Origin of the sequence: Limnohabitans sp. Rim8 (genome assembly GCF_943326455.1) — a bacterium.
GTDB lineage: Bacteria > Pseudomonadota > Gammaproteobacteria > Burkholderiales > Burkholderiaceae_C > Limnohabitans_A.
Window position 1 is genome coordinate 1 of the sequence record NZ_CALPTI020000002.1, and the last position, 54,097, is coordinate 54,097.

Sequence of the window (54,097 nt, forward strand, 5' to 3'; positions counted from 1 at the left end):
CCAAAGAACATGTTCAAAAAGAAGGTCTGCAACATGTCGTCGCGGTGGTGGCCGAGCGCCAGCTTGTTGCACTTCAACTCGCGCGCCACGCGGTACAAAATGCCCCGGCGCAGGCGCGAGCACAGGCTGCACATGGTCTTGCCTTCGGGGATCTTGTCTTTCACGATCGAATACGTGTCTTGCGTCTCGATGTGGTACTCCACGCCCAGCTCTTTCAGGTAGGCAGGCAGGATGTGCTCAGGGAAACCCGGCTGCTTTTGGTCGAGGTTGACCGCCACCAGTTCGAAGTCCACCGGGGCGCGGGCCTTCATCTTGAGCAGGATGTCGAGCATGCCGTAGCTGTCTTTGCCGCCTGACATGCAGACCATGATGCGGTCGCCCTCTTCGATCAGGTTGAAGTCACTGATCGCTTGGCCCATTTGGCGGCACAGGCGTTTTTCGAGCTTGTGGGTTTCGCGCTCGATCTTGACGGCTTTGGCGGCCTCTGATTCGGCTTGCGCTTGAATCCAGGCGTTGTCGGCTTCTGTGTCTGTGTTCATGAGGTTCACCACTGTCCGGTTTCCATGCGAATGGCCACTTCGCAGTCTTCAAAAATTTCAAGTTTGGCAATCTTGACGCGCACACCCAACACGCCGGGCAACTGCATCAGGCGGTTCGAGAGTTTGCCGATCAGTGTTTCCAGCAGGTTGATGTGCTCAGCCGTGCATTCGTCGATGATGATTTTGCGCACTTTGCGATAGTCCAGCACAGAGTGGATGTCGTCGTCGCTGGGCAGCAGGGGCTGCGTGCCCAGGTTCAGCTCGGCATCGACCTGAATCGGTTGCGGGTCGGTTTTTTCATGTTCGAGGATGCCCAGGTTCGCGTCAAAGCGCAAACCGGTCAGCGCCAGGGTTTGGTGTCCGGCTGGGGTTTTCATGTCGGGCTTTTGGTCTGGAAAATTTCCACCCCAACCGCATCGCAGTCCGGGTACACATCGGGTTTGCAGCTGGACAGGCGCACCGCCTGCACCTGCGGGTGGGCGATCAGCTCGCGCATCAGGTCGTCGCACAAAGTCTCTTGCAGCACGATGTGGCCCTGGGCCACCCGGCGCGCAATCACCTCGCGGATGAAGTCGTAGTCCACCACCTCGGCCAAGTCATCTTGCGTGGGGGTGGACGCGCTGTAGGGCACAAACAGCTCCACATTGAAGACGATGCGCTGAGGGCCGAGCTTTTCAAACTCGTGGGCACCGATGCGCACGTCCACCGTGTGGTTGCGCAAAAACAAGCGGCGGCAGTTCAGCGCCAAATCGGTCATCAGGTCGCTCATGCTGCACCTTTCGGGTCGGCCAGGAACATCACATCCCGCGCCAAAGGCACCAGGTGCTGGCCATTGTCCACACACACCGTGGTGCCGGTGATGCAGGGGTTTTGCGCCAGGAAAAGGCAAGTCGCCGCCACCTGCGCCGGGTCGATCGGCTCGCGCAGCAGGTTCACACGGCTGGCGCGGTCAAAGTTCTCTTGCGTTTGCGGGCCGCTCAAAAACATCAGGCCTGGTGCCACGCCGCACACGCGCAAGGGGGCCAGGGCCTGGGCCTGCAAGGCCACGGCACGCTCCAGCGCCAGTTTGGACACGGTGTATGAAAAGTAATCCCGGTTCAGGTTGAACACCTTCTGGTCCAAAATGTGAACCACGCTGCGCTGGCCGGGCGTGGCCTTGGGCGCGGCTTGCTGGGCCATGAGTGAGGCCAGCAGCATGGGCGCGATCAAATTCACTTCGAGTTGCAGGCGCGCGCCGGGCAAGTCCATGTCCGTGCCTTCATCGGGCTCGAACAGCGAGGCGTTGTTCACCAAGCAGTCGAGCGGGCCGTGGCTTTGTGCGATCTGCATCATCATCTGTTCGACTTGTGCGCTCTGTGCCAGATCGGCCTGCACGCATTCAACCAAGCCCCCTGCGGCCTGCAGTTCCGCCTGCAGCGCCTTGGCCGCATCGGCCGAGCGTTGGTAATGGCACCACACGCGCCAGCCCGCCGCCACAAATTGGCGAACGATCTCTGCGCCCAGGCGGTGAGCGCCTCCGGTGACCAGAACTTGTTTCATGAAAGGGTGGACTGGGCAGACGGCACTGCGCAGGAACATCCGAGGTACAAAGGGCTGAATTATCGGGCAAGCCATGGATTTGTCGCCCGGTACCATGGCAAACCCCCGTACACCTTCGGCGACAATCAGCGCGTGAGCTTGCCGAATCCCCATCCCCCTGCTGAATTGACCCCGCTTATCCACCAGGCCATTGCCCAAGCCGGTGGCTGGGTCGGTTTTGACCGTTTCATGGCCATGGCCTTGTACGAGCCGGGCTTGGGCTACTACACCAATGCGCTGCAAAAGTTCGGGGCCATGCCCGCTTCGGGCAGCGACTTTGTGACCGCGCCGGGCATGTCACCCTTGTTTGGCCAAACCTTGGCCGTGCAGGTGCGCCAGGCGCTGCAGGCCACGGGCACCGATGAAGTTTGGGAGTTTGGCGCGGGCACCGGGGCACTGGCCCTGCAACTGCTGGACAGTCTGGGTGATGCGGTGCGCCGTTACACCATCATCGATTTGTCAGGCACTTTGCGCGCCCGTCAGGCCGACAGCTTGTTGAAACACGCCGACAAAGTGTGCTGGCTCGACGCCTGGCCCGACGCCATCGAGGGCGTGGTGGTGGGCAACGAGGTGCTCGACGCCATGCCGGTTCAACTGCTGCAACGCACGCAGGGTGTCTGGCATGAGCGCGGGGTTGTCAGTTCGGGGAGTGACTTCGCCTGGCAAGACCGTTTGACCGACCTGCGTCCGCCTGTGGTCGTCGAAGGCGAGCACGACTATTTGACCGAAATCCACCCCCAAGCCGAGGCCTTCATCGCCAGCCTGGCCGAGCGCTTGCTGGCTGGGCGGGGCGGGGCGGCGTTTTTTCTAGATTACGGTTTCCCCGAGGCAGAGTACTTCCACCCTCAGCGCCACATGGGCACCGTGATGTGCCACCAACGCCATCAGGCCGATGACAACCCCTTGGTGGCAGTGGGCCAAAAAGACATCACGGCGCATGTCAACTTCACCGGGGTCGCCTTGGCGGCGCAAAACACGGGGCTGAATGTGCTGGGCTACGCCAGCCAAGCTTGGTTTTTGCTGAACTTGGGGCTGGCCGAGCGCATGGCCGAGGCCTCTTTGGCCGAACGCAGCCAGGCGCAGCGCCTCATCAACGAGCACGAAATGGGCGAGTTGTTCAAAGTGGTTGGGTTCGCCACGTCGTCCGATTGGGCGGCCCAGGGCTTTGCCCGGGGCGACCGCTCGCACCGCCTTTAACCGGCATTCAGGCAAGCTATGTTGCGCTGGCTCATCGTGGTGTTTCTGGCCCTGATCATTTTCAGTGGCTTGCAAAAGTGGCTGGAAAAGCTGGGTTTTGGCCGCTTGCCGGGGGACTTCCGGTTTAGGCTGTTTGGGCGCGAATGGTTCATCCCCTTGACCAGCACGTTGTTGCTCAGCATGTTGGCGGCAGCCATCGCGCGGTGGGTCTGAGCTGGGGTCAGTCAGGGCCTGCAACACGAACGTGTTACAGTGCGACACGCCATTGGCGACTTATGCCCATCTAGCTCCTTGCGAGCCGATAGCGCATCCCGGCAGAGGGATGCCAGTCTTGTCCTCCACTGTGCACATCGCCCGCCATGCTTTCAAAGCTGGGCCCAGACGATTTTTTGCTTCCCTTTTCATGCACCTCTGCACGGTGCGGTTGTTCGCCAAGCTTTGCAGCTGGCATTCAAGGGAGCTTTTTGGCAGCAGGACATGCCAAGAACCGTTGCGCCAAACAGCCCCCTAGAGGGCCTTGTGTGCGGTTCGACCCCCTTCGTTAAAATACATGACTCTCTTTTACTGTTCACACCAACCCATCTCCATGGGAAAATTCCGAATTCAACCGTGCTCCAGGGCTTTGCCCAATGGCGCATTTGCCGCGCAAGTGTCTGTGGCCAGTGGCCGCGGCAGCGCCAGCACCGACCGCGTGATGCGTTTTGTGCCTGAATTTGCGACGCCTGCCGCCGCCAGCCAATACGCCCTCGATGAAGGCGTGTTGTGGGTGGAGCGCCAGACGATGAAACCGATCCTGCTTTGAGAAAGACGTTTTAAATGGCTAAAGAAGAACTGATTGAATTGATGGGCGTGGTCAACGAGGTGTTGCCCGACACCCGTTTTCGCGTGACGCTGGACAATGGTCATCAATTGATTGCTTATTCCGCTGGCAAGATGCGCAAGAACCACATCCGCATTTTGGCGGGTGACCGCGTGACGCTCGAGCTCTCGCCCTACGACTTGAGCAAAGGCCGCATCAGTTTCCGTCACTTGGCTGGACGTGCACCGATGGCGCCTCGCCGCCCACCCGCACGCTGATCCTGGTCGCTTCTTTGCGTTGACCTGCGTCAACGCGCAAGGCTCTTGAATCGCGGAGCATGATCCCCAAGTGTTTTTGAAATACAGGGGAACCCATGACCGTTTCAGCCGACGCCTTGCACATTGTTTGTCCGCAGTGCCACACCACCAACCGCGTGCGTGTGGCCGATCTGCACAACACCCCCGATTGCGGGCAATGCCACCAAACCTTGTTTGCAGGACACCCGCTGGCGCTGGATGCGGCCAGCTTTGACAAGCACATCGGCCGCAACCAAATACCAGTGCTGGTGGACTTCTGGGCCCCGTGGTGCGGCCCTTGCCGCATGATGGCCCCGGCGTATGAGCAAGCCGCTGGTCTTTTGGAGCCCCAAGTGCGGGTGGCCAAGCTCAACACCGAAGAGGCGCAAGCCGTCGCCGCACGCTTCAATATCCGCAGCATCCCCACACTGGCCTTGTTTGTCGGCGGCAAAGAAGTCGCCCGTCAGGCCGGTGCTTTTCGCACGGCGCAAGACATCGCCGATTGGGCGCGTTCTCACCTTTGATCTGAAGTACTTACAGCACTTGCGCAATGGCCTTGACGCGGGCCTTGGCGATTTGCGCGCCAATTTGCGAGCCTTTGAGACCTTGAGCCGCCGCCGCTTGCGCAATCGGAGCGGTCTCTACAGACAGCGCAGCTTTCTGCGCCTGCTGCAATCGTGCTGCTTGCGGGTAGGTTGCCTCTTCAAAACCTTGCCGCCCTCGTGCATCGCATTCGCAGGCTTCTAAAACCATGGCAAAACGCTGCGGCTGGCGTATGGCGTCGCAGCGCTCCAGCAAGCGCATCACGGCTTCGGCGTTCAGCTCGCCGCTGCGGTGGATGTTGCCGTGCTCCCGCGCCACCACCTCGGCCAATTCCTTGCAGTCGGTCGGTACGCGCAGGCGTTCGCACACCTTTTGCAAGAGCTTCACGCTGCGGCCTTCGTGGCCGATGTGACGCGGCAGCACGTCGGCGGGCGTGGTGCCTTTGCCCAGGTCGTGCATCAGGCAGGCCACGCGCACAGGCAGCGGCATGTTCAGATGAGCGGCCATGTCCATCACCAGCATCATGTGCACGCCAGTGTCGATTTCGGGGTGGTATTCAGGCCGTTGGGGCACGCCCCACAGACTGTCCAGCTCGGGCAGCAAGACTTGGAGTGCGCCGCATTCGCGCAGCACCTCGAACATGCGAGAAGGCCTCTCGCTCATCAGCCCCTTACTCAACTCCTGCCAAACGCGCTCGGGCACCAGGTGGTCGGCCTCGCCGTCCTCCACCATCTGGCGCATCAGCGCCATGGTTTCAGCGGCCACAAAAAAGTTGGCAAAGCGCGCCGCAAAGCGTGCTAAACGCAGGATGCGCACCGGGTCTTCGGCAAAGGCATCGGTCACATGGCGCAGCACCTTGTGGTTCAGGTCAGCCTGCCCGCCATAGGGGTCCACGATCTGGCCTGCCCACGCCTCGGGCGCGGCATGGGCCAGCGCCTCGGGCACGGCCATGGCGTTGACGGTGAGATCACGCCGAGCCAAGTCTTCTTCCAGCGTGACGCCAGGGTCGGCCTGCACCGCAAAACCCTTGTAGCCGCGTGCTGTCTTGCGCTCGGTGCGGGCCAAGGCATATTCTTCGCGACTTTGGGGGTGTAAAAACACCGGAAAGTCCTTGCCCACGGGCACATATCCCTGCGCGCTCATGGCTTCTGGCGTGCTGCCCACCACCACCCAGTCGCGGTCATTCACGATCTGGCCCATCAAGGCATCACGAACCGCACCGCCGACGACAAAAACGTCCATGATGGTCTTCAGCGATGGAGCCGGAAAGGCTCTTCAAAGTCGATGAAGTCCTGCTCCGCCAGTGCTTCGTCGATCCAGGCTTTCACGCCGGGCAAGGCGCACACGCGGTCCATGTAAGCGGCCACATCGGTAGGCACGGGCAAGGCGTAGGTTTTGATGCGCATGACCACTGGCGCAAAGTAGGCGTCGGCCACGCTGAAGTTGCCAAACAGCATGGGGCCGCCGTGCTCTGCCAGCAGACCGCTCCACAAGCTGCAAATGCGTTCCAAGTCGGCACGAAGTGCGGGTTTGTCGCGCAGCGCCAAAGCCCCGATCTCGGGCAGGTGCGCCTCGATGTTCATGGGGCAGGCACTGCGCAAGGCCATGAAGCCGCTGTGCATCTCGGCGCAGATGCTGCGGGCGCGTGCTCGGGCAGCGCGGTCCTGCGGCCAAAGCTGCTTGTCTGGGAATTGCTCGGCCACATATTCCGCAATCGCCAAGGTGTCCCAAATGGCCAGGCCATCGTGCACCAGCACAGGCACTTTGCCCACCGGGTTGACGTCTTTGAGCGCGGCCTTGAACTGCGAGTCGGAGGCGAAGCTGTCAAACCGGACGTAGACCTCTTCAAAGTCAATGCCCGCCTGGCGCAGCATCACCCAAGGGCGCATTGACCAGGACGAGTAGTTTTTGTTGGCGATGTAGAGCTGGATCATTGTTTTCTCCCGTGAATCAGAGCCCACATGTTAGCGGTCACGGCTGTAGACGAGGTGCATATTGCACCGCTAAGGTGTGTGATGGCATGCGGCGGGTGACGATTTTCGGTACCCCGTCATGAGGAACCCGCCGCATACCCTCACGCATCCACCCAAGTCCTTTGCAGTTGGGGTCAGCGCCCCGCCCCCGCACGCCAGCGGTTCAACTTGCTGCGTGGGCCTCGGTGACCGAGATACCTGGGCGCCACACCCGCTGCAGATGCTGCCGTGATGCCCAGCGCGGACAACCCTGGGTGTTGGCCCGTGGCCACGTTGTCCACTTTCATGGACGCCAAATTGTCTCGGCTCATCAAAGGCTCACCCGGGGCCAACTCCATGGCCGCCGCTTGCAGCCAGCCCACCCACATCGGCAAACCAATCACCGGGCGACCCCGGCCGTGGTTCACCCCCGCCCACTGGCCAGCGCGTTGGACCAACTCGCCCAAGGTCAGCACATCCGGGCCGCACAGCTCGTAGGTCTGACCGATGGTGGCGGGGTTTTGCAAACAGGTCACCACCGCGCGCGCCACATCCCCCACCCAAACAGGCTGAAAGCGTGTGCCACTGCCTGCCAAGGGCATGAAAGGCGCTAAGCCCTGCAAGTCGGCAAACAGGTTGAGGAATTTGTCTTCGGCACCAAAAATCACGCTTGGGCGCAGCACCGTGAGCTGCAAGCCAGCACTTTGCACCACGGCCTCGCCGCGCGCTTTGCTGCGTTGGTACATCGAGGGGCCTTGTGAGTCGGCCCCCAAAGCGCTGACATGCACCAAACGCTGAACGCCAGCGCGCTGCATAGCACGTGAAATTTTGCCCACCAAATCGACGTGCACCTGCTCAAAGCGTGCTTCGCTGCCGTGCAACACAGCCACCAAGTTCACCACCGCGTCATGTCCGGGCATCAGGCGGGCCAAATCGGCCTCGCTGTGCACAGAGGCCTCCAAAACTGTCAGGCCGGGCAAACTTTGCACTTTGGCCGCATTCACGGCGCGGCGCGTGGGTACCGTGATCTGCCAACCCAAGCGGGCGAGTTGCTCGCAAATCTGGCGACCCACAAAGCCGCTGCCCCCCAAAACCAAGATGCGCGGCGTGCTCATGATGCGTTCAAGCCTGTCGCGGCCTGGTGCATGGCATCCATGGCTTGGTCAATGATTTGGCGGCGCCATGAGTCGGTGTCGGTGTAAAAAGCGTTCATCAGTTCTTGTTTGATTTGTTGTTGCAGCGAATCCGATGCTTCGGGGTGCATGTGCAGCCAGTGGTCGCCACGCAGCGCATGCAAGACCAGCTCAGGCGCTTGTGTGCCGTATTCCATGGCGATGCCTGTGTACTCCGCTTGCGGGCACTCTTGACAGGCGGCCATCCACATCAAGCCCGTCAGCATGGGGGAGCTGGAGGAGCCGTCATAAATGGAGGTGATGCCTTGGCCCCACCACTTCTTGGCACGTTGGTAGGCCGCTGCATCGTCGGGGCAGGCAAAGATGCGTTCTCCCACACCGCTTGGGCCTAAGCCCGTGTGCAGATCGATCCAGGCCAGCTTTTGACAAGACTGACCGTATTTTTGCAACATTTTCCGCACAGTCAGGTTGCTCCAGGTGGGGGCTTGCCCTCCAAAAAACAGACCTTCGGGGAACTCATGTTGCCCTTTGGAAATGGCAGCCTGAAAGGCTTTCATGCCGCGCTCGGTGATGTATTGGTTGGTAGCGGCCTCATTGGCTGCATCGGGTGGCCAAACTTCCGGCAAAAGCAGGGGCTGTATTTCGCGGTAGGCCGCGTTGTCGGGCAGGGGCTTGGAGAAGTCTTGGAAATTGCGATTGATGTCCACGTTTTCATGGGTCACCCGGCGCACATGTGAAAAACCATGCGGGTTGAGGGCGTGTATGTAGAGCACGGCCACGCCTTGGGCCTTGGCCGCGTCACGCCAAGCGGTGTTTTGCAAGGCGTGGATTTGAACCCCTGACCCGCAATAGCCTTCAACGCCGTGGCAAGCACTGCTGATGAGCAAAAGGCTTTGAGCATTGGCGTCACCGTCGAGCACCACGTCCATGGCCAGTTCTTCACCGTCCCGGCCTTTGAGTGGATGGATGTTCGAATCGACGGGCAAACCAGCTGCCAGAGCAGCATTCAGAAATTTTTCACGAGCTTGCGCATAACTTTTGGAAAAGCCGCTTTGGATATGGTCCATGCGCGGCCTGTTCAAGCGGTTTGGGTGGGCTGGGCCAGCCACTGCGTGGCCAACTCCACCCAATACGTGCCGCCCAATGGGATCAAATCGTCGTTGAAGTCGTAACTCGGGTTGTGCAGTGTGCAAGGGCCGCCGCCGTGGCCCATCTCTCGGTGGGCGCCGTCGCCATTGCTGATGAAGACATACGCGCCCGGCTTGGCTTGCAGCATGTACGAGAAGTCTTCGGCGCCCATGGTGGGTTCTTGTTGCATCACATGGTCAGCGCCCACGATCCCATTCATGACGTTGCGTGCAAAGTCGGCCTCCAAGGCGCTGTTGATGGTGGGCGGGTAGTTGCGGTGGAATTCAAACTCACATTGCGCGCCAAAAGCTGCGCAAAGCGACTCGGCCACTTGCTTCATGCGGTTTTCGATCAGGTCCAGCACTTCAATGCTGAAGGTGCGCACCGTGCCTTGCAACTCGCAAGAGTCGGGCACCACATTGGTGGCTTCACCTGCGTGGATCATGGTGACGGAGATCACTCCCGCATCCACCGGTTTTTTGTTGCGGGTGATGATGGTCTGAAAGCCCTGCACCATCTGGCAAGCAATTGGCACCGGGTCAATGCCGTTGTGCGGCAGTGCGGCGTGACTGCCCTTGCCGCGGATGGTGATCTTGAACTCGTTGCTCGACGCCATGACCGGGCCGGGGCTGACCGCAAAAGTGCCCACGGGCGCGCCAGGCCAGTTGTGCATGCCAAACACGGCCTGCATGGGGAATTTTTCAAACAAACCGTCTTTGATCATCTCGCGGGCACCGCCGCCGCCTTCTTCGGCGGGTTGGAAGATCAAATAGACCGTGCCGTCAAAGTCGCGGTACTTGGAAAAATGCTTGGCTGCCGCCAACAGCATGGCCGTGTGGCCGTCATGGCCGCAGGCGTGCATCTTGCCCTGGTGTTTGCTGGCGTGGGCGAAGGTGTTGAACTCCTGCATGGGCAAGGCGTCGATGTCGGCGCGCAAGCCAATGCCGCGCCCGCAAGCGCCGCCATCACGACCATGCACGATGCCCACCACGCCCGTGGTGCCCATGCCACGGTGGATGGGGATGCCCCAGTCGGTCAGCTGCTGGGCGACCACGTCGGCCGTACGCACTTCTTGGAAGCACAGCTCGGGGTGGGCGTGGATGTCTTTGCGGATGGCCGCTATGCTGGCCGCGTCGGTGAGGATGGTGTCGATGAGTTTCATGGTGTTCAGTCTAGCGATAGTGGGTCTATTTTGCCAACTCCTGATTCGCCACCCACAGCGCATCGGGGACATGCCCGTGTTTTACCCCGCGCAGGGCATCGGCCACAATGGGGGTCGCGCTTTTTGGAAGACCCCACATGCCGTCCTTGTCAGCCAATACTTTGGACCACGATACCCCCCCAATCGTGCGCGGCGCCTGCCCGCATGACTGCCCCGATACCTGCGCCTTGCTGACCACGGTGGAAAACGGCCGTGCCACCAAGGTGCAGGGCAATCCGGCGCACGCGCCGACCGACGGCGTGTTGTGCACCAAAGTTTCGCGCTACGCCGAGCGCACTTACCACCCCGATCGCCTGCTTCAGCCTCTGCGCCGTGTGGGCCCCAAGGGTTCGGGTCAGTTTGAGCCTGTGGGCTGGGATGAGGCTTTGGATGCGATTGCTGCCCGGCTGAAAACCATCGCTGCGTGCGACCCTCAGGCTATCTTGCCTTACAGCTACGCGGGCACCATGGGCTTGGTGCAAAGTGAGTCGATCGCGGCGCGGTTTTTCCACCAGCTGGGCGCATCGCTCTTGGACCGCACGATTTGCGCCTCTGCCGGTGCCGAAGCCCTGACCCAAACGCTGGGCAACAAGGTGGGCATGAAGGTCGAGTTTTATGCCGAATCCAAGCTCATCGTCATTTGGGGCAGCAACTCGATTGGCAGCAACCTGCACTTTTGGCGCATCGCCCAAGATGCCAAGCGAAACGGGGCCAAGCTGGTCTGCATCGACCCCCGGCGCAGCGAGACGGCCGAAAAATGCCACGAACACATCGCCCTGCGGCCCGGCACCGACGCCGCGCTGGCGCTGGCCCTCATGCACGAGCTGATCGTGCATGGCTGGCTCGACCAAGATTACATCGACCGCTATACCCTGGGCTGGGACGCCCTGAAAGCGCGTGCCTTGCAGTGGTCGCCCGAGCGGGCGGCCAAGGTGTGCGGCGTGCCGGTCGATCAAATCCGTCAGCTGGCCCGCGACTGGGGCACCACCCAGCCTGCGGCCATTCGCTTGAACTATGGCATGCAGCGCGTGCGCGGTGGGGGTAACGCGGTGCGAGCGATTGCTTGCCTGCCTGCACTCACCGGGGCCTGGCGGCACCGGGCGGGCGGGGTCTTGCTCAGCAGCTCGGGGCATTTTCCGGTGCGGCGGGCGGCTTTGCAGCGGCCAGACTTGTTGGGCGAGCGGCGTCCGCGCACCATCAACATGAGCACGATTGGCGACGATTTGCTTCGCCCGGCTTCGCCCACGTTTGGCCCCCAAATTGAAGCCCTGATTGTTTACAACAGCAACCCGGTGGCCGTCGCCCCCGAGTCGGGCAAGGTGGTGCAGGGCTTTGGCCGCGAGGACCTGTTCACCGTGGTGTTGGAGCATTTCCAGACCGACACGGCAGATTACGCCGATTTCATCTTGCCCGCCACCACGCAGCTGGAGCATTGGGACATCCACACCAGCTACGGCCATACCGATGTGCTGCTCAACCGCCCGGCGATTGCGCCTGTGGGCGGTGCGCGCACCAACACCGACATCTTCCGGGCGTTGGCTGAGCGCATGGGTTTTATCGATGCGTGTTTTGCCGAAAGCGACGAAAGCCTGTGCCGCAGCGCCATTGGTGATGAAAAAGACTTTGAGCAGTTGTTGGCGCACGGGTTTGCTTCTTTGCCTGTGCCCGATGCGCCGTTTGCACAAGGTGGCTTTCCCACACCTTCGGGCCGCTGCGAGTTTTTCAGCCAGCGCCTGGCCGATCAGGGCCTGGATGGCTTGCCCGACCATCTGCCCAATTACGAAGCGTCTGGCAGCGATGTGCGCTACCCGTTGGCCATGATCTCGCCGCCTGCGCGCAACTTCCTCAATTCGACCTTTGTCAACGTGCAAAGCCTGCGCGATATCGAAGCGGAGCCGGTGCTGGAAATGCACCCCGAAGATGCGGCCCAGCGGGGCATCGCCGACGGCGCGGTGGTGCGGGTTTTCAACGACCGGGGCACTTACCACTGCAAGGCGCGGGTGAACCAGCGTGCACGGCCTGGTGTGGTCAATGGTCTGGGAATTTGGTGGCGCAAGCTGGGCTTGAACGGCACCAATGTGAACGAGTTGACCAGCCAGCACCTGACCGATTTGGGCCGTGCGCCCGTGTTTTACGACTGCTTGGTGGAGGTGGCGGCATGCCTGAATTGAAAATTGAACGTGAACACACCCTGGGGCTGGACGGCGCACGCTTGGTGGCCGAACGCTGGCGCGAGCAGGCCGAACAAGAGTGGGGCATGACCTGCGCTTCAGAGCCTGGCGAGGCCTTGGACCGCCTGCGTTTTGAGCGCAGCGGTGTGAGTGGCGAACTCTGCGTCAGCGCCACCCGCTTTAACCTGCAGATCAAGCTGGGTTTTTTGCTGGGCGCCTACAGCGGCAAGATCGAAGAAAAGATCAAAGCCAACTTGGACGCCTTGTTGGGCCCCGTCGCCTGATTCGCCTCATGGCAGGTCGTTGTTCACCGATGCCATGTTGTTGCGTGGCCCAATCTGCCCCAACCGTGCTTTGAGCGATTGCGGCTGGCGCGTCAGGATGGCGGCGTAGTTGGTGGTGTTGGCCAACACTTTTTTCACGTAATCGCGCGTTTCAGAAAATGGGATGTTTTCAGCCCATATGGCCGCTTCGAGCAACGGGCCCTTTCGCCAGTTTCGGGGCCTGCTGGGGCCAGCGTTGTAGGCGGCGGTGGCCATGGGCATTGAGCCTTCAAAGTCGTCCAGCACCAGTTTCAAATAAGCCGTGCCAATCGTCACATTGGTTTCGCGCTCGTTGATTTGTTGGGGCGTGAATCCCGCGAGGCCGATTTTTTGAGCAGTCCATTTGGCCGTGGCGGGCATGACCTGCATCAGGCCCGAGGCGCCCACATGCGAGCGTGCATCCATGATGAAGCGGCTCTCTTGACGGATCAGGCCATACACATAAGCGGGGTCCAAGCGGATGTCGCCAGAGCGGCGTATCACCAGCTCGCGCAGGGGCATCGGAAAGCGTTGTTCGTGGTCAAACACCTCCTTGGTGCGCTCACTGGTGTTGATGCAACGGTCCCACACTTGGCGCTGGCAGGCCAAGTCGGCTGCCGCCAGCAGTTCGCGATCGTTCATGCCGCCGGGGGTGTGCAGGTTGGTGCTGTAGTTCCATTCGCGGTTGCCCTCGGCCCTCAAGCCCAAAGCGATGGCATACAAGGCGCGTTGCAAACCGGGGTGCGTCAGTGCAGCGGATTTCTCAGACGGCGTCAGTGGCGATGGGCGCTCGGGCGTGGTGATGGCCTGGCCCAACTCTTCCAACGCCAATTGCTCGTAAAAACCGCGAACGCTGGCGATTTGGGTCAACAAGGTTTGGGCTTCGTGGCGTTGGACTTCGGTGGGGGCCAGGGCCAGCAGGGCGCGGGCGCGCCAATAGGTCCAAGCCGGGTCGCTGCGCGTACCCGCGCTCATGGCTTGGGTGGCCGAGAGCACATGAGGCCATTGGCCTTGGCGCAGGGCCGCACGCACTTTCCAAGTCAGCAAGTCGTCGTTCAGGTCACTGTCTTTTTGAACCTTGGCAAAGTAGGCGCTGGCGTTGTCTTGCAGTTTTTGTGCGGCTTGCTTGCCGATCACGGCCCAAGTCCAGTTGCGCTCTTCGGCACTCAGTTGCCGTCCCCATTGCTGCTCGAGCAATTGGGCCGCTTGATCGGGCTGACTGGCGGCCAAGCGGATCAGCGCCAACACGGCCAATTCTTTTTGGTTGCGCGTGATGGCCAAAATGCGTTTGTTCAGGTAGCCCGATGGATCGGCGTGGATTTTGTTCACTTGTTCGCTGGCGCGCGGTGCTTCAATGTCCACAGCCGCTTGGGCGGCGCGAGGCCGGTTGGCGTCCATGGCGATGCGGGCTTTGCGCCAAATGTCCAGCGCGTTGATTTGCCGCCCGGAATGCAAGTGTTCGGCCACATAGGTGCAACCGTCGTCTGCTTCGCGCAGTGAATACCAAATGCGCTTGGCCTCTTCGACCACATCGGCTTTGGTGTTCATGGCTTCGGTGGCCAAGGCATAGCAACGCACTTCGCGGTCATCGCGCATGCGAAAGCGTGGGTATTCGGCGGTGAACGTGGCCCAGTTGCGGCGTTTGCCCAGTTGTTGTAACCAATCGTTGCGCAGGCGGTCTTCGTAGTAGCTGCCTGCGAAGTTGTTCAAAAATTGGCGTATTTCCGATTCTGAAGCGGTGTCCAGCCGGACCCGCATCTCCCAATAGGCGGCCAAAGGCTCCAACACGTGTCCGCGCACTTGGGGCAGCAGGGCCGACAAGCGTTTGGCGTCGTTTTTGTTGTAAGCCTTGTGCATTTCAAGCAAGGCTTCATCGCCCTTGCTTTGGGCCTGTGCCGGCATGCTGAACAAGCCGGTGGTGACCAAGCTGGCCAGCAGTGTCAGAATCAGAGTCAATTTCATGGGTGGATTATGGACAAAGCTGAAGCCAAAAAGGCCCTGCGCAAGGCCTTGATTGAAGAAAGACTGCACCTGCCAGACCGTCTGTCACGGGCCGAAGCTCTGCAGCGCGTCATGCGCATTTGGTTGTTTGACCGCCCAGACACCGTGATTGGGGCCTATTGGCCCATCAAGGGCGAGTTTGATCCTTTGCCTGCGCTGCACCGTTGGAAAGAGGATGGCGAACTGCATGGTGAGCCGCAGCGCCGCCAAATTGGTTTGCCCGTCGTCAACAAACAGCACAAAACCCTGACTTTTCACACCTGGTACCCGGGCTGCCCGATGGAAGAAGACGCCTACGGCATCCCCAAACCCAAAGACACCGAAATCATCGTACCTACTTTGCTGTTTGTGCCCTGCGTGGGCTATGGCATTGGCGGTTACCGCTTGGGTTATGGCGGTGGCTTTTATGACCGCACTTTGGCCACCCTGCAACCGAAACCCTTCACAGTGGGACTGGGTTACACCCACGGTTTCTTGGATGACTTGGAGCCCGAAGACCACGACGAGCCACTGGACGCGATCTTGAACGACAACGGGGTGGTGTGGCCGGTTTGAGCCAGACCCCAGAAAACCATGGCCCGACCCAAATCCGCTACTCACGACATCAAGCGCGATGCCATTTTGGACATCGCCGCGCAATGCTTTGCCCAGCGCAGTTATCCGGCCGCCAGCATGAACGAGATTGCCACCGCGTGCGGCACATCCAAAGCCCGGCTCTACCATTACTACGAGAGCAAAGAGGCCATTCTGTTTGACTTGTTGGACCGTCACACCCAACGCCTGTTGGCGGTGATCGCGCAAACCGAAGCCACGGCCCAGCGCAAAGACCTGAACGAACGCGCTACTTTGCACGAGTTGGTGCGGGCGTTCTTGCAGGAGTACGAGAACTCGGCCACGCGGCATGCGGCGCTCTTGAACGACACCCAGTTTTTGAGTGATCTGCCCGACCCGGCCTTGAACACTGCGCACGTGTCGCCGCGTGAGCTGATCCTGAACCGTCAGCGTGACATCGTTGCCGCCATGACCCGCTTCATGAAAAGGGCCTACCCAGAGCGCCTGACTCCCACCAACCAAACCGCCTTGACCATGATGCTGTTGGGCATGATCAACTGGACCTTCACTTGGCTTCGCCCGGGTGGGCCGATCAGTTATGCGGCCTTTGCCGACGAGGTGATTGGCATGTTGGAAAAAGGTTTGGGCTGAGGTTCAGGATCACGGTTGGTTGGAGGGTTGGAATTTAACAATCCGTAATGCATTTCGTTTAGGTAAAATCAAAACTTCACCGTCTGGAGCATTTTCATGTCCAAAACACCCGCCAAAGCCCCTGCAAAAGCCCCCATCAAAGCATTCGCCAGCCAGGCGGACTTGACCGAAAAAAAGATCACATTTGAGCAACTCAGCGAGCACTGCTGGGCTTACACCGCAGAGGGTGACCCCAATTCGGGCGTGATCATCGGGGACCGTTTCATCATGGTCAGCGACGCCACGGCGACGCCTGACATGGCGAAAGACCTGATCAAGAAGATCCGTACCGTCAGCGACCTGCCCATCAAATACGTGCTGCTGACGCACTACCATGCGGTGCGTGTTTTGGGCGCCTACGCCTACGCCGCCGAAGGCGCGACCGAGATCATCGCCAGTGAAGGCACGCTGGACCTGATCAAGGAACGCGGCGCACAAGACATGAAAAGCGAGATGGAGCGCTTCCCGCGCCTGTTCCGAGGTGCCGACAGCATCCCCGGTTTGACCTGGCCGACCATGGTGGTGGGCGGCGGTAACCCCACAAAAAGCGAGGTGCCCGGCAAGCTCAGCATCAACTTGGGCGGTGTGGTGGTGCAAATCTGGCACCCAGGCCCGGGTCATACCCGTGGCGACACGATTGCTTGGGTAGAAGAGGAAAAGGTACTGTTTTCAGGTGACTTGGTCGAGTACGAAGCCGGTGTGTACACGGGCGATGCGCAGCTCGAAGAATGGCCTGCCACGCTGGAAGCCTTGCGCGCTTTGAAAGCTGAATTCATCGTACCCGGCCGCGGCGAAGCCATGAAGGGCAACGCCAACGTCAACAAGGCGCTCGATTACACGCAGCGCTGGGTGACCACTTTGTTCCAGGCCGGCAAAGAAGCGGTTGCAGGCAAGATGGACCTCAAAGCCGCCATGGCCCACACGCGCAAAAGCATGGATCCAGTTTTTGGCCATGTGTTCATTTACGAGCACTGCCTGCCGTTTGATGTGACGCGCGCCTACGACGAAGCCAGCGGCATCAAGAACCCGCGCATTTGGACCGCAGAGCGCGACATGGAGATGTGGAAAGCGCTGCAAAGCTGAAGCCTGTCACGCACCTCACAAAAAAACCCCGCGCAGTCAGACTGGCGGGGTTTTTTGTTGGGTGGGCAGAGCGTGGTGCGTGGAGCCCGGCTGTTCAGGGCCGGGTCAGGTCTTGGATGTCCCGCTCATAGGCCCGCAAGCGCCGAGCCACCCGCACCCGCTGTTCGGGCGTGGTGGTGTTGTGCAGTTGAGCCAGGTTCTCGCAAGCCCTTTGCGACAAACTTTGGAAAACGGCACGCTGCGCCGCATCCGTGGGGGTCAGCCAGCGCTGCCAAACGCCCCACAACTGGGCTTCGGCTTGGGCCGGTGTCATGCCACTTTGGGCCACGCGTTGCAGGGTGGACAGCAAATCTTGTTGGCGACGTTGGCGGTCGCGCCGTCCCCACTCTGCTGTCCAAGGCGACTGGGCCAGTTGTGCCCTGACCATGCTGATTTGCGCCGGATTCAGATCCCCGTAAAACGAGTTGAAGCGGTTCACCGCCTTGTCCAAGCGGCGGTCCAGCCGGGCTTGTGCATCGCCCTGCAGCCACTCTTTTTCCCAATCTTCATTTTTGCTTTCCCATTGGCGAGCGATGTGGCTCAGTTGCCTTGGTCCCAGCGCCAAAACAACCGGAGCCGCTTGCACCACCGCTTGCCGCATCAAGACATCCAGCCGGGCTTGGACATCGGTGGCCACGCTGCAAACCTGCTCGGCTTGCAAAGGACCTGTGGACAGCTGCCCGATGCGTTGCAGCACCTCGCCATAACCGGCCAACTCTTCGCGGCGGTGCCACTGGTACAGCTTGTCAATGGCCTCTTTGGCTGCAGGCGTTTGCGCGTTGCTGAACGACACCGTGCTGTCGAGCCACCAATAGGACAAGGTTGGCAATTGCTGGTAACCGAGTTTGATGGCGCTGCACGCGGGCAAGAGCACCAGCGCCAAAACGGCGAGGCCGAAACGGATCATTGCAGGCCCTGCAGGATCAGGCGCCATTGAATCAAGGTGCCCGTGTTGCCCAGTGAGCGGTCCTTGACCTGAAGGGCCCAGCGTCCTTGTGATACGGGCCCTGTGCCAATCGCGGACAGCAGTTGGATGCTTTGCAGTTGACCTTGCTCGGAGTCACATGATGAACCCAAAGGGGTCGGTGAAGGCAGCGTCAGGGCAAGGGCTGAATTGGGCGGGAGGATGGACCAGCTCAAGTCAGCAGGGCTGGTGTGTGCCAGACACATCTCAATCCTGGCAGACGAAACGGATTTCAGGCTGCAATTTTGGTTGTCCCAGGTCACGGTGATGCCACTGGTGTTGTTGTCCGGGATCTGCAAGCCCGACAGGGCTGGTCGGCCCGCCCACAAGCTGGTTGAGTCGCAAGTGACGTCTCGCAAGGTGCTTGATTCCTGCACTTGTGATCCGCCGCAGCCAGCCAAGATCAGGGAGCCGACCAAGCCGACACAAGCCAGTCTGAAGGAAAATTGACGCATGTTAAGAGTGCCTTTAGAGCGAATCATAGGCCCGATGCGGGACAGCGATAATTTAACCATGGGTGATCATCTTTAAAAATCGCCGGGTACATCTGAAAGTTTGAAGTCTATGAAAGCCTCTTTCCCCCCCATCGACGTCGTCATCATGGCTGCTGGCAAAGGCACCCGCATGAAAAGCCGCTTGCCCAAAGTGCTGCAGCGCTTGGCGGGTGTACCGCTGGTGCAGCATGTGCTCAATACTGCGGCGCAACTGAACGCCCGCTCTGCCGTGGTCATCACCGGCCACGGCGCTGACCAAGTGGAACCTTTGGTTCTGGCCTCGGGTCAGGCGCTGGCCGTGCAATGCGTGCGCCAAGAGCCGCAACTGGGCACCGGCCACGCTGTGCAGCAGGCGGTGCCCGTGCTGCCCGACGATGGGGTGGTGGTGATCTTGTCGGGGGACGTGCCGCTGACCCAGGCCGACACCCTGCAAGCCCTGATCGCGCAATGTGGTGGCGCCAAGCTGGCGCTCTTGACCATTTGCCTGCCCGACCCTACGGGCTATGGTCGCATCGTGCGGCAAGGTGATGCTGTGCAAGCCATCGTGGAACAAAAAGACGCGACCGATGCGCAGCGCCAGATCAACGAGGTCTACAGCGGCATCATGGCCGTGCCCTCTCGCCTGCTCAAAGTCTGGCTGGGGCGCATCGACAACCGCAACGCCCAAAACGAGTACTACCTGACCGATGTGGTCAAGCTGGCCGTCGCCGACGGCGTGCCCGTGGTAACCCACACCATCAGCGACCCGGTGCAGGTGGCTGGCGTGAACAGCCCGGTGCAACTGGCCGAGCTGGAACGCGCCCACCAACTGCGCCAGGCGCATCGCCTGATGGAGCAAGGCGTGCGCCTGAAAGACCCCGCCCGCTTGGATCTGCGCGGCCAGCTCGATTGCGCGCAAGATGTCGAGATCGATGTGAACTGCATTTTTGAAGGCAGCGTGTCCTTGGGCGAAGGCGTGAAGATCGGTGCGAACTGCGTGATCGCCAACTGCACCATCGGGGCAGGCGCGGTGATTCACCCCTTCACCCACATCGACGGCGAAAAACTCGGTGTGTCGGTGGGCGAAGGCGCCCTGATAGGCCCCTTTGCCCGTCTGCGCCCCGGCGCGCAGCTGGGGGCCGAGGTCCACATCGGCAACTTTGTGGAAGTCAAAAATTCCACCATGGCCAAGGGCGCCAAAGCCAACCACTTGGCTTATCTGGGCGACGCCACCGTGGGCGAGCGGGTGAACTACGGTGCGGGCAGCATCACCGCCAATTACGACGGGGCCAACAAACACCGCACCGTGATCGAGGCCGACGTGCACATCGGCAGCAACTGCGTGCTGGTCGCCCCCATCACCATCGGTGCAGGTGGCACCGTGGGCGGCGGCTCCACCATCACCAAGAGCACCGAGCCAGGCTCGCTCAGCGTGGCGCGCGGCAAGCAGGTCAGCATCGCGAACTGGGCGCGGCCCAAGAAGCAGCCCAAAGCCTGAGGGTGCCCGTTCAGCGTGCTGTTCAGCGCTGTGTGCCGGACTTTTTCAAAGCCGCCCAGGCCATGCGGTCCACCCAACTTGGGGCGAGTAACTTAAGCCAGCGGCCCACATGTCCGATGGGGTTCATCAGCAAGTCGCGTTGGCGTCGCTCAGTGCCTTGCAAGATTTTTTGTACGCACAACTTGACCGGCATGGCCTTGTCTTCGCTCAGGCCGCTGGAGCCTGCAGGCTGGCCCAGGGCATTGAAGCCGCGGCGGCGGATGTCGGTGGCCACCACGCCGGGGTAGGCAATCGTCACCGACACCCCATCGCTCAGCAATTCGGTACGCAGCGCCTCCATGAAGCCATTCATCGCAAATTTGCTGGTGCAGTAAGCCGTGCGACCCGGCACACCCACCAAGCCCGCCAAAGACGAGACCGCCACGATGCGACCGCGTGAGGCTTTGAGGTGCGGTAGCGCGGCATGTGTGCACCAGATGGTGCCCCACAGGTTGACCCGCATCAGCTCTTCGTACCATCCCAAATGGGCTGCATCCACTTCTTGCAGCAGGGCGTGAGCAGATACACCGGCGTTGTTGATCAGCGTGTCGATCCGGCCAAAATGCTGCACGGTTTGTGCGATCAGGGCTTCGCAGTCTGCGCGCACGCTGACATCGGTGGGCACACACAACACCTGCGCCCCGTGCTGGCGACAGGCATCAGCCACCGCTTCCAATTTGGCCGCCTGGCGGGCGGCCAGCACCAGCGCCACGGCGGCACCTTTTGTGCGGGCCAGCTGCATGGCCATTTCGGCCCCAATGCCTTCAGATGCACCCGTGATGATGATCACATTCATGCCAGATTCCTTGTGGTGGACTTGCGGAAGCTGTGCACGCCCGGTTTGCTTCAGGATTCTTTCACACTCGCGTGCACAGGGCGCAGACTATTAAATCTCGATCCAATCGAACGATTCATTCGTTTTGTGCTATATTGGTGCCATGCAAACCCTGACTGCTAACGAAGCCAAAACCCAGTTCGGCCATTTCATCGATCTGGCGCAACGCGAGCCCGTGCGCGTCATGCGCCGTGATCGTGTGGTCGGTGTCATGGTCTCCGCGCACGACTACGAAGCCATGCGTGAGTTTTACGCCAACCGCCTGCAGCACACCTTGGTGGACACGGCGACCAAGGCTGAACGTGCGGGCTTGACCCCTGAGCTTCTGGAAGATTTATTGCGTGACGAGTCTTAAGCTGGTCATGGACACCAACATCCTCATCAGCGCTGCACTTTCTGTACAAGGTGCGCCTGCGCAGTTGGTGCTGTGTGCCCTGGCTCGGCACCGTTTGGTGTTTTCTCAAACAACGTTTGAAGAGCTGCGCACGCGGATTTACCGACCCAAATTTGACCGTTACATCTCCTTGGACGACCGCGAGCGTTTGTTGCGCGACTTCAATGCCAGCGCGATTTGGGTGGATCCAGGAGAGCCTGCACAATATTGCCGGGATCGCGATGACGATCATTTCATTGAAGCAGCGCTCAAGGCCCAGGCCGATTACTTGGTTAGCGGCGACAAGGATCTGCTGGAGACGCCCCCCGTACAAGGACTGCACGTGGTGTCGGTCCATCAGGCAATGGAAGCTTTGGGGCTTTAGTCGCTGGCCAACAGCGGCCAGGTCGTCGTGAACTTGGCGCGTTTGGTCGCAAAAAACGCCTTCACATTGCGCACGTTGGCGTCTTGGGTGAACAGGGTTTGGCTGATTGCCAGATAGTTAGGCATGTCGCGGGCCTGCACCACCAGCATGAAGTCAGGGCCTGGGGACACGCGCCAGCACTGCTGTACCGCATCGTGCGTCACGGCGCGGGCCTCGAAGGCGTCGAGGTGTTCGCTGCCTTGTTTGTCCAAAGACACCTCGACCATGGCCGTGAGGCCGTGGCCCAGCGTGGCGGCTAGCCTGTCGGTGCTGAGCACCGCCACTTGGCGCTCAATCCAACCGCCTTCAACCAAGCGTTTGACTCGGCGCAGGCAAGTGGGGGGCGAGACGTTGACCTTTTCCGCCAGCGCCACATTGCTCAGGCTGGCGTCGCGTTGCAGGCTGTCCAGCAGTTGCAGATCGATCGCATCAAGTTCATTGTGTTCCATATAAATGATTTTATTGAAATAAAATTCCAATTTATCGTGAATGTGAAATTATCATTTAAATAAAATCAATAAATTAACGAGAAATTTCTTTTTGATCGTTCTAACATCCAGCACATTGCTTGTTTTGGAGCTTCAACATGTGTGGCATCGTCGGCGCCGTTTCTTCCCGCAACATCGTTCCCATTCTCGTACAAGGCCTGCAGCGGCTCGAATACCGTGGCTATGACTCTTGCGGCGTGGCCGTGCACGCGGCCAGTCTGGGTGGCAAGGGCGGTTTGCAGCGCGCTCGCAGCACCTCGCGTGTGGCCGAGTTGATGGACCAGGTCAAGGTCGATCACATCGAAGGCGGCACCGGCATCGCCCACACCCGCTGGGCCACGCACGGCGCACCTGCGGTGCACAACGCGCACCCGCACTTCAGCCACGGCACGGGCGCAGCAGACACCAAGCCTGGCAAAGTGGCGCTGGTGCACAACGGCATCATTGAAAACCACGAAGAGCTGCGCGCCGCCCTGCAAGCCAAGGGCTATGTGTTTTTGAGCCAGACCGACACCGAAGTCATCGCCCACCTCGTGGACAGCGTGTATGACGGCGACATTTTTGAAGCCGTCAAAACCGCCATCCGCCAATTGCACGGCGCATATGCGATTGCCGTGTTCCACAAAGACGAGCCGCAGCACGTGATCGGCGCTCGCGCAGGCTCACCGCTCATCTTGGGCGTGGGCCAAGGCGAAACCTTTTTGGCCAGCGACGCGATGGCTTTGGCCGGTGTGACCGATCAGATCGTTTATCTGGAAGAAGGCGACGTGGTCGACATCCAGCTGGGCAAATACTGGGTGGTGGACCGTGATCACAAGGCGGTGAGCCGCGCCGTGAAAACCGTGCACGCGCACAGCGGCGCGGCCGAACTGGGGCCGTATCGCCACTACATGCAAAAAGAAATCTTCGAGCAGCCCCGCGCCATTGCCGACACGCTCGAAGGCGTGGAGGGCATCACGCCCGAGTTGTTTGGCGACGGTGCTTATTCAACATTCAAGGCCATCGACAACGTGTTGATCTTGGCCTGCGGCACCAGCTACTACAGCGGCTGCGTGGCCAAGTACTGGATCGAAGCCATTGCCAAAGTGCCTTGCCAGGTCGAGATCGCCAGCGAATACCGTTACCGCGAATCGGTGCCCAACCCCAACACCCTCATCGTCACCATCACCCAAAGCGGTGAAACCGCCGACACCTTGGCGGCGCTGCGCCACGCCCAGAGTCTGGGCATGAAGCACACACTGACCATTTGCAACGTGTCCACCAGCGCCATGGTGCGCGAGTGCAAACACGCCTATGTGACCCGCGCCGGGGCCGAAATCGGCGTGGCCTCGACCAAGGCATTCACCACGCAACTGGCCGGTTTGTTCTTATTGACTCTTGCGCTGGCGCAGACCCAAGGGCGCCTCAGCGACGAAGAGGAAGCTGGGCACATCAAGGACATGCGCCACCTGCCCGCTGCGCTGCAGGCGGTGCTGGCGCTGGAGCCGCAAATCATCGCGTGGTCGCAAGAATTTGCAAGCAAAGAAAACGCGCTGTTTTTGGGCAGGGGCACCCACTACCCGATCGCACTCGAAGGCGCACTCAAGCTCAAAGAGATCACCTACATCCACGCCGAGGCCTATGCCGCTGGCGAGTTGAAGCACGGCCCCTTGGCTTTGGTGACCAGCGCCATGCCTGTGGTGACGGTCGCACCCAACGACCAGCTGCTCGAAAAGCTCAAGAGCAACATGCAGGAAGTGCGGGCGCGCGGCGGTGTGCTCTATGTGCTGGCCGATGGCGACACGAAGATTGAAAGCAGCGAAGGCGTGAATGTGATTCGCATGCCCGAGCACTATGGTGTGCTCTCACCCATCCTTCACGTGGTGCCTTTGCAGCTGCTGAGTTATCACACCGCGTGTGCGCGGGGGACGGATGTGGACAAGCCTAGGAACTTGGCAAAGAGTGTGACGGTGGAGTAAGGGGCCCCAGCGCTTAAACCATCAACAGCGTTTTGATTACTCCATCCACGGACAGGATGATGAATTTGGTGTTGCCTTTGACGTTCACACTTTGTTGGTGTCGCTGCTGCGCTGGCGTGCTTGATTTGACAATGCAGGCACCGACGGCCAAGCCCCATCGCCTTGAACCCCACACGGTTAATTCTCTGTCTGGTTCAAGTTGGTGTTAATTTAAACAGTTTCGCGCGCCCTGCGCATTTAACCCGCACCGAACCATGACGCTTCACACCGCCTTGCCGCAGCCACGCACCCCGTCTTCAGGCTTGTCCCATGTTCGAGGGTTTGACGATCAGCCCCTGAGCAACGCTTGTTTGCACGAGTTGCTGGACCATGCTGTGCAGCGCTGGCCCGAGCGGGATGCGGCTGTTTTTTGTGCCGAAGGCATACGTTGGAGTTGGGCTGAGTTTCAAAGCCAAGTGAACGCTGCCGCAGCCGCCTTGCATGCACTGGGAGTGCAACGTAGCGACAGGGTGGGCATCTGGTCGCCCAACCGTTCAGAGTGGCTGGTCACGCAATTTGCCACGGCCCGCCTGGGGGCGATTTTGGTCAACATCAACCCTGCCTACCGTGTGGCCGAGTTGGCTTATGCGCTGAACAAAGCCAGCGTATCGGTTTTGGTCAGTGCCAGCCGTTTCAAAACCAGCGATTACCTGGGCATGTTGGTTCAGCTCGGCTTTGGTGCTGCTGATTCACAACTGCCAACTTTGCGGCATGTGATCCGTTTGGGTGCAGGGGGCCATGCCGACATGGTGGATTGGTCGGCCTTGATGGCACAAGGCCACACCCGCTTGCCCGATGCGCAAAGCCTGAATGCCCACCAGGCCATCAACATCCAGTTCACCAGCGGCACCACGGGTGCGCCCAAGGGGGCAACGCTGACGCACCACAACATCGTGAACAACGCCATTGCCGTGGCTGCTTGCATGCGCTTGTCTGAACAAGACCGGCTTTGCATTCCGGTCCCGCTTTACCACTGCTTTGGCATGGTGTTGTCGGTCTTGGCATGTACCTCGGTGGGGGCAGCCATGGTTTTCCCGGGTGAAGGTTTTGACCCCGTGGAGACCTTGTCTGCTGTACAAGCCGAACGCTGCACGGCTTTGCATGGCGTGCCCACCATGTTCATTGCCGAACTCGATCACCCCGAATTTTCGCGTTTCGATTTGAGCACCTTGCGCACCGGCATCATGGCGGGTGCGCCTTGCCCCATCGAGGTGATGCGCCGGGTTCAGTCGCTCATGCACATGCGCGAGGTGACCATTGCTTACGGCATGACAGAGACCAGCCCAGTCAGCTTTCAAAGCGCCACCGACGACCCGCTCGACAAGCGGGTCACCACCGTGGGCCGCGTCTTGCCTCACTTGGAAGTGCGTATTGTGGATGCGCAGCGCCAAACCGTGCCAATTGGTGAAACGGGTGAGCTGTGTACGCGGGGCTATTCGGTCATGCAGGGCTATTGGGATGAGCCAGAACGCACGGCCGACACCATCCAAGACGGCTGGATGCACACCGGCGACTTGGCCACCATGGACGCCGAGGGGTACTGCAATATCGTGGGGCGCTTGAAGGACATGGTGATCCGCGGTGGAGAGAACATCTACCCGCGTGAGATCGAAGAGTTTTTGTTTCGCCATCCCAAAATTGCCGCGGTGCAGGTTTTCGGTGTGCCGGACGAGCGTTATGGCGAGCAGCTTTGCGCTTGGGTAGTGCAGCGCCCGGGGGCCGAATGCACGGAACAAGAGCTGCGAACTTTTTGTGAGCAAAATATCGCGCACTTCAAAGTGCCCCGTTACATCCGCATGGTCGAAGAACTGCCGGTCACGGTGACGGGCAAGCCGCAAAAGTTTTTGATGCGCGAGGCCATGGTGGCCGAATTGGGCCTGAACCGCCCGACGTCAGCCTGAACCTGAAGCCTTCGTGCAGCCTTCATGAAGCCTTCACCATCGCCAAGCCCCATAGAGGTTCTGTCTTCGGGTGTGCATGGCAAGGGCGTGTTTGCCACACGCCACATGGCTGCAGGTGAACGGGTCATCGAGTATGTGGGTGAGCGCATCAGCATGGCTGAAGCCATTCGCCGCCACCCGCACGATGCGGCCAACCCAGACCACACTTTTTACTTTCACTTGGACGATGGCCAGGTGATCGATGCGCTGTACGGTGGCAATGACTCTAAATGGATCAACCATTCGTGCCGCCCCAATTGCGTGCCCGATGAAGTCAAGGGCCGCATTTACATTGTGACGCGAAGGCCCGTCTTCAAAGGGGAGGAGCTGAACTTTGACTATGGCTTGTTCAGTGACGAGCCCCTGACCGATGCGCTGAAAGCCCGGTATGTCTGCCGCTGTGGTGCTCCCAAGTGCCGGGGCACGATGCTGACAGACTGAGCGCTCAGACCCTGATGCCTGCCCCTGCTGATCAAAAGCCTTGGCGTTTTTGGTCGCGCAACATGAACAGGTACAGGCTTTCTACCTTCTCGCGTGCCCAAGGGGTTTTGCGCAAAAACTTCAGGCTGGAGCCCACGCTGGGCTCGTGGGTGAAGCAGCGCACGGGGATGCGTCGCCCCAGATCGTCCCAGCCATAAAAGTCGGCCAGTTGGGTCACGATGGCTTCCAAGGTCAGGCCATGCAGTGGGTTGCGTGGTTGTGATGGCTGTGGGGGCCGATGTGCTGGGGCGCTTGAATCCAGGGTGGTTGGCGAAGGGTCAGGCGTTGGGGTGGTGTCGTCGGCTTGCATGGGCCGATTGTCAGCGCAAAAAGCCTTGTCAGTCAGCATTTGAGTCTGTTGGTGTTTTAGCGCACAGTGGTTGAGCCGCTTGGGGCCCTAGGCTCGGACTTTGCCAAGAGCGCGATACCCGATGACTGTTGCTGAACTGAATCCTTCCGACTTGCGCCTGACCGTGGACCCTACTTCTTTGGGCTTTGAGGACACGTCCGAGTTGTTGGGTTTGCCATGGCCTTGGTTCGGACAAGAGCGTGCCGAGACGGCTGCCCGGTTTGGATTACAGATCCGTCAGCCGGGCTATAACCTGTTGGTTTTGGGCGCTGTGGACACGGAAAGAACACGCATGCTGACGCGGCTCATGCTCGAGCAGGCCGCCTTGCGACCTGTGCCCCCGGATCTGTGCTTATTGAATAACTTTGAACAAACTGGTCAAGCCTTGGCGATCCGGGTGCCAGCTGGTCAAGGCAGACACTTGCACCAAGGCATGGCCGCCTGGGTGCAAGCCATTCAGGGGGAAGTGCCTCAACGCTTATTGGAAGCCGATTTTTTGGCTGCGCGGTATGAGCTTGAACAAACATTCAAAGTCAAAACAGAAGTGGCTTATGCCGTTCTGACCGCATACGCGCAGCTTCATCATTTTGCGGTGGTCCGCGACCAAGGCCACATGGTGTTCACCCTGAAAGACGTCCATGGTGAACCCGTGACCGCCAGCAAAGCCTTGTTGCTCAGCGCAGCGGAACGCACAGCGTTGAACGCGGCCGAAGAGGCACTGCGGGAAAAAATGGACCAGTACCTTGAATGCGCTCGTTCCACAGAGCATGCCATGGCCCAAGCGCTGGCTGCTCTGCGCCAGCGCTTTTTGCGCCCAAGCTTGGCGCATGGCTTGGCCCAGTTGCGCCAAGCGCTGAACTTCCCGCCTGACACCGATGCGCGGCTGGCGGCCTACATGGAGCTGGCTTTGCAATGTGTGCTTGAAAAGCACAGCCTGCTGATGCACGGTGACCAAGAATCGACGCGACGGGCAGAGTTGGCCCTGCTGCTGTCGTGGCTCAAGGTGAACGTGGTAGTGGACCACCACGCCTCAAAAGGCGCACCGGTTGTTGTTGAGGACAACCCTGTTTTCAACAACCTGTTTGGCAGCATCGCCCTTGCGGCTGACGGTGGGGGGCAGGAGATCGATTTCCTAAACCTGCGTGCGGGCAGTTTGCTGCGGGCACATGGTGGTTTTTTGATGTTGCACCTGCAAGACCTTTTGGCCGATGCACCTGTATGGGAAAGGCTTCGTAGACTCATGCGCAGCGGCCGATTGCAGCTGGAACCGCTGGGTTTTTCATCCAGCGCTGCGCCTGAACCGCACTTGTGGTCTGAGGCGGAGGATGTGGACATCAAGCTCGTGCTGATCGCTTCGACCGAGGCTTTCAATGCGTTGCAAGAGCTTGACCCCGATTGGGCGTGTCACTTCGCTTGCAAGGTGGAGTTGGCCGAAAGCTTCAAGGCGACACCCCAAAATGCACTGGCCATGGCCGTGGAGGTGGCACACATTTGCCAACGCTTGGGTTGGTTGCATTGCACTGCCGGAGCGGTTGCGCGGGTCATGGAGGACAGCCACCGTGCAGTGGGCGACCAAACGCGCCAGAGCGCCCGCACCGGTGTGTTGCGAACCTTGGTGGTAGAGAGCCATGCATTGGCACAAATGCGAGGGGCGGAACGGGTGGAGGCGCAGGATGTGCTGGTTGCCAGCCAGAACCAAAGAGCGCGACGTGATGGCCTTGAAGCGCGGGTTCAAGACAGCATCGCCAGCGGTGAACGCTTGTTGGTGGTCAGTGGTGAAAGGGTGGCGCAGGTCAATGGTTTGACCGTCATGGACCAAGGCGACCACAGTTTTGGGGTGCCTGTGCGGGTCACCGCCCGCGCGTTCGCGGGCGACGAGGGCCTGCTCAACATCGAGCGGGAAGTCGATATGTCCGGGCCTATTCACGACAAAGGGGTGCTGATCTTGCACAGCTATTTGTCGGGTTTGTTTGCCCACATTGCCCCTTTGTCGATGAATGCCGCGGTGGTGTTTGAGCAAGAGTACGGTGGTGTGGAGGGCGATTCGGCCTCTTGTGCCGAGTTGTATGCCTTGTTGTCCAGTCTCTCGGGCTTGCCTTTGCGCCAGGGCATTGCCGTCACTGGCGCAGTCAACCAGCAAGGTGATTTGCTGCCGGTAGGCAACATCAACGAAAAGATCGAGGGCTACTTCCGCAGCTGCGAGTTGTTAGGACTGGATGGCCAACAAGGGGTTTTGATGCCGGCGCGCAATCGGCGGCACCTGATGCTTGCACCCCAGGTGGTGCAAGCCGTGGCACGGGGTCAGTTTCACATCCATGTGGCGGACCAAGTGGGAGAGGGCATGAGCCTGCTGACAGGGGTTCCTTATGGCCTGTGGGGTCCCGGTGGGTATGCGGTGGGTTCGGTGCTGGCCCGTGTTCAAACCACGCTGCAGCGTTTTCGCCATGCCTGCGAGCTGTTGGCTTCGCACCGGTCGAAACGTCGATGGCGTGAGGTTCGGTGATGGATTTCGCTGACAAGGCCGAAAGCTGACTACTGGTTTGAAAGTAATGATTTTGATATTTTTAAGGATTTCCGTTTGTCCTTGGCTTGGCTATCGTGGTCATCAGGCCTTACCCCAGGTGGCGCGGGGCAGCATGTGCCATGTTTCAGAAAGAGCAATCCATGAGCATTGAACTGGTTTTGGCAGATCCCCATCCGGTGCTGCTCGAGGGTTTGTCGCAGGTTTTTCAAGAATGCCCTGAGTTTGTCGTCAAAGCCTGTGCCAGTTCGGGAGACGATGCACTGGCCGCAGTGAAAAAACACCAACCCGACATCCTTGTCATGGATGTTTCTTTAGCCAATCGAAGCGGCTGGTCGGTCTTGGAGGACGTGCAGCAACACCACCCGCTGACCCGACCTGTGGTGTTCACGGATGCACCGATTGAAGATGTCATGCGTGTCATCGATTGTGGTGTGCCGGGTTTGGTGGGGAAAGACAAGTCACGCCAAGAGTTGGCGAGTTGCATACAGGCGGTCCATGCGGGGCATCAATGGTTGGACCGGGACCTGACCCTGAAGACCATGTCTGTGCTGATGGCGCAGCAAAAGAAAAAGCCGGTGGTTGTTACGCCTTTGACGCCCAGAGAGTTGACCGTGGCCCGCATGGTCACGGAAGGTTTGCCGAATAAAAAAATCGCCAGCCAGCTGTTCATCAGTGAGGGCACTGCCAAGCTGCACCTGCATCACATTTACCAAAAATTGCAATGTCCCGGACGCATGTCTTTGCAGCGCTACATGCAAGACAACGGTTTGATGTGAAGCTCATCCATCTCGATTCAACCAACAGGAGAAGACTCTATGGCAAACGATAAGCAAACCCATGAAATCGAAAACTTGGAAAACATGAGCCACCATTACAAGCAGGCATCTGAGGAGTTGCTTCACGCTTACCAGCGCAATAAGGAAGCTGCACGCCATCACGATGCAGGCGCGTTCAAGGCGGCATTGCACCACGCCAAGTTGTCCAAGCACCACAGCTTCAATGCCCATGCACACTTGACCGATGCGCTCGGCATAGCTGAGAAGCTTGATGCGGCTCAGCCCTGGCCCAGTTTGGCTGCGCGCCCGCCATCTGGCTCCGGCGTTCATTGATTCGCTGATTCTTTCTCTCTTTGTGTGCTGTTGCGAACAGTCAAAAACCGGGAGGCTTTTTACACTGAATCCAGTACTTGCATTTGTGGTCTCGTCTTGATGGACGGCCGTTGGTTGCGGTACAAGATCAAAAAAGGAGCGTTTCCATGTCCATTCGTGTTTTGTTGTCGTCCAAGCACAAAGTGGTGTCAGAGGGCATCGCCGCCGTCTTGAGAACGCACCCTGACATTCATCTGGTCGGGATGGCCGATACAGACGCGACCACACAAGCCCTGTGCGCGGAGTCGGATCCCGATGTCCTGTTGATCGGTATGCATGCCAATGGGCAGCAAGATTTGTCCTTGATGCAAAAAATTGCCCAACAACCGATCAGCCCCCACATGGTGGCTTTTTCGGGAGACACCGATCGGCATTCAGTCATTGAAATTCTGGATGCCGGCGCGAAGGGCTATGTGTCGACCACCAGCAGCATTGACGAGTTGATGTTGGCCATCCGATCTGTGGCTTTGGGACGGGTTTATTTGTGTCAGACTGCAGCTTCGGAAATGATGGCGTCTGTGCGCAACTTTCGTTCAGGTCAGGGCGCCGGGAAAAACCATTTGGGAAACCGCGAAGAACAAGTTTTACGCTTGATTGCTGATGGTTTCTCTTCCAAGGAAATTGCCCGAAATTTGCAAATTGCCCCCAGTACCGTTGAGGTACACCGGCGCAACATCATGCGCAAAGTGGGCTTGCACAAAGTGGCAGATTTGACCCGCTACGCCATCCGCAATCAGATGGTTTCGGTTTGATCGTGAACATGTGCTTGCGCGCACGATGAGCACTGCAGAATTCAGCTTGGCTGGGCAGCTTGCGCCAAACCGGGCAAGTCCAGCACATGCACTTGGCCGCGTGAATAGGTCAAAAGCCCTTGGTCGCGCAGCCGGCCCGCAGCCAGAGTGATGCTCACCCGCCTGACGCCCAGCATCTGAGCCAAGTGTTCATGTGTCATTTGCAAGGTGTTTGTTTGGGCGGTCTGTGCCGACAGGACCAGCCAGGCCGCCAGCCTGGCTTGGATGTCCAGGGTCTGAATACTCGCAGCCAACGAGGCCACATGCGTGACCAGCAACCACAACTGTTGTGCAATGGCATTCAGTATGGCAGGGTGCTCAAGTGCCAGTGTTTGCAGGGTTGGGGCCTGGATGCACCATGCCTGGCCTGCGCTTTGCACCCGGTGCTGAATACCGTGTGGGCCGCTGTTGAGCACATGGTCCAGTCCTACCGCATGCGCAGCCCCGAGCAAGCCAACAGCCAAGCCCGCATGGTGCTCGTCTTGAACCATCATGGCCACAGTGGCACCCGCCAAAAAATAAACCAGCGGCTTACTGTCCTGGGAATTGAGCCATTGCCCAGCTTTCAAGGAGACGGGCAGGCAAGCGTTCAACAGCAGTGATTGCTCCTGCTCAGGCAGTTGAGAAATGAGCCCGTTGTTTGTAAGGTTCACAAAAGACAATCGTGCAGATGGAAAGCGTGAGCTGACATGATCACAAATGGAATGTGGGGTTGAAGGGCATGGAGAAAGCTGTGTGAGTATAAGTTCGGTAAATCCTGAGTAAATCACGTTTTCAATCCATATTTATGTTCGATAAAGAACATAGAATCCGAGTAATCCATATTTCTTATCCTTTCGATTTAAAACAGTGACCTTCCCCCATTCGACCAATTCATTGATGCAGCGTTTGCAACAGGCAGCACCGGGACTTGTGCCAGCCTGTGGGCGGGTCGATCTCAAGCCTGGGCCTTGGCCGGGCCCGGATGGCATTTCCGATGACTGCCTGTACTTTCCTGAAACGGCTTTACTGGCTTTGTCCTTGCCTTCTTCGAAGAGCGGATCCAGCACACCCCAAAGCGCACGTCTGGCCTTGATGGGGCGCCACAGCGTCTGGTCACGCCGCCAGGCGCTCTCCAGCGATTTTCTGGCCGAGGTGCTCGTCCCCGGTCATGCCATGCGGGTGTCCGATTCGGTGGTTCGTGCAGTCAAAACGACTTTGGCAACGTGGTGGTTGCAGGTGGCGACCAGCAACCAGCATTTGATTTCCCAAATGGCTCGCATGACCTTGTGCGCGCACAAGCACAGCGCACCACAAAGCCTGGCCAGCTGGTTGCTGATGGCCCAGCACAACAGCGGCGCCAGCCCGCTTCTGATGCCCATGGTGACCTTGCGTGACTGGCTGGGATGGGCCCCCGATACATGGCAAAGTGCCTGGGGTGCACTGGAAAGCCAAGGGGTGGTGGCTCTGATAGGTCAGGGCCCATCGGCAAAAATTCAGATCAATGCTTTGGAGGCGTCTGGTTTGGCCTGTGCCTGTCACCAACTGGCCAAACTGTATGACCCAGGCCAAGGCTCATGGCGCTGATGGATTGGCCAGCATGGCCCGGGCCAATGATTCGGCCACCTTGATGCCGTCCACCCCCGCCGACAAAATGCCGCCCGCATAACTGGCGCCTTCACCCGCAGGATAAAGACCTTGGGTGTTGGTGCTTTGGTGGTCGTCGCCGCGCGGGATGCGCAGGGGCGAAGAGGTGCGTGTTTCCACCCCGGTCATCACCGCATCGGCCATGTCGTAGCCCTTGATCTTGCGGCCAAACACCGGCAGCGCTTCGCGCATGGCCTCGACCGCGTAGTCGGGCAACACATCGGCCAAGTCGACCCACTTCACGCCAGGTTTGTAAGACGGCAGCACGCTGCCGCAGGTGGTGGAGGGGCGCTGCGCCAAAAAGTCGCCCACCAGTTGGCCAGGGGCTTCGTAGTTGCTGCCGCCCACTTCAAAGGCGCGGGTTTCGAGTTGCCGCTGCAACACGATGCCGGCCAGTGGGTGTGGGGCAGGCTGTTGTTGTGCGGCCAATCTATCCGCTTCTTGCTCCAGCTGCGCACCGTCCTGCTCGCCAAAGGCGGCTTGCCAAGCGGCGGTGTCCAGCGGGTAATCGGGCGGGTCAATCGCCACCACCATGCCCGCGTTGGCGTTGCGTTCGTTGCGCGAGTACTGGCTCATGCCGTTGGTGACCACGCGGCCCGGCTCGCTGGTGGCCGCCACCACGGTGCCACCGGGGCACATGCAAAAGCTGTAAACCGCGCGGCCGTTTTGCGCGTGGTGCACCAGTTTGTAATCGGCCGCGCCCAGCAGCGGGTGGCCTGCGTGGCGGCCCCAGCGGGCCTGGTCGATCACGCTTTGCGGGTGCTCGATGCGCACGCCAATCGAAAACGCCTTGGCCTGCATGGCCACGCCACGGCGGTGCAGCATGACAAAGGTGTCGCGCGAGCTGTGGCCCAAGGCCATGACGGCGTGGTGTGTGTGCAGGGTGTGGTGTTCGCCTGTGCGCAGGTCTTGCACCTGCAGCCCGGTGAGCTGTTGGCCGTCTGCGGTCGGCGTGAGCAGCACATCGCTCACGCGCTGCTCAAAGCGGATCTCGCCGCCCAGCGCAATGATTTGTTCGCGGATGTGCTCCACCACCTTGACCAGCTTGAAGGTGCCAATGTGAGGGTGCGCGGCGTACAGGATGTCGGCGGGGGCTCCTGCCTTGACGAATTCGTCCATCACCTTGCGGCCCAGGTGGCGCGGGTCCTTGATTTGGCTGTAGAGCTTGCCGTCAGAAAAGGTGCCTGCGCCACCTTCGCCAAACTGCACATTGCTTTCGGGGTTGAGGACCTTTTTGCGCCACAGGCCCCAGGTGTCTTTGGTGCGTTCACGCACAGGTTTGCCACGCTCCAGCACGATGGGTTTAAAACCCATTTGCGCCAGGGCCAGGGCGGCGAACATGCCGCAGGGTCCAAAGCCCACCACCACCGGACGCTCGCTTTGTGTTACGCCAAAACTGGCTGGGGCCTGGCAAGGCGGATGCCAAGCCATGTCGGGTGTGGGCTGGATGTGCGGGTTTTGATCGAACTTGCGCAGCAAGTCGACTTCAACTTGTGCATCGGCGAACGACAGGTCCACGATGTAGACCGCCAGCAAGTCGGCCTTGCGGGCGTCAAAGCTGCGTTTGAAGACGTTCATCGAGGCGATGTCGGGGGCGCTGATGCCAAGTGCCTGCGCCGCCAGTTGGCGCAGGGCAGCTGTGGGGTGCGGTGTGGGCAGGCGGTCTTCGTCGGTTTCGGACGGTGCGTCGGCCGCGCGGCGCGATTCAATCGGCAGGGCCGACAAGGGGAGTTTGAGTTCTGAAATCCGGATCATGGCAACCTCTGTGGCTTGTGGTTATCAAGCAAGAAGCGCTGATTATCCTTGAGGCAAGAAGCCATCGACCGACAAATAGCGCTCGCCCGTGTCGTAGTTGAAGCCCAGCACGGTGGCTCTGGCAGACAACTCGGGCAGTTTTTGGGCGATGGCCGCCAGCGTGGCGCCAGAGGAGATGCCGACCAACATGCCTTCTTCGCGGGCCGAGCGGCGGGCGTATTCACGGGCAGCCTCGGCGTCGATCTGGATCACGCCGTCGAGCAGGCTGGTGTCCAGGTTTTTGGGAATGAAACCCGCGCCAATGCCTTGAATGGGATGTGGCGCTGGCGATCCACCTGAGATCACAGGCGATGCCGCAGGCTCGACCGCAAACACTTGGAGATTGGGGAATTTGGCCTTGAGCACACGGGCCACACCCGTCAGGTGTCCGCCAGTGCCCACGCCTGTGATGAGGGCGTCGATGCCTTGCGCAAAGTCGGCCAGGATTTCCTGTGCCGTGGTGCGCACATGCACGTCGGTGTTGGCCGGATTTTCAAACTGCTGGGGCATCCACGCGCCCGGGGTACTGGCCACCAAGGCCTGGGCGCGGGCGATGGCGCCTTTCATGCCTTCGGCGCGGGGCGTCAGGTCAAAGCTTGCGCCATAGGCCAGCATCAGGCGGCGGCGCTCGACGCTCATGCTGTCGGGCATGACCAGCACCAGCTTGTAACCCTTGACGGCGGCCACCATGGCCAGGCCGATGCCGGTGTTGCCCGAAGTGGGCTCGACGATGGTGCCGCCGGGCTTTAAGGCGCCAGATTTTTCAGCGTCTTCGACCATGGCCAGCGCAATGCGGTCCTTGATCGAGCCGCCGGGGTTGCTGCGTTCGGACTTGATCCATACATTGGCGCTGTCGCCAAACAGGCTGTTGATGCGCACATGCGGCGTGTGGCCGATGGTGTCGAGGATGCTGTGGGCTTTCATGGCGGCTCCGAAGGGTTGATGCGGTTTTGAACCATTGTGAGCGAGGGTGCCGAATGCCGATGTCTTGCACAGCACAAACAGAGCTTGGCCCATGACACTGCGAGGCGCAGTGCCCGTGGATGCGCTCAGGTCATAATCACCGGGTGAAGCACGCCAGACCGCCGCTGGTGCAATTTCCGAAAGGAAGCACTGGAGGAACGTCCGGACTGCACAGGACAGCGTAGGAGGCAACGCCTCTCCACCGTGAGGTGAGGATCAGAGCAACAGAGACGAGCCGATTGAGTTCGGGTGAAACGGGCAATCTCTACGCGCAGCAATACCAAGTAGGCCTTCCTGAAGGTGTGCGGTTCGCCGCATGGCTTCTCCCTGTGGTTCCGCGGGGTGAGTTGGCGGGTAGGTAGCACCGAGCCGGGAGGGCGACCCCCGGCCCAGAGTAATGGCGGTCACGCAGCGGGCAACCGTTGTGCACAGAATCCGGCTTATCGGCGGGCTTCACACTTTTTTCAGACCCACAAAAAACCCGCCGAAGCGGGTTTTTTGTGAGGTGTAGCTGAAGATCAACCGCGTGAGGGCATCAAGCTTCCAGCCAGAGCGAACACCGAATTGGGGGCGGTGATTTTCATCGCACTTTTGGGCTTGGCAAACACGCCGCGCTTGACGGCAGGTTGGGGAGCTGGTTCGACCGTAACACCTTTTGTGCGCTGTTCGGCAACCAATTGACGCAAGGTGATGGACTGCAAATGGGTCAGCATTTTCTCATTCAGGCTGGCCCACAGCTCGCTGTTCATCCAGCCGCCTTCGGCCGAAGCCTCTTCGTCTGATGGGGCATCTACAGCACCCACAATGTCAGCCATGGTGATTTTTTCAGCATTGCGTGACAGCGAATAACCGCCGCCAGGACCACGGGTGCTTTCAACCAAGCCGTGTTGGCGCAACTTGCTGAAAAGTTGTTCCAGATAGGACAAGGAGATTTGGTGGCGCATGCTGATGGCGGCCAAAGATACGGGTCCGCGGTCTTCTCGCAACGCCACATCAATCATGGCAGTGACTGCAAATCGGCTTTTGGTGCTCAAACGCATGGTGGGCTCCTTTTAGCGTTGTAATGGGCTGTGGATACAGTCCGAACCTAGGGTGTCAAAACATATCGTGTACGTTTGTGACTGATCGGTCATTTCTCAAACTGTCATTCAGTTGAGGGTACAACGCGATTATTCAAGGCGAATAGGCGCATTTGGGGTTTGTAGGGGATTAACAGAAGATTAAAACCTTTCATGTCCTTCCAGTTGCCGCCATTGACCCGGTTCCAGAGGGGCCAGACTCATGCGTCCCACCCTTTGGCGACGCAGGTCTTGCAGGGGGCATTGTTCGTCCAGCCAGCGGCCCAGCTCCAGTCCATCGATGTCTTTGCCCGCGATGCGCAGCACCGTGAGTTGGTCGGTTTGGCGGTTGATGCTGGCCCGGATGCCTGGCCCGTTCAGGGCCTTGAGCAGGTCCTCGGACACTTCGCCGCCCACGGTGGCCATCCATTCTTGCTCCATCGGGCTTCGGCGGTCTTCCAGGTGGCGCAGCACGCTCACGTCGTCCGTGAAGATGCACAGACCACTGGTGGGTTTGGCCAGCGGTAAAGGCATGTGCATTTTGGACAAGCGTGCAGGTCCCCAAATGCCGGGCTGGGGTGCTTTGAGGCCCGCGGTGTCTTGCAGCCAAGCCAAGTTGGCCACCCGGTGCGCGGGTTTGAACAGCACCAGGGTCATGGGGGCCAGCGCAGCCATGGAGACCAGGCGGTTCACCTGCACGGTTTGTTCTTCACGCACACGTCGGGCCGGGTCGGTCACGACTTGGCCTGCCACCTGTACACCACCAGCCACGATCAGGGCTTCGGCCTCGCGGCGCGAGCAGTTTTGCTCGGCAGCCACGCGTTTGGCCAGGCGGATGCCTTCTTCAGAGGAAATCATCAATGCTTTCAAAAATACCCAAAGCGAATCAAGACAGGGCTTGTTCGCGGATGTGGTCCACATGTGCTTGGAGCGATCGGGCCGCCACGGGCCACAGACGGGATGGCACATCGTCGTAGGCTTTTTCCACCCATTCCTGCAGGCTACCCTGGGGCAGGGCCTGCATGGCGGCGGCTATTTTGGCCTCGCGTTTGAGACGATGAGCCTTCAGGTGCGTGATGGCTTGGTGGGCAAAGCCCAGCACATGACCGTGCGCGGGCAAGATGAATTCGATGCCCCCTGCATTGCAGGCCGCTGCCAGTTTGTCCAGCGATTCCAAATAGTCACCCATGTGGCCGTCGGGCGGGTCGATCACGGTGGTGCTGCCGTTGAGCACATGGTCCCCAGAAAACAGCAAACCGTCTTCTTCGAGCACCAAGCACAGGTGATTGGCCGCATGGCCAGGGGTGTGCACCACGCGCAGGGTGTGGGTGATTTCACCGTCCACCCCAACACCTTGCAGCACCAGTTTTTCACCGTCGCCCAGCTCGCGCTCGGGTGTGAAGCGGCTGTTGGCGCGGGCGGTGGGCTTGGAGGCCAGGCCCAGAATCGGCGGCTTTTGGGTGCACAGCGCCTGCAGCGGCGCGGCGCCTGGGGAGTGGTCCGGATGAGAGTGGGTACACACAATGGCTTTGATTTGCCCCCCTGCGGCACGCCACAGGCGCTGCAGGTGTTCGTCGTCAGCGGGGCCAGGGTCGATGGCGATGTAGCCCGTGTTTGGGTCGCCCACCAAGTAGCTGTTGGTGCCGGGGCCGGTCATCACGCCGGGGTTGGGGGCAGTCAGGCGCTGCACGTTTTTGAGCAGCGGCACTGCTTGGTCTGTCTTCCAGTCCAGGTGGTGGTGGATTTGCCCGTCGGGCGTGACCAAGGCCAGCTCGCCAAACGGGGCTTCGTGCTCCATGTAACGCGCTTCGTTGCCCGCCAGCCAGCCGGCGCGAGGGCAGCTGGTCCACAGCGGTTCGTCGTTGACAGCGCAGGCCAGCAACACCGCATCGACCGTTGTAAACGCTTTCAGTCGCTCCAGCGTGCGAATGGTGGGGTACACCATGAAAAACTGACCGGCTTCATGGCGCGTCAAAGCCTCCATCGGGCTTACCCAAACAGGCTCAAATTGTTCGGTTTCGTCAGCCACAGGGGTTTGGCCTTCGGGCATGCGGGCCACCAAAAAAGGCACGTCAAAGCGGCGCGGCAGATCGCGGTCGGTGATCCAGTGGGCCAGCACGAAGACCTGGTCGGCCGCCAGTGTCAGGTCCAGAGCTTGGCACTGTGGGACAAAAGTGGCTTTGCGGTCAATTTGCGCAACGTCGCTGTGGTTGGCCCAGCGGCCATCGGCATGGCGGGCGAACAAAATGCCCAGTTCCTCAAAGCTCTCGCGGATGGCGGCAATCGCCTGCGTCAGGTGCAGGTCGGTTTGTTTCGGGCGGCGCTGCGCCATGCTGTGCGCCTGGGCGTCGGCTGCATCAATGCCGCCACCCGGGAATACATAGGCGCCGGGCGCGAAACTGGCCGTCATGGAGCGGCGGGTCATCAGCACTTCAAGGCCTGGCGGCCCATCTCGCAGCAGCAGCACGGTGGCGGCTGGGCGCAGGGGCGCGGGTTCACGTTGGGGGTGTAAGAGTTGGGATGTGCGTGCCATGCCCCATTATCGGTCGGGCCAGAGCCTCCCAAGCGTGATAATCGGCTGCATGCACATTCGCTTTACCAAGATGCAAGGCGCGGGCAACGATTTTGTCGTGCTCGACGAGACGCAAGCCCGCCTGGGACTGAACACGGCCCAATACCGTTTTCTGGCCGACCGCCACTTTGGCGTGGGGGCCGACCAGATCCTGTCCGTTCGGCCATCGCCGGCGCCGGGCCTGGACTTTGAATATGTGATCCACAACGCCGATGGCGGCGAGGTGGAGCATTGCGGCAATGGGGCCCGCTGCTTTGTGCGCTTTGTGCGCGACAAGGGCCTGACCGACAAAAGCACCGTGCGCGTGAAAGTGCAAAAAGGCGAGATCGAGCTGCGCTTGAACCCTGACGGCCGCGTGACGGTGGACATGGGCACGCCGGTATTCGACTGGGCGGTTGTGCCTTTCAATCCGATGGGCCTCATCAGCGATCAGGTCAACGCTTGGCCGGTGTTTGACTTGGATTTAGGCGCACTGGGCCTGGCTCGCGTGGCTGTGGTGTCCATGGGCAACCCGCACGCGGTGCAGCGCGTGGACAACGTGGACACTTTCCCGGTGCTGGTCCAGGGCCCGCTGATCGAAAATCATCCGGCTTTCCCCAACCGGGTGAATGCGGGCTTCATGCAAATCGTCTCGCGCAGCCAAATCAAATTGCGCGTGTTCGAGCGGGGTGCGGGCGAGACGCTGGCTTGCGGCACGGGTGCGTGTGCGGCGGTGGTGGCCGGCATTCGTCAGGGCTGGCTGGACAGCCGGGTGGACGTGCAGGCCTTGGGCGGCATGCTCACCATCGAATGGGCGGGGCAGGCCGACAGTCCTGTGCTGATGACCGGCCCGGCCACTTCTGTGTTTGAGGGCGAGATCGATGTGCCCGACACCCTTTACTGAATTTCTGGAGCCAAGACATGACCACGCCTGAACCCATGAGCCCGATCACCGAAGACGATATTGCCAATTATTTGGTGAATACGCCTGATTTTTTTGAGCGCCATGCCTCTCTTTTGGCCACAGTGCAACTGACGCACCCGCAAAGCCATCGCGCTGTGGGTTTGCAAGAGCGCCAGGCGCAAATGCTGCGCGACAAGATCAAGGGCCTTGAGCACCGCATCATGGACATGATCCGGCACGGCAATGAAAACATGATCTTGACCGATAAGCTGCACCGCTGGTCTTGCGAATTGTTGGTCACCCCCCACGATCAGTTGGCAGAGTCCGCTGTGTTCAACATCCGCGAGTTGTTTCAAGTCCCCCAGTTGGCTTTGCGCTTGTGGTCTTTGGACGAGGCCCATGCCGCAGCGCCTTATGCCCAAGGCGTGACCGAGGCGGTACAAGCTTTGGCCACTTCTTTGGACACGCCCTACGTGGGGCCAAACTCCGGCTATGAGGCGGTGCAGTGGTTGGACCAGCCCACCCAAGCCGCTTCGGTGGCTTTGCTGGCGCTGCGGGCTGCACCCGGTCAACCGGCTTTTGGTCTGATTGTTCTGGCTTCGCCCGATGCCCAACGCTTTAACAACCAAATGGGTACCGACTTGCTGGAGCGTTTGGCCGAGTTAGCGGGGGCTGCTTTGTCTGTTTTGCGGGCACCCTGACCGGCCATGACGACAGCAGTCCAGGACCCCTTGGTCACGCGCTACTTGGACCATGTCCGTTTTGAAAAGCGCTTGGCCGCAAGAACCTGTGCGCTGTATCAGCTGGATTTAATCCGTCTGGCCGAGATGGCGGTGGCATCCCAAGTGCCTTTGTTGCAGGTGCAAAGCGGTCATGTGCGCCGCTGGGTGGCCCAAATGCACAGCGCCGGCCGCAGCGGGCGGGGCATTGCGCTTATCTTGTCTGGCTGGCGCGGGTTTTATGCATGGTTAGGCCGAGAGGGGTTGATTCCGCAAAACCCGGTGTCCGATGTGCGTGCGCCGCGTGTGACCAAGCCCTTGCCCAAAGCCTTGGGCGTGGACGAAGCCGTGCAACTTGCCGACCATGAAGAGACCAACGACGACCCTTGGCTTGAAGCTCGGGATGCTGCGATGGTCGAATTGCTTTATGGGTGTGGTTTACGCATCGCCGAGTTGACGGGCTTGGATGTGGTGGCCAGCACAGATGCTGTTCGCGCCGGTCGCGGTTGGATTGACCTGCCCAATGCCGAGGTACAGGTGCAAGGCAAGGGCAGCAAACGCCGCAGCGTGCCTTTGGGCCGCACGGCCTTGGAGGCCCTGACCCACTGGTTGGCCGTGCGACCCCAGTTGACCGGCATGCTCACCCATTCAGTGCCCGGCGCATCCAGTTTGGCGTTGGCGCTGTTTCCCGGGCAGCATGGAACAAGGCTCACGCCACGCGCTGTGTCTCAGCGCCTGAAGCGCCGCAGCCTGCTGGCAGGATTGGCTACGCCGGTGCATCCGCACATGCTGCGCCATTCCTTTGCCAGCCATGTGTTGCAGTCGAGTGGCGATCTAAGGGCCGTTCAGGAGCTGCTGGGTCACGCCAACATCAGCACCACGCAGGTGTACACACGACTGGATTTTCAGCATTTGGCTAAAACCTACGACGCAGCGCACCCGCGTGCCAAGCGGAAATGAAACTCTGGCGTTGCCCTCAAGTTTGTCAATCCTCTCTTGAGGCCAAGCCCGTGCGGCTGAACCCAGGCTTGAAATCATCGCTAAACTCCCCAACTCTTGTTGTCTTGTCTCCTACCGGAACCGCTCAATGTCCTTGATCCCCACCACCATCCTGACCGGCTTTTTGGGCTCGGGTAAAACCACTTTGCTCAAGCGCGTGTTGACCGAGGCCCATGGCCAAAAGATAGCGGTGATTGAAAACGAGTTTGGTGAAGAAAACATCGACAACGACATCTTGGTGTCAGACACCAACGAACAAATCATTCAAATGAGCAATGGTTGCATTTGCTGCACCATCCGCGAAGACCTGCGCGTCACCCTGCAGTTGTTGGCGGCCAAGCGTCGCAAGGGCTTGCTCAGCTTTGACCGCATCGTCATCGAGACCACTGGCTTGGCCGACCCTGGGCCGGTGGCGCAGACCTTCTTCATGGACGATGAAATTGCCGAGACGTTTTTGCTCGACTCCATTTTGACCCTGGTGGATGCCAAGCACGCTGCCCAGCAATTGAACGACCGCCAAGAAGCACGGCGTCAGGTGGGGTTTGCCGACCAGATTTTCATCAGCAAGGCCGATTTGGTCTCCCCTCAAGAATTGGACGCTTTACAGCATCGCCTGAAACACATGAATCCGCGTGCGCCCCAAAAAGTGGTGCACTTTGGCGAAGTGGCCTTGTCGGAGGTGTTTGACCTCAAGGGCTTCAACCTGAACGCCAAGCTGGACATCGATCCTGACTTTTTGAAAGACGATGCCCACGGGCACGGCCATGACCATGAGCACGGGGATCACTGCGACCATCCTTCGCACCAGCATGGTGCGGCGCAGGGCCACGACCACGAGCACGGTGAGCATTGCGATCACCCATCGCACCAACAGACCCAAGGCCACCATCACCACCATGATGACGACGTGAAAAGCTTTGTTTTCAAGTCGGAGCGTGCGTTTGACCCTGCAAAGTTAGAGGACTTTCTGGGTGCCATCGTGAACATTTATGGTCCGCGCATGCTCCGATACAAAGGCATCTTGAACATGCAAGGGACCGAGCGCAAAGTGATTTTCCAGGGTGTTCACCAACTCATGGGCAGCGATTTAGGACCCATGTGGGCTGCAGGTGAGGTCAAAATGAGCAAGATGGTGTTCATCGGGATTGACTTGCCCAAAGATATTTTGATGCAAGGACTTGAGCAAAGTTTGGTGTGAAGCGTTTGCTCTTGGCATTGGGCGAGGTCGTTCTTTTTTCACCAAAATCGCTTTAATCGTTTGGCGTCAGATTTTTTACCGTTCTAGTCGCTACAATCGCCCCGCCTACAACAGTGCCTTTGGGGACTGTTTTCAGCCGAATCCGCGATGAATCCATGGGTTCGAGATCAGAACGAACAGGGTTCCTTCGGCGCGTGCGGTGTGCGTGCTGTTTGAGAGCTGCCTTTTTACACGGCTAGGAGACAAGACGTGACGACCCCCAAAAAAGCACCTGCCAAAGCAGCCCCTAAAGCTGCAAAGACAGCAGTGACTGCCCAGAAAAAAACTTCGGCAGTGAAGCCTTCTGTTGTAGCCAAGCCCTTGCCAAAAGCCAAATCTGTGGCTCCGGTCAAAGCAGCCAAACCCGCGCCTGCAAAAGCCAAACCCGCGCCTGCAAAAGCCAAATCTGTCAAAGCGGCGCCCGGCAAAGCCAAAACAGTTGGAGCTTCTCTTGCTCAACCCAAGCCAAAGACCAGTCCTTCCTCCAAGCCTGCTGTCAAAGCCAAGTCACCACCTGCCAAATCGGTGCCAAGTCCTGCAAAGTCCGCCAAATCGCCGTCCACGATAGCCAAAACTGTTGCAGTCAAGTCTTCTGTGTCCAAGCCAAGCGCTGTCAAAGAGCCCTCGAAAAAGTCTTTGCCAGCCCCTCAAGTGAAACCCATGACCGTTCAAACCAGCGGGGCTGTTGAAGCCTCCATTGCAACTATTCCGGCCGCGCCAGTGGCGTCAGATCAGCCTGTGCGTGCTGCCCGCCCGTCCGCCAGGTTGGCGCAAATCACGGTTCCCTCATTGCCGCCAGCCGTTGCGTCCACTGCCGCCAAGTCGAGTTTTTTGCCGAGTTCAGCGCCCCCCATTCAAAGTGTTCCTTTTGCACCGATCAAAAAAGACCCTAAGCTTGCTAACAATTGGAAATCCAAAAAATTCGATGTCCTGACCGATGCGGAAATCTTGGCCATGCCTGATGACGTGTACATGAACGACACGCAGTTGGCCTATTTCCGGCGCAAGCTCAGCATCCTCAAGCAAGACATCCTGAACAGTGCTGGCGCGACCACAGAGCACCTGCGTGAGGACACCGTGGTGGTGCCCGACCCTGCTGATCGCGCCACGATCGAGGAAGAACATGCTTTGGAGCTTCGCACCCGTGATCGCGAGCGCAAGTTGCTCAAGAAAATTGAACAATCGATCCAACGCATCGACGCTGGCGACTACGGATTTTGTGATGAAACAGGCGAAGCCATTGGCGTAGGTCGCTTGTTGGCCCGCCCCACGGCCACCTTGTCTTTGGAAGCACAGCAACGCCGTGAGTTGAAGCAAAAAATGTTTGGTGATTGAACAGATGTCCAACCGGGCGCCCCGATCAGCCAAGCCTTTCAAAACCCCTTCATTGGGGTTTTTTTACGACTGCATGCCTCATATTATTAAAAGCGTCAGATGACTTGCATCAAATGACTTTGTTATTTTTCGGTTTTTATTCCTTGAGACCTTACTTTCATAGCCTCTTGTAAGTGCCTAATTTACAAGGAAATTTAGGCTTTCAATGGTTTCGATTTCGTCGCTAAGCCCTTGATTTCATTGAAAAAAAACGATCTTCGCTGCTTGAGTTGGTGAGAAATCCTGATACAGTGCAAAAAAGTGCAATTAAGTGGGGAAAAGTGTCTTCGCTGGTGCATTGCAACTGAAAAAGGTCGTAGCTGTGTTTCAAGGGGCTTCATCGCTGAGTCTGGATGCCAAAGGGCGGTTGTCTGTGCCGACCCGGCACCGTGACGTCTTGAGCGCCACTGCACAAGGCCAGTTGACCATCACCAAACACCCGCATGGTTGCTTGATGGTCTTTCCCCGCCCTGAATGGGAAAAGTTTCGCGAACGCATCGCGGCATTGCCCATGTCAGCCCAGTGGTGGAAGCGCATCTTTTTGGGCAATGCCATGGATGTGGAGATGGATGGCACGGGCCGTGTACTGATCTCGCCCGAATTGCGACAGGCTGCTGGCATCTCCAAAGACACCATGCTTCTGGGTATGGGCAACCACTTTGAGTTGTGGGACAAAGTCGCTTACGACGCACAAGAGGCGCAGGCCATGCAGGGTGAAATGCCCGATGTGTTCAAAGACTTTTCCTTTTGAGCGCCATGACCGACAGCGTATTGACCCACACCACAGTTCTCTTGAATGAGGCTGTGGACGAGCTGCTGCAGGCTTCTGCTGGAGCCGATGGTGTCTATGTGGATGCGACATTTGGCCGTGGCGGACATTCACGTCTGATTTTGTCGCGACTCTCGGCGCAGGGTCGATTGCAAGCTTTTGACAAAGACCTGGAGGCGATTGCCGAGGCTGCGTTGATTGCAGACAGCCGGTTTTCCATCCGTCACGAAGGGTTTTCAAACTTGGGTGAACTGCCTCTTGGCAGTGTGGATGGTGTGCTGATGGACTTGGGCATCAGCTCCCCTCAAATTGACAGCCCCGAGAGGGGTTTTTCTTTTCGTTTTGACGGCCCACTCGACATGCGCATGGACACCACGCGCGGACAAAGTGTGGCCGATTGGTTGGCCACTGCAGAGGTGGATCAAATCACGGAGGTGATACGTGACTATGGCGAAGAACGGTTTGCTTTTCAGATTGCAAAGGCGCTTGTGGCTCGCCGACAAGAACGGGGCCCAATTTCAAGCACCACCGATTTGGCCCAGCTCGTGGCTGACACGGTCAAAACCCGCGAGCCGGGCCAGAACCCTGCAACGCGGACATTTCAGGCTTTTCGGATTTTCATCAACGCAGAGCTTGCGGAGCTTGAACAAGCGCTAGAAGCCAGCTTGCAGGTCATGGCGCCGGGCGCGCGGCTGGTGGTCATCAGTTTTCATTCGCTCGAAGACCGCATCGTCAAGCAGTTCATGGCCAAGCATGCCAAAGAAGTGGTGGACCGGCGCGTGCCCTTTGCCGAGCCGGTCAAAATGCGTTTGAAGCTGTGCGGTCGGATTCGCCCCAGTGAGGCGGAGGTCCGCGGCAACCCCCGTTCGCGCAGCGCCATCATGCGCATGGCACAGCGCACCGAGGTGCCCGCATGATGCGCCTGAGCATGCTCTTGCTGATCGCCACGGTGGGCAGTGCCTTGTGGCTGGTGCACAGCCATTACGAGTCCAGGCGCCTGTTCATGGCGCTGGAGTTGGCGCGCAAAGAGAGCCAGCGGATTGAAGTGGACCTTGACCGGATGGAAGTTGAGCGACGAGCCCAAACCACGCCTTTGCGTGTGGAGAAAATCGCACGCCAGCAATTGCAAATGCGCAATGTTTCACCAGCCATCACCCAATACGTGACCACAACGGGTGCAGCCAACACGACCGTACCCGTGAAAACATCCAGCGCTCTTGCTGATGGTGGAGCAACTCGATGAACCGCGGTCGCAGCGTGCAGTTGAGCTCCAGCCCTTTGCTGGCCAGCAAGACGCCAGTTTGGCGCAGCAAATTGATCGTGGGCTTGATGGCTTTGGGATTCACGGGCTTGGTCGGCCGTGCGGCGCATGTTCAAGTGATTGACAATGACTTTTTCATTCGGCAGGGTGAAGTGCGTTTTGCCCGAACCTTGACTTTGCCCCCTAACCGTGGCCGCGTACTTGACCGTAATGGTGTGTTGTTGGCTTCCAGTGTCCCTGCCCCCAGCATTTGGGCCAATCCGGAAGACTTGGAGCGTGACCCACTCAAACTGCGCCAATTGGCCAAGTTGCTGGAAATGGCCCCCGCCGAACTGGAAGCCAAGCTCAAGAACGAAGAGAAAACCTTTGTGTGGCTGCGCCGCCAGATGGACGAGTCGGTGGTCAAAGAAATTCGTGCTCTCAACATCAAAGGTGTGTATGACATCAAAGAGTACAAACGACTCTATCCTGAGGGTGAGGCTGCAGCGCACATCGTGGGCTTTACCAACGTCGAAGACAAAGGCCAAGAAGGCGTTGAGCTGATCTTTCAAAAGCAGTTGGCGGGTCAAGCGGGTTCTAGGCGCGTGATCAAGGACCGCTTGGGCCGCGTGGTCGAGGCGGTGGGCGAGACTGTTCAGCCCGTAGATGGCCAAGACCTGCAGTTGAGCATTGACAGCAAGGTTCAGTTTTATGCCTACCAGACCCTGCGTGATGCCGTGGCGCAGCACAAGGCCAAGGCGGGCAGTGTGGTGGTGCTGGACGCGCAAACCGGTGAAATCTTGGCTTTGGCCAACTACCCCAGCTATTCGCCTGACAAGCGCGGCAACCTGACGGGCGAGCAGTTGCGCAATCGGGCGTTGACCGACAGCTTTGAGCCTGGCTCGACCATGAAGCCCTTCACCGTGGCCTTGGCGCTGCAGCAAGGGCTGGTCAAGCCCGAAACACCGATTCAGACCGCTCCGGGCAAGATCACCATCACCGGTTCCACCATCAGCGATGTGCACGCTTATGGGGTGCTGACGGTCAACGAGGTCATCCAAAAGTCCAGCAACGTGGGCACGGTGAAGATGGCCATGCAATTGCAGCCCCGTGAAATGTGGGAGATGTTTGCAGACCTGGGTTTTGGCCAAAAGCCTCAGTTGCCCTTTCCAGGTGTGGTCAGCGGTCGGCTGCGCCCTTACAAGACCTGGCGTCCGGTCGAGCAAGCCACCATGAGCTACGGCTACGGTGTCTCCAGCAGTTTGTTTCAAGTGGCCCGTGCTTACACCGTCTTTGCCCGCGATGGCGAAATCGTGCCCGCGACGCTGATGAAAACCAACCAACCGGTGGTGGGCACGCGCGTGTTCAGTCCCGAGCATGCCATTGCGATGCGCAAGATGCTGCAAATGGCGTCAGGCCCCGGCGGTACCGGTCAAAAGGCCCAGACCATGGGTTATTCGGTGGGTGGAAAGTCAGGGACTGCGCGCAAGCAAGAGGGAAAAGGCTACGCCAGCAAAAAATACAGGGGATTTTTTGTCGGCATTGCGCCGATTGACCAGCCACGCATCGTGGTGGCGGTGATGATCGATGAACCGTCCAATGGGGTGTATTACGGCGGCGCCGTGGCTGCGCCCGTGTTCAGCCAGACGGTGCAGCAAACATTGCGTTTGATGGGCGTGCAGCCTGACATGGCCGTCAAGCCACAAATTGTGGCCAAAGCCGTCGAGGAGTCGTTCTGATGCAGACCTTGCACAGCGCCTCACAAGCCGCCTCTTGGTTGCGCACCCGTGTGACCGGTGCACTTCGTACTGACAGCCGCCAGGTCCAGCAAGGTGATGCTTTCATCGCTTGGCCCGGCGCAGCGACCGATGGGCGTCGATTTTTGGCGCAAGCTTTGGCGCAGGGGGCCAGTGCCTGCCTGATGGAAGAAGAGGGCTATGCGCCTTGGTTGACCTCTTTGCAGGACGAAGTCAGCACCGACAAACTCGCCTGCATGCCCCAGCTCAAAACCCAAACAGGTTGGGTGGCTGACGCTTACTATGAGCAGCCCAGCCAAGCTTTGCAGGTGTTGGCGGTCACGGGCACCAACGGTAAAACGTCGACCGCTTGGTGGTTGGCGCAGGCTTTGTCCTCGCCCGTGTTGGCACAGTCTTGCGCTGTCATCGGTACGCTGGGTGTGGGGCGCGTTCCCCATTTGGTGTCGACCGGCATGACCACTCCCGATCCGGTGTTGGTGCAGCAAGAGTTCCGTGCTATGGCCGATGCCGGCGTGACCCATTGCGCCATCGAGGCTTCGTCCATTGGTTTGGCCGAAGACCGACTCAATGGCACGCAGATCCGCGTGGCGGTGTTCACAAACTTCACGCAAGACCATTTGGACTACCACGCGGACATGGGGCAGTACTGGTCTGCCAAAGCGGCGCTTTTCAGCTGGCCTGGATTGCAGGCTGCGGTCATCAACACCGACGATGCACAAGGCGCACTTTTGGCCAGCCAGTTGCAGGGCGGCCCTTTGGATGTATGGACATGCTCCAGAAAAGGTGCTGCACGCTTGAAAGCCCGTGCTTTGCCAAGCACTGAGGGTTTGGTGTTTGACGTGATCGAAGGCGATGCGGTGCAGCCACTTCGCACCGATTTAATCGGTGAATACAACATCGACAATTTGTTGGGCGTGATCGGCAGCTTGCGTGCTTTGGGATTTGATTTGGTGCAGGCCGTGCAGGCGTGTTCGCACTTGAGTGCAGTGCCTGGCCGCATGCAAAGGGTTCGGATCGACCCATCGCCTTCGGAGCAAGCTGCAGGCTTGCCCCTTGCGGTGGTCGATTACGCACACACGCCCGATGCCATCGTTCATGCCTTGGCAGCGCTCAGGTCGCAGGCCCTTTTGCGCGGCGGCCATTTGTGGTGCGTGCTGGGTTGTGGTGGTGACCGAGATGCCTACAAGCGCCCCTTGATGGCGGCTGCAGCAGAGGCGTCTGCCGATCGCGTGATGTTGACCAGCGACAACCCTCGCTCTGAATCACCTGAAGCGATTTTGGCGGCCATGGTCGCAGGGCTCAAGCGCCCAAGTCAAGCCTTAGTCCAAGCTGACCGTTCCTTGGCGATTGCCCAAATACTGGCTCAGGCGGCGCCACAAGACGTGGTGTTGGTGGCCGGTAAAGGTCACGAGACCGAACAAGAAATCATGGGCGTGCGCCATCCATTTTCCGATGTGGTGCATGTTCGCAAGGCCCTGCAGCAGCGCATGGCGCAATTTCAGGGGGTCAACGCATGAGCGCGGTTCATACCCCCATGAACTTGAAACTTGAATCGGCTTTGGCCTGGCTGAGCCAAGCGCGCGGCGTGAAGCTGCAATCTGTGGTGGCTGATCGGGTACACACCGACAGCCGCAGCTTGCGTTCGGGCGATGTGTTCGTGGCTTTGCGCGGCGAGCGGTTTGATGGCAACCAGTTCATCGCCCAAGCCAAGGCACAAGGCGCAGTGGCCGTGCTGTGTGAGGCCTCTGGTGAAGCCGAGGCTGCTGCCCAGGGATTGCCTGCGTTGGTGGTGCCTGACGCCCGCTTGGCCTTGGGAGAGTTGGCGGCGGGTTGGCGCGCGCAGTTTGATCTGCCTTTGATTGCTGTGACCGGCAGCAATGGCAAAACCACCGTGACCCAAATGATCGCGGCCATTTTGCGTGCGCATGTGGGTGTCGATGCCTTGTCAACGCAGGGTAACTTGAACAACGACATTGGCGTGCCCTTGACCTTGCTCAATTTGCGCGCTCACCACCGCATGGCGGTGGTGGAGTTGGGCATGAACCATCCAGGCGAAATCGCTTATTTGGCCCAGCTGACCCAACCCACCGTAGCCCTGGTCAACAACGCACAGCGTGAACACCAAGAATTCATGGGCACCGTTGAGGCCGTGGCACTTGAAAACGGTGCAGTCTTGCTGTCTTTGCCCAGCCAAGGCGTGGCGGTCTACCCTGCGGACGAAACGCATACCCCCGTTTGGCAGTCCCAATCGGCTTCTCGTCCACAACACACGTTTGCCATGGGACATGGCGATGGCGTTGCCGATGTGCGGGCGGCTGTGGTGGTCTGGCAATCGGGTGCTTGGCAATTCACACTCAAAACTCCAGTGGGCACAGCCCCTGTCCGCTTGCATATCGCTGGTCGACACAATGTCAAAAATGCCTTGGCCGCCAGTGCTTGCGCCTTGGCTGCAGGCGTGCCGCTGGTGGCGGTGGCTCAGGGTTTACAAGCCTTTGAGCCGGTCAAGGGTCGGTCGCGTGCTTTATTGGTGCACACCTCAGCAGGCGAAATGACTTTGGTTGACGACACCTACAACGCCAACCCCGATTCGGTGCGTGCGGCCATTGATGTGTTGACCGAATTGCCTTCGCCACGCCTCTTGGTCTTGGGCGACATGGGCGAGGTCGGTGATCAAGGACCGGCATTCCATGCCGAAGTGGGCGCCTATGCGGCGGAGTGCGGAATTGAGGCTTTTTACACCTTGGGTGACTTGTGCCAGCACGCGGGTCAGGCTTATGGGTCAGCGCAACACTTTGACAACATGGACAGCCTGTTGGCGGCCGTTGCCAAGCATGCGGCGCACTTTCAGAGCATGGTCGTCAAAGGGTCTCGCTTCATGAAGATGGAGCGTGTGGTCGAGGCGGTGCAAGCCTTGGACTTGTCGAACAGCTCACAGCAAAACAATAAAAAAGGGGAGGCTCATGCTGCTTAGTTTGGCCCAATGGCTGCAAAGTTTATCGCCTGAGTGGGGCTTTTTGCGGGTTTTCCAATACATCACGTTTCGTGCTGTGATGGCAGCGATGACCGCCTTGCTGATTGGACTGGCTGCTGGGCCATGGGTGATTCGGCGTTTGACCTCACTCAAGATCGGCCAACCCATCCGCGGCTATGGCATGGCATCGCATTTGGCCAAAAGCGGCACGCCCACCATGGGCGGTGTGTTGATTTTGATGTCCATCGCCATTTCGACGCTGTTGTGGTTTGATTTGTCCAACCGCTTTGTGTGGATTGTGCTCATCGTCACCTTGGGTTTTGGCGCAATTGGCTGGGTCGATGACTGGCGCAAAGTGGTCAACAAAGACCCCGAAGGCATGCGCTCGCGTGAAAAATATTTCTGGCAATCGGTGGTTGGTCTGCTGGCGGCCCTGTACCTGGTGTTCAGCATTTCTGAAAGTTCTAATGCACGGGTGATGGATCTGTTTGTGCAATGGGTTCTGTCTGGATTTGATGTGAACCTGCCGCCCAAAGCGGGCTTGCAGGTGCCCTTCTTCAAGGAAATCAACTACCCCTTGGGTGTGCTGGGCTTCGTGGTCTTGACTTATCTGGTGATCGTTGGCTCGAGCAATGCTGTCAATTTGACCGATGGCTTGGATGGCCTCGCCATCATGCCGGTGGTGATGGTGGGTTCGGCCTTGGGTGTTTTTGCTTACGTGACAGGGAGCTCTGTTTTTTCCAAGTACTTGTTCTTTCCACATATCCCCGGATCAGGTGAACTTTTGATCTTTTGCGCCGCCATGGCAGGAGCTGGTCTGGCCTTTTTGTGGTTCAACACCCATCCTGCCCAAGTTTTCATGGGGGATGTGGGGGCCTTGGCATTGGGCGCCGCCTTGGGCACCATCGCCGTGATCGTGCGCCAAGAAATTGTGTTGGCGATCATGGGTGGCATCTTTGTGGTCGAGGCCTTGTCGGTGATGGCACAGGTGACTTACTTCAAGTACACCAAGAAAAAATATGGCGAGGGTCGTCGCATCTTGAAGATGGCCCCTTTGCACCACCATTTCGAAAAGAGTGGCTGGAAAGAAACGCAAGTCGTCGTGCGCTTCTGGATCATCACCATGCTCTTGTGTTTGGTCGGCCTGTCGACCCTGAAGCTGAGATAAGCCATGCAGCTCCAAGGCCAACACGTTCTGATTCTCGGTTTGGGTACATCCGGCTTGGCGATGGCCCGCTGGTGCGCCCGCGCCGGAGCCGAAGTGTCTGTGGCCGACACCCGTGATGCACCGCCCCAGTTGGCGGCATTGCAGGCCGAGTGGCCATCGGTGCGCTTTATGGCGGGACCCTTCTCAGCTGACTTGGTCCAAGGCACGTCGGTGCGCGCCGTGTTTCGCAGTCCCGGTTTGGCGCCCGATGTGGTCGCGCCGGTGGTGAATGCCGCGCAAGCCATGGGCTTGTGGCAGGGCGTTGAACTGACGTTGTTTGCGGTTGCATTGAGCGACTTGTACACACGATTTGCTTACAAGCCCCAAGTGTTGGCGATCACGGGTACCAATGGCAAAACGACAGTGACCGCACTGACCGGTCAATTGGTGGCGCGTGCAGGCAAGTCGGTGCAGGTGGCGGGCAACATTGGCCCCACACTGCTGGACACTTTGACCCAAGCTTTGGCTCGGGCGCAAGCCCAAATTGACGTTCCGGCCGAATCAGAGACGCCAACCAAAGCAGACTCAGAATCAGCAGAAGCTGATTTTCCAACAGCGGCCACATCGACTGAAGCCGAGCCCGAGGTCACCAAGCGGCACCCTTTGGCGGCAGCCCTTCCAGAAGTGTGGGTCTTGGAATTGTCCAGCTTCCAGTTGGACAGCTGCGAGGGCTTTGAGCCCACAGCTGCCACGGTGCTCAATGTGTCACAAGACCATTTGGACTGGCATGGCGACATGTCTGTCTATGCGGCGGCCAAAGCCCGTATTTTTGGTGAACAAACCCTGATGGTGCTCAACCGCGAAGAGCCCCTGGTCATGGCCATGCGGCCAGCGCCTGTTCGAGTCAAATTGCAAAAGCCCATAGAGCGCGAATGCCTCCTGTTTGGTGGTGACATGCCGCAGCGACCCGGTGATTTCGGCATCGAAGTGGCCAACGGCATGACGTGGCTGGTGCGTGCACTCGAGGCCGATGAAACGCATCGCCGTCGCAAGGACCAAGAAGACGATTTGCACATCCAACGCTTGATCCCTGCCGATGCCTTGCGCATCCGGGGTCGGCACAACGCGGTCAATGCGCTGGCGGCGCTGGCCTTGGCCAGCAGCGCAGGTTGTGCTTTGGGCCCCATGTTGTACGGTTTGCGCGAATACCGGGGTGAGCCCCATCGGGTGGAGCCGGTGGCCATCATCGATGGCGTCGAATTTTTTGACGACAGCAAGGGCACCAACGTGGGCGCCACTGCGGCCGCCCTCAAAGGTTTGGGCACTGATCGCCGTATCGTGGCCATCTTGGGTGGGGAGGGCAAGGGTCAAGACTTCTCGCCCTTGGCCGAGCCCATCTCACGCTTTGCCCGTGCCGTCGTGCTGATCGGCCGCGATGCCCCGCTGATCCGAGCTGCACTG

General features: G+C 59.3%; 57 protein-coding genes and 1 other RNA gene (1 of these 58 cut by a window edge). 35 read left to right on the plus strand and 23 right to left on the minus strand.

The genetic code is table 11. The features are described from left to right. From ttcA to Q1M54_RS01325, 4 genes are all read right to left on the minus strand, one after another. Window positions 1-539: tRNA 2-thiocytidine(32) synthetase TtcA (gene ttcA / locus Q1M54_RS01310; RefSeq protein ID WP_300552825.1), on the minus strand; the 539-nt coding region annotated here is incomplete at its 3' end. A 5-nt stretch (window positions 540-544) separates the two neighbouring features. Further along, window positions 545-916, minus strand: coding sequence for a dihydroneopterin aldolase (locus Q1M54_RS01315; protein WP_300552828.1), 372 nt, complete (start codon window positions 914-916; stop codon window positions 545-547). Next, on the minus strand, window positions 913-1,308 hold the full coding sequence (locus Q1M54_RS01320; RefSeq protein WP_300552831.1) for a dihydroneopterin aldolase: 396 nt from the start codon (window positions 1,306-1,308) through the stop codon (window positions 913-915). Before Q1M54_RS01320 ends, Q1M54_RS01315 begins: the two co-directional genes overlap by 4 nt. Continuing rightward, window positions 1,305-2,078 carry an SDR family oxidoreductase gene (locus tag Q1M54_RS01325; protein WP_300552833.1) on the minus strand — a complete coding sequence of 258 codons (774 nt, stop codon included), beginning with the start codon at window positions 2,076-2,078 and terminating at the stop codon, window positions 1,305-1,307. Before Q1M54_RS01325 ends, Q1M54_RS01320 begins: the two co-directional genes overlap by 4 nt. 132 nt (window positions 2,079-2,210) lie before the next feature. On the opposite strand from Q1M54_RS01325, the gene Q1M54_RS01330 reads away from it, so the two are divergent. The 5 genes from Q1M54_RS01330 to trxC all read left to right on the plus strand — a co-directional run bounded on the left by Q1M54_RS01330 (window position 2,211) and on the right by trxC (window position 4,933). Then, the gene (locus tag Q1M54_RS01330) at window positions 2,211-3,314 is read left to right on the plus strand and encodes an SAM-dependent methyltransferase (RefSeq protein WP_300552835.1); all 1,104 of its coding nucleotides are present in this window, start codon (window positions 2,211-2,213) and stop codon (window positions 3,312-3,314) included. A gap of 18 nt (window positions 3,315-3,332) precedes the next feature. Next, the gene (locus tag Q1M54_RS01335) at window positions 3,333-3,527 is read left to right on the plus strand and encodes a DUF2905 domain-containing protein (protein ID WP_300552838.1); all 195 of its coding nucleotides are present in this window, start codon (window positions 3,333-3,335) and stop codon (window positions 3,525-3,527) included. Window positions 3,528-3,900: 373 nt separating this feature from the next. After that, on the plus strand, window positions 3,901-4,116 hold the full coding sequence (locus Q1M54_RS01340; protein ID WP_300552841.1) for a hypothetical protein: 216 nt from the start codon (window positions 3,901-3,903) through the stop codon (window positions 4,114-4,116). Between the two features lie 14 nt (window positions 4,117-4,130). Further along, window positions 4,131-4,391 (plus strand): translation initiation factor IF-1, encoded by a 261-nt coding sequence (infA, locus tag Q1M54_RS01345; RefSeq protein ID WP_019426546.1) that lies wholly within the window; start codon window positions 4,131-4,133, stop codon window positions 4,389-4,391. A 95-nt stretch (window positions 4,392-4,486) separates the two neighbouring features. After that, on the plus strand, window positions 4,487-4,933 hold the full coding sequence (gene trxC / locus Q1M54_RS01350; RefSeq protein ID WP_300552843.1) for a thioredoxin TrxC: 447 nt from the start codon (window positions 4,487-4,489) through the stop codon (window positions 4,931-4,933). 10 nt (window positions 4,934-4,943) lie between these two features. On the opposite strand, the gene Q1M54_RS01355 is transcribed toward trxC, so the two are convergent. From Q1M54_RS01355 to Q1M54_RS01375, 5 genes are all read right to left on the minus strand, one after another. Then, complete coding sequence (locus Q1M54_RS01355) at window positions 4,944-6,194, minus strand: multifunctional CCA addition/repair protein (protein WP_300552845.1); 1,251 nt, start codon at window positions 6,192-6,194, stop codon at window positions 4,944-4,946. An 8-nt stretch (window positions 6,195-6,202) separates the two neighbouring features. Further along, window positions 6,203-6,886: a glutathione S-transferase family protein gene (locus tag Q1M54_RS01360; RefSeq protein ID WP_300552848.1), complete on the minus strand. Its 684-nt coding sequence runs from the start codon at window positions 6,884-6,886 to the stop codon at window positions 6,203-6,205. Between the two features lie 173 nt (window positions 6,887-7,059). Beyond that, entirely contained in the window at window positions 7,060-8,019 is a 960-nt protein-coding gene (locus tag Q1M54_RS01365; protein WP_300552850.1) for a complex I NDUFA9 subunit family protein, read from the minus strand. Beyond that, window positions 8,016-9,104 carry a M14 family metallopeptidase gene (locus tag Q1M54_RS01370; RefSeq protein WP_300552852.1) on the minus strand — a complete coding sequence of 363 codons (1,089 nt, stop codon included), beginning with the start codon at window positions 9,102-9,104 and terminating at the stop codon, window positions 8,016-8,018. The genes Q1M54_RS01365 and Q1M54_RS01370 overlap by 4 nt, the downstream gene beginning before the upstream one ends. Window positions 9,105-9,115: 11 nt before the next feature. Further along, a complete protein-coding gene (locus Q1M54_RS01375) occupies window positions 9,116-10,327 on the minus strand; it encodes a M20 aminoacylase family protein (protein ID WP_300552855.1) in 1,212 nt (403 codons plus the stop codon). 137 nt (window positions 10,328-10,464) lie between these two features. Between Q1M54_RS01375 and Q1M54_RS01380 the strand changes: the two genes are divergently transcribed. Both Q1M54_RS01380 and Q1M54_RS01385 read left to right on the plus strand, forming a co-directional pair. After that, a complete protein-coding gene (locus Q1M54_RS01380; RefSeq protein ID WP_300552857.1) occupies window positions 10,465-12,537 on the plus strand; it encodes a molybdopterin oxidoreductase family protein in 2,073 nt (690 codons plus the stop codon). After that, a complete protein-coding gene (locus Q1M54_RS01385) occupies window positions 12,525-12,821 on the plus strand; it encodes a polyhydroxyalkanoic acid system family protein (protein ID WP_300552860.1) in 297 nt (98 codons plus the stop codon). Before Q1M54_RS01380 ends, Q1M54_RS01385 begins: the two co-directional genes overlap by 13 nt. 6 nt (window positions 12,822-12,827) lie before the next feature. On the opposite strand, the gene Q1M54_RS01390 is transcribed toward Q1M54_RS01385, so the two are convergent. Next, window positions 12,828-14,801: a lytic transglycosylase domain-containing protein gene (locus Q1M54_RS01390; RefSeq protein WP_300552863.1), complete on the minus strand. Its 1,974-nt coding sequence runs from the start codon at window positions 14,799-14,801 to the stop codon at window positions 12,828-12,830. Between the two features lie 9 nt (window positions 14,802-14,810). On the opposite strand from Q1M54_RS01390, the gene Q1M54_RS01395 reads away from it, so the two are divergent. From Q1M54_RS01395 to Q1M54_RS01405, 3 genes are all read left to right on the plus strand, one after another. Continuing rightward, window positions 14,811-15,395, plus strand: a complete 585-nt coding sequence (locus Q1M54_RS01395; RefSeq protein WP_300552866.1) for a 5-formyltetrahydrofolate cyclo-ligase — start codon at window positions 14,811-14,813, stop codon at window positions 15,393-15,395. An 18-nt stretch (window positions 15,396-15,413) separates the two neighbouring features. Continuing rightward, entirely contained in the window at window positions 15,414-16,043 is a 630-nt protein-coding gene (locus Q1M54_RS01400; protein WP_300552869.1) for a TetR/AcrR family transcriptional regulator, read from the plus strand. A 96-nt stretch (window positions 16,044-16,139) separates the two neighbouring features. Beyond that, the gene (locus Q1M54_RS01405) at window positions 16,140-17,165 is read left to right on the plus strand and encodes an MBL fold metallo-hydrolase (protein WP_300552872.1); all 1,026 of its coding nucleotides are present in this window, start codon (window positions 16,140-16,142) and stop codon (window positions 17,163-17,165) included. A 94-nt stretch (window positions 17,166-17,259) separates the two neighbouring features. On the opposite strand, the gene Q1M54_RS01410 is transcribed toward Q1M54_RS01405, so the two are convergent. Both Q1M54_RS01410 and Q1M54_RS01415 read right to left on the minus strand, forming a co-directional pair. Then, entirely contained in the window at window positions 17,260-18,111 is an 852-nt protein-coding gene (locus Q1M54_RS01410; protein ID WP_300552874.1) for a DUF6279 family lipoprotein, read from the minus strand. Further along, window positions 18,108-18,623, minus strand: a complete 516-nt coding sequence (locus tag Q1M54_RS01415; protein ID WP_300552876.1) for a proprotein convertase P-domain-containing protein — start codon at window positions 18,621-18,623, stop codon at window positions 18,108-18,110. The genes Q1M54_RS01410 and Q1M54_RS01415 overlap by 4 nt, the downstream gene beginning before the upstream one ends. A gap of 109 nt (window positions 18,624-18,732) precedes the next feature. Between Q1M54_RS01415 and glmU the strand changes: the two genes are divergently transcribed. Beyond that, window positions 18,733-20,139, plus strand: coding sequence for a bifunctional UDP-N-acetylglucosamine diphosphorylase/glucosamine-1-phosphate N-acetyltransferase GlmU (glmU, locus tag Q1M54_RS01420; protein ID WP_300552878.1), 1,407 nt, complete (start codon window positions 18,733-18,735; stop codon window positions 20,137-20,139). A 22-nt stretch (window positions 20,140-20,161) separates the two neighbouring features. Here the strand turns inward: glmU and Q1M54_RS01425 are convergent, their stop codons facing one another. Further along, entirely contained in the window at window positions 20,162-20,974 is an 813-nt protein-coding gene (locus Q1M54_RS01425) for an SDR family oxidoreductase (RefSeq protein WP_300552881.1), read from the minus strand. Between the two features lie 142 nt (window positions 20,975-21,116). On the opposite strand from Q1M54_RS01425, the gene Q1M54_RS01430 reads away from it, so the two are divergent. Both Q1M54_RS01430 and Q1M54_RS01435 read left to right on the plus strand, forming a co-directional pair. Continuing rightward, window positions 21,117-21,368, plus strand: a complete 252-nt coding sequence (locus tag Q1M54_RS01430; RefSeq protein ID WP_300552883.1) for a type II toxin-antitoxin system Phd/YefM family antitoxin — start codon at window positions 21,117-21,119, stop codon at window positions 21,366-21,368. A gap of 7 nt (window positions 21,369-21,375) precedes the next feature. Further along, on the plus strand, window positions 21,376-21,771 hold the full coding sequence (locus Q1M54_RS01435; RefSeq protein ID WP_300552885.1) for a putative toxin-antitoxin system toxin component, PIN family: 396 nt from the start codon (window positions 21,376-21,378) through the stop codon (window positions 21,769-21,771). Here Q1M54_RS01435 and Q1M54_RS01440 read toward each other — a convergent pair. Beyond that, entirely contained in the window at window positions 21,768-22,259 is a 492-nt protein-coding gene (locus Q1M54_RS01440) for an Lrp/AsnC family transcriptional regulator (protein ID WP_300552888.1), read from the minus strand. The genes Q1M54_RS01435 and Q1M54_RS01440 overlap by 4 nt on opposite strands. A gap of 137 nt (window positions 22,260-22,396) precedes the next feature. On the opposite strand from Q1M54_RS01440, the gene glmS reads away from it, so the two are divergent. The 3 genes from glmS (at window position 22,397) to Q1M54_RS01455 (ending at window position 26,676) form a co-directional block, all read left to right on the plus strand. Further along, the gene (gene glmS, locus Q1M54_RS01445) at window positions 22,397-24,256 is read left to right on the plus strand and encodes a glutamine--fructose-6-phosphate transaminase (isomerizing) (RefSeq protein WP_300552891.1); all 1,860 of its coding nucleotides are present in this window, start codon (window positions 22,397-22,399) and stop codon (window positions 24,254-24,256) included. Window positions 24,257-24,510: 254 nt separating this feature from the next. Then, the gene (locus Q1M54_RS01450) at window positions 24,511-26,196 is read left to right on the plus strand and encodes an AMP-binding protein (protein WP_300552893.1); all 1,686 of its coding nucleotides are present in this window, start codon (window positions 24,511-24,513) and stop codon (window positions 26,194-26,196) included. Window positions 26,197-26,220: 24 nt separating this feature from the next. Further along, entirely contained in the window at window positions 26,221-26,676 is a 456-nt protein-coding gene (locus Q1M54_RS01455; protein WP_300552895.1) for an SET domain-containing protein-lysine N-methyltransferase, read from the plus strand. 31 nt (window positions 26,677-26,707) lie between these two features. On the opposite strand, the gene Q1M54_RS01460 is transcribed toward Q1M54_RS01455, so the two are convergent. Further along, window positions 26,708-27,025 (minus strand): VF530 family protein, encoded by a 318-nt coding sequence (locus Q1M54_RS01460; RefSeq protein ID WP_300552897.1) that lies wholly within the window; start codon window positions 27,023-27,025, stop codon window positions 26,708-26,710. Between the two features lie 121 nt (window positions 27,026-27,146). On the opposite strand from Q1M54_RS01460, the gene Q1M54_RS01465 reads away from it, so the two are divergent. The 4 genes from Q1M54_RS01465 to Q1M54_RS01480 all read left to right on the plus strand — a co-directional run bounded on the left by Q1M54_RS01465 (window position 27,147) and on the right by Q1M54_RS01480 (window position 31,488). Continuing rightward, window positions 27,147-29,567, plus strand: coding sequence for an AAA family ATPase (locus Q1M54_RS01465; protein WP_300552899.1), 2,421 nt, complete (start codon window positions 27,147-27,149; stop codon window positions 29,565-29,567). 161 nt (window positions 29,568-29,728) lie between these two features. Further along, window positions 29,729-30,364, plus strand: coding sequence for a response regulator transcription factor (locus tag Q1M54_RS01470; protein WP_300552901.1), 636 nt, complete (start codon window positions 29,729-29,731; stop codon window positions 30,362-30,364). A gap of 39 nt (window positions 30,365-30,403) precedes the next feature. Continuing rightward, window positions 30,404-30,697, plus strand: a complete 294-nt coding sequence (locus Q1M54_RS01475) for a hypothetical protein (RefSeq protein ID WP_300552904.1) — start codon at window positions 30,404-30,406, stop codon at window positions 30,695-30,697. A 146-nt stretch (window positions 30,698-30,843) separates the two neighbouring features. After that, entirely contained in the window at window positions 30,844-31,488 is a 645-nt protein-coding gene (locus Q1M54_RS01480; protein ID WP_300552907.1) for a response regulator transcription factor, read from the plus strand. Window positions 31,489-31,529: 41 nt separating this feature from the next. Here Q1M54_RS01480 and Q1M54_RS01485 read toward each other — a convergent pair whose 3' ends face one another. Beyond that, a complete protein-coding gene (locus Q1M54_RS01485) occupies window positions 31,530-32,120 on the minus strand; it encodes a Crp/Fnr family transcriptional regulator (RefSeq protein ID WP_300552909.1) in 591 nt (196 codons plus the stop codon). A 286-nt stretch (window positions 32,121-32,406) separates the two neighbouring features. On the opposite strand from Q1M54_RS01485, the gene Q1M54_RS01490 reads away from it, so the two are divergent. Beyond that, window positions 32,407-33,093 carry a hypothetical protein gene (locus Q1M54_RS01490; RefSeq protein WP_300552911.1) on the plus strand — a complete coding sequence of 229 codons (687 nt, stop codon included), beginning with the start codon at window positions 32,407-32,409 and terminating at the stop codon, window positions 33,091-33,093. On the opposite strand, the gene Q1M54_RS01495 is transcribed toward Q1M54_RS01490, so the two are convergent. Beyond that, window positions 33,082-34,908, minus strand: a complete 1,827-nt coding sequence (locus Q1M54_RS01495) for an NAD(P)/FAD-dependent oxidoreductase (protein ID WP_300552913.1) — start codon at window positions 34,906-34,908, stop codon at window positions 33,082-33,084. The genes Q1M54_RS01490 and Q1M54_RS01495 overlap by 12 nt on opposite strands. Window positions 34,909-34,950: 42 nt before the next feature. After that, the gene (cysK, locus tag Q1M54_RS01500; RefSeq protein WP_300552916.1) at window positions 34,951-35,871 is read right to left on the minus strand and encodes a cysteine synthase A; all 921 of its coding nucleotides are present in this window, start codon (window positions 35,869-35,871) and stop codon (window positions 34,951-34,953) included. Window positions 35,872-36,016: 145 nt separating this feature from the next. Between cysK and rnpB the strand changes: the two genes are divergently transcribed. Then, an RNA gene (gene rnpB, locus Q1M54_RS01505) (RNase P RNA component class A) lies at window positions 36,017-36,369 on the plus strand. Window positions 36,370-36,428: 59 nt separating this feature from the next. Here the strand turns inward: rnpB and Q1M54_RS01510 are convergent. The 3 genes from Q1M54_RS01510 to Q1M54_RS01520 all read right to left on the minus strand — a co-directional run bounded on the left by Q1M54_RS01510 (window position 36,429) and on the right by Q1M54_RS01520 (window position 39,501). Beyond that, on the minus strand, window positions 36,429-36,950 hold the full coding sequence (locus Q1M54_RS01510) for an Rrf2 family transcriptional regulator (RefSeq protein ID WP_300552919.1): 522 nt from the start codon (window positions 36,948-36,950) through the stop codon (window positions 36,429-36,431). A 180-nt stretch (window positions 36,951-37,130) separates the two neighbouring features. Further along, entirely contained in the window at window positions 37,131-37,826 is a 696-nt protein-coding gene (locus Q1M54_RS01515) for a S4 domain-containing protein (RefSeq protein ID WP_300552921.1), read from the minus strand. A gap of 28 nt (window positions 37,827-37,854) precedes the next feature. After that, window positions 37,855-39,501 (minus strand): MBL fold metallo-hydrolase, encoded by a 1,647-nt coding sequence (locus Q1M54_RS01520; RefSeq protein ID WP_300552924.1) that lies wholly within the window; start codon window positions 39,499-39,501, stop codon window positions 37,855-37,857. Between the two features lie 49 nt (window positions 39,502-39,550). Between Q1M54_RS01520 and dapF the strand changes: the two genes are divergently transcribed. The 4 genes from dapF (at window position 39,551) to Q1M54_RS01540 (ending at window position 43,339) form a co-directional block, all read left to right on the plus strand. After that, window positions 39,551-40,423 carry a diaminopimelate epimerase gene (dapF, locus tag Q1M54_RS01525; RefSeq protein ID WP_300552926.1) on the plus strand — a complete coding sequence of 291 codons (873 nt, stop codon included), beginning with the start codon at window positions 39,551-39,553 and terminating at the stop codon, window positions 40,421-40,423. Window positions 40,424-40,440: 17 nt separating this feature from the next. Next, a complete protein-coding gene (locus tag Q1M54_RS01530) occupies window positions 40,441-41,124 on the plus strand; it encodes a DUF484 family protein (protein WP_300552929.1) in 684 nt (227 codons plus the stop codon). Between the two features lie 6 nt (window positions 41,125-41,130). Next, a complete protein-coding gene (locus Q1M54_RS01535; RefSeq protein ID WP_300552932.1) occupies window positions 41,131-42,102 on the plus strand; it encodes a tyrosine recombinase XerC in 972 nt (323 codons plus the stop codon). Between the two features lie 127 nt (window positions 42,103-42,229). Then, window positions 42,230-43,339: a GTP-binding protein gene (locus Q1M54_RS01540; RefSeq protein WP_300552935.1), complete on the plus strand. Its 1,110-nt coding sequence runs from the start codon at window positions 42,230-42,232 to the stop codon at window positions 43,337-43,339. Window positions 43,340-43,566: 227 nt separating this feature from the next. Here the strand turns inward: Q1M54_RS01540 and Q1M54_RS01545 are convergent, their stop codons facing one another. Next, window positions 43,567-43,812 carry a hypothetical protein gene (locus tag Q1M54_RS01545; protein WP_300552938.1) on the minus strand — a complete coding sequence of 82 codons (246 nt, stop codon included), beginning with the start codon at window positions 43,810-43,812 and terminating at the stop codon, window positions 43,567-43,569. Window positions 43,813-43,833: 21 nt separating this feature from the next. Next, a complete protein-coding gene (locus Q1M54_RS01550; RefSeq protein WP_300552941.1) occupies window positions 43,834-43,965 on the minus strand; it encodes a hypothetical protein in 132 nt (43 codons plus the stop codon). A gap of 73 nt (window positions 43,966-44,038) precedes the next feature. Between Q1M54_RS01550 and dksA the strand changes: the two genes are divergently transcribed. The 9 genes from dksA to murD all read left to right on the plus strand — a co-directional run. Next, complete coding sequence (dksA, locus tag Q1M54_RS01555; RefSeq protein WP_366146237.1) at window positions 44,039-44,713, plus strand: RNA polymerase-binding protein DksA; 675 nt, start codon at window positions 44,039-44,041, stop codon at window positions 44,711-44,713. A 361-nt stretch (window positions 44,714-45,074) separates the two neighbouring features. Next, window positions 45,075-45,503 carry a division/cell wall cluster transcriptional repressor MraZ gene (mraZ, locus tag Q1M54_RS01560; protein WP_300553428.1) on the plus strand — a complete coding sequence of 143 codons (429 nt, stop codon included), beginning with the start codon at window positions 45,075-45,077 and terminating at the stop codon, window positions 45,501-45,503. A gap of 5 nt (window positions 45,504-45,508) precedes the next feature. Continuing rightward, window positions 45,509-46,438, plus strand: coding sequence for a 16S rRNA (cytosine(1402)-N(4))-methyltransferase RsmH (gene rsmH / locus Q1M54_RS01565; protein ID WP_300552947.1), 930 nt, complete (start codon window positions 45,509-45,511; stop codon window positions 46,436-46,438). Next, a complete protein-coding gene (ftsL, locus tag Q1M54_RS01570) occupies window positions 46,435-46,764 on the plus strand; it encodes a cell division protein FtsL (RefSeq protein WP_300552950.1) in 330 nt (109 codons plus the stop codon). The genes rsmH and ftsL overlap by 4 nt, the downstream gene beginning before the upstream one ends. After that, on the plus strand, window positions 46,761-48,500 hold the full coding sequence (locus tag Q1M54_RS01575; protein ID WP_300552953.1) for a penicillin-binding protein 2: 1,740 nt from the start codon (window positions 46,761-46,763) through the stop codon (window positions 48,498-48,500). The genes ftsL and Q1M54_RS01575 overlap by 4 nt, the downstream gene beginning before the upstream one ends. Continuing rightward, complete coding sequence (locus Q1M54_RS01580; protein WP_300552955.1) at window positions 48,500-50,035, plus strand: UDP-N-acetylmuramoyl-L-alanyl-D-glutamate--2,6-diaminopimelate ligase; 1,536 nt, start codon at window positions 48,500-48,502, stop codon at window positions 50,033-50,035. The genes Q1M54_RS01575 and Q1M54_RS01580 overlap by 1 nt, the downstream gene beginning before the upstream one ends. Further along, on the plus strand, window positions 50,032-51,489 hold the full coding sequence (gene murF, locus Q1M54_RS01585) for a UDP-N-acetylmuramoyl-tripeptide--D-alanyl-D-alanine ligase (protein WP_300552958.1): 1,458 nt from the start codon (window positions 50,032-50,034) through the stop codon (window positions 51,487-51,489). Before Q1M54_RS01580 ends, murF begins: the two co-directional genes overlap by 4 nt. After that, entirely contained in the window at window positions 51,479-52,657 is a 1,179-nt protein-coding gene (gene mraY / locus Q1M54_RS01590) for a phospho-N-acetylmuramoyl-pentapeptide-transferase (protein ID WP_300552961.1), read from the plus strand. The genes murF and mraY overlap by 11 nt, the downstream gene beginning before the upstream one ends. Before the next feature lie 3 nt (window positions 52,658-52,660). Next, a protein-coding gene (gene murD, locus Q1M54_RS01595; RefSeq protein ID WP_300552965.1) for a UDP-N-acetylmuramoyl-L-alanine--D-glutamate ligase crosses the window boundary here: on the plus strand, window positions 52,661-54,097 show its 5' portion. 216 nt of this gene lie beyond the right edge of the window; the window shows 1,437 of its 1,653 coding nt (coding positions 1-1,437); its start codon is at window positions 52,661-52,663; its stop codon lies beyond the right edge, outside the window.

Excerpts from the sequence above, each read along its gene's own strand:
- murF (WP_300552958.1), top strand. The coding sequence starts at position 50,032 with ATGAGCGCGGTTCATACCCCCATGAACTTGAAACTTGAATCGGCTTTG.
- infA (WP_019426546.1), top strand. The coding sequence starts at position 4,131 with ATGGCTAAAGAAGAACTGATTGAATTGATGGGCGTGGTCAACGAGGTG.
- Q1M54_RS01490 (WP_300552911.1), top strand. The coding sequence starts at position 32,407 with ATGCAGCGTTTGCAACAGGCAGCACCGGGACTTGTGCCAGCCTGTGGG.
- Q1M54_RS01380 (WP_300552857.1), top strand. The coding sequence starts at position 10,465 with ATGCCGTCCTTGTCAGCCAATACTTTGGACCACGATACCCCCCCAATC.
- Q1M54_RS01315 (WP_300552828.1), bottom strand. The coding sequence starts at position 916 with ATGAAAACCCCAGCCGGACACCAAACCCTGGCGCTGACCGGTTTGCGC.
- Q1M54_RS01375 (WP_300552855.1), bottom strand. The coding sequence starts at position 10,327 with ATGAAACTCATCGACACCATCCTCACCGACGCGGCCAGCATAGCGGCC.
- Q1M54_RS01415 (WP_300552876.1), bottom strand. The coding sequence starts at position 18,623 with ATGCGTCAATTTTCCTTCAGACTGGCTTGTGTCGGCTTGGTCGGCTCC.
- Q1M54_RS01410 (WP_300552874.1), bottom strand. The coding sequence starts at position 18,111 with ATGATCCGTTTCGGCCTCGCCGTTTTGGCGCTGGTGCTCTTGCCCGCG.
- Q1M54_RS01515 (WP_300552921.1), bottom strand. The coding sequence starts at position 37,826 with ATGATTTCCTCTGAAGAAGGCATCCGCCTGGCCAAACGCGTGGCTGCC.
- glmS (WP_300552891.1), top strand. The coding sequence starts at position 22,397 with ATGTGTGGCATCGTCGGCGCCGTTTCTTCCCGCAACATCGTTCCCATT.
- ftsL (WP_300552950.1), top strand. The coding sequence starts at position 46,435 with ATGATGCGCCTGAGCATGCTCTTGCTGATCGCCACGGTGGGCAGTGCC.
- Q1M54_RS01495 (WP_300552913.1), bottom strand. The coding sequence starts at position 34,908 with ATGATCCGGATTTCAGAACTCAAACTCCCCTTGTCGGCCCTGCCGATT.
- Q1M54_RS01530 (WP_300552929.1), top strand. The coding sequence starts at position 40,441 with ATGACCACGCCTGAACCCATGAGCCCGATCACCGAAGACGATATTGCC.
- Q1M54_RS01435 (WP_300552885.1), top strand. The coding sequence starts at position 21,376 with ATGGACACCAACATCCTCATCAGCGCTGCACTTTCTGTACAAGGTGCG.
- Q1M54_RS01540 (WP_300552935.1), top strand. The coding sequence starts at position 42,230 with ATGTCCTTGATCCCCACCACCATCCTGACCGGCTTTTTGGGCTCGGGT.
- Q1M54_RS01470 (WP_300552901.1), top strand. The coding sequence starts at position 29,729 with ATGAGCATTGAACTGGTTTTGGCAGATCCCCATCCGGTGCTGCTCGAG.
- Q1M54_RS01455 (WP_300552895.1), top strand. The coding sequence starts at position 26,221 with ATGAAGCCTTCACCATCGCCAAGCCCCATAGAGGTTCTGTCTTCGGGT.
- Q1M54_RS01400 (WP_300552869.1), top strand. The coding sequence starts at position 15,414 with ATGGCCCGACCCAAATCCGCTACTCACGACATCAAGCGCGATGCCATT.
- Q1M54_RS01535 (WP_300552932.1), top strand. The coding sequence starts at position 41,131 with ATGACGACAGCAGTCCAGGACCCCTTGGTCACGCGCTACTTGGACCAT.
- Q1M54_RS01360 (WP_300552848.1), bottom strand. The coding sequence starts at position 6,886 with ATGATCCAGCTCTACATCGCCAACAAAAACTACTCGTCCTGGTCAATG.
- Q1M54_RS01370 (WP_300552852.1), bottom strand. The coding sequence starts at position 9,104 with ATGGACCATATCCAAAGCGGCTTTTCCAAAAGTTATGCGCAAGCTCGT.
- Q1M54_RS01580 (WP_300552955.1), top strand. The coding sequence starts at position 48,500 with ATGCAGACCTTGCACAGCGCCTCACAAGCCGCCTCTTGGTTGCGCACC.
- trxC (WP_300552843.1), top strand. The coding sequence starts at position 4,487 with ATGACCGTTTCAGCCGACGCCTTGCACATTGTTTGTCCGCAGTGCCAC.
- Q1M54_RS01355 (WP_300552845.1), bottom strand. The coding sequence starts at position 6,194 with ATGGACGTTTTTGTCGTCGGCGGTGCGGTTCGTGATGCCTTGATGGGC.
- Q1M54_RS01475 (WP_300552904.1), top strand. The coding sequence starts at position 30,404 with ATGGCAAACGATAAGCAAACCCATGAAATCGAAAACTTGGAAAACATG.
- Q1M54_RS01465 (WP_300552899.1), top strand. The coding sequence starts at position 27,147 with ATGACTGTTGCTGAACTGAATCCTTCCGACTTGCGCCTGACCGTGGAC.
- Q1M54_RS01460 (WP_300552897.1), bottom strand. The coding sequence starts at position 27,025 with ATGCAAGCCGACGACACCACCCCAACGCCTGACCCTTCGCCAACCACC.
- glmU (WP_300552878.1), top strand. The coding sequence starts at position 18,733 with ATGAAAGCCTCTTTCCCCCCCATCGACGTCGTCATCATGGCTGCTGGC.
- cysK (WP_300552916.1), bottom strand. The coding sequence starts at position 35,871 with ATGAAAGCCCACAGCATCCTCGACACCATCGGCCACACGCCGCATGTG.
- rsmH (WP_300552947.1), top strand. The coding sequence starts at position 45,509 with ATGACCGACAGCGTATTGACCCACACCACAGTTCTCTTGAATGAGGCT.
- Q1M54_RS01510 (WP_300552919.1), bottom strand. The coding sequence starts at position 36,950 with ATGCGTTTGAGCACCAAAAGCCGATTTGCAGTCACTGCCATGATTGAT.
- Q1M54_RS01520 (WP_300552924.1), bottom strand. The coding sequence starts at position 39,501 with ATGGCACGCACATCCCAACTCTTACACCCCCAACGTGAACCCGCGCCC.
- Q1M54_RS01405 (WP_300552872.1), top strand. The coding sequence starts at position 16,140 with ATGTCCAAAACACCCGCCAAAGCCCCTGCAAAAGCCCCCATCAAAGCA.
- Q1M54_RS01395 (WP_300552866.1), top strand. The coding sequence starts at position 14,811 with ATGGACAAAGCTGAAGCCAAAAAGGCCCTGCGCAAGGCCTTGATTGAA.
- Q1M54_RS01365 (WP_300552850.1), bottom strand. The coding sequence starts at position 8,019 with ATGAGCACGCCGCGCATCTTGGTTTTGGGGGGCAGCGGCTTTGTGGGT.
- Q1M54_RS01575 (WP_300552953.1), top strand. The coding sequence starts at position 46,761 with ATGAACCGCGGTCGCAGCGTGCAGTTGAGCTCCAGCCCTTTGCTGGCC.
- Q1M54_RS01385 (WP_300552860.1), top strand. The coding sequence starts at position 12,525 with ATGCCTGAATTGAAAATTGAACGTGAACACACCCTGGGGCTGGACGGC.
- Q1M54_RS01335 (WP_300552838.1), top strand. The coding sequence starts at position 3,333 with ATGTTGCGCTGGCTCATCGTGGTGTTTCTGGCCCTGATCATTTTCAGT.
- mraY (WP_300552961.1), top strand. The coding sequence starts at position 51,479 with ATGCTGCTTAGTTTGGCCCAATGGCTGCAAAGTTTATCGCCTGAGTGG.
- Q1M54_RS01480 (WP_300552907.1), top strand. The coding sequence starts at position 30,844 with ATGTCCATTCGTGTTTTGTTGTCGTCCAAGCACAAAGTGGTGTCAGAG.
- Q1M54_RS01340 (WP_300552841.1), top strand. The coding sequence starts at position 3,901 with ATGGGAAAATTCCGAATTCAACCGTGCTCCAGGGCTTTGCCCAATGGC.
- Q1M54_RS01325 (WP_300552833.1), bottom strand. The coding sequence starts at position 2,078 with ATGAAACAAGTTCTGGTCACCGGAGGCGCTCACCGCCTGGGCGCAGAG.
- Q1M54_RS01450 (WP_300552893.1), top strand. The coding sequence starts at position 24,511 with ATGACGCTTCACACCGCCTTGCCGCAGCCACGCACCCCGTCTTCAGGC.
- dapF (WP_300552926.1), top strand. The coding sequence starts at position 39,551 with ATGCACATTCGCTTTACCAAGATGCAAGGCGCGGGCAACGATTTTGTC.
- Q1M54_RS01430 (WP_300552883.1), top strand. The coding sequence starts at position 21,117 with ATGCAAACCCTGACTGCTAACGAAGCCAAAACCCAGTTCGGCCATTTC.
- Q1M54_RS01390 (WP_300552863.1), bottom strand. The coding sequence starts at position 14,801 with ATGAAATTGACTCTGATTCTGACACTGCTGGCCAGCTTGGTCACCACC.
- dksA (WP_366146237.1), top strand. The coding sequence starts at position 44,039 with ATGACCGTTCAAACCAGCGGGGCTGTTGAAGCCTCCATTGCAACTATT.
- Q1M54_RS01440 (WP_300552888.1), bottom strand. The coding sequence starts at position 22,259 with ATGGAACACAATGAACTTGATGCGATCGATCTGCAACTGCTGGACAGC.
- Q1M54_RS01320 (WP_300552831.1), bottom strand. The coding sequence starts at position 1,308 with ATGAGCGACCTGATGACCGATTTGGCGCTGAACTGCCGCCGCTTGTTT.
- Q1M54_RS01425 (WP_300552881.1), bottom strand. The coding sequence starts at position 20,974 with ATGAATGTGATCATCATCACGGGTGCATCTGAAGGCATTGGGGCCGAA.